The sequence below is a fragment of the Alteromonas sp. ABE4_545 genome (assembly GCF_056161325.1).
Map to the genome: position 1 here is coordinate 1 of NZ_JBSWYY010000020.1, position 57,671 is coordinate 57,671.

36 protein-coding genes are annotated in these 57,671 nt (G+C 46.9%); 12 read left to right on the forward strand and 24 right to left on the reverse strand.

Annotation, left to right across the window (positions count from 1 at the left end; genetic code table 11):
• Positions 1 to 150: 150 nt before the first annotated feature.
• Positions 151 to 1,818: an asparagine synthase B gene (gene asnB / locus ACXAH6_RS15530; protein WP_474878273.1), complete on the reverse strand. Its 1,668-nt coding sequence runs from the start codon at positions 1,816 to 1,818 to the stop codon at positions 151 to 153.
• A gap of 230 nt (positions 1,819 to 2,048) precedes the next feature.
• The gene (locus ACXAH6_RS15535; RefSeq protein ID WP_474878274.1) at positions 2,049 to 3,686 is read right to left on the reverse strand and encodes a M28 family metallopeptidase; all 1,638 of its coding nucleotides are present in this window, start codon (positions 3,684 to 3,686) and stop codon (positions 2,049 to 2,051) included.
• A gap of 72 nt (positions 3,687 to 3,758) precedes the next feature.
• Between ACXAH6_RS15535 and ACXAH6_RS15540 the strand changes: the two genes are divergently transcribed.
• Positions 3,759 to 4,613 carry a DUF3025 domain-containing protein gene (locus tag ACXAH6_RS15540; RefSeq protein WP_474878275.1) on the forward strand — a complete coding sequence of 285 codons (855 nt, stop codon included), beginning with the start codon at positions 3,759 to 3,761 and terminating at the stop codon, positions 4,611 to 4,613.
• Between the two features lie 73 nt (positions 4,614 to 4,686).
• Here the strand turns inward: ACXAH6_RS15540 and ACXAH6_RS15545 are convergent, their stop codons facing one another.
• The gene (locus tag ACXAH6_RS15545; protein ID WP_474878277.1) at positions 4,687 to 5,394 is read right to left on the reverse strand and encodes a YIP1 family protein; all 708 of its coding nucleotides are present in this window, start codon (positions 5,392 to 5,394) and stop codon (positions 4,687 to 4,689) included.
• 290 nt (positions 5,395 to 5,684) lie between these two features.
• On the opposite strand from ACXAH6_RS15545, the gene ACXAH6_RS15550 reads away from it, so the two are divergent.
• Positions 5,685 to 6,509, forward strand: a complete 825-nt coding sequence (locus tag ACXAH6_RS15550; RefSeq protein WP_474878278.1) for an ABC transporter ATP-binding protein — start codon at positions 5,685 to 5,687, stop codon at positions 6,507 to 6,509.
• Positions 6,510 to 6,511: 2 nt separating this feature from the next.
• Positions 6,512 to 7,705, forward strand: coding sequence for an ABC transporter permease (locus ACXAH6_RS15555; protein WP_474878280.1), 1,194 nt, complete (start codon positions 6,512 to 6,514; stop codon positions 7,703 to 7,705).
• A gap of 77 nt (positions 7,706 to 7,782) precedes the next feature.
• On the opposite strand, the gene ACXAH6_RS15560 is transcribed toward ACXAH6_RS15555, so the two are convergent.
• Entirely contained in the window at positions 7,783 to 8,781 is a 999-nt protein-coding gene (locus ACXAH6_RS15560; protein WP_474878281.1) for an AAA family ATPase, read from the reverse strand.
• Between the two features lie 147 nt (positions 8,782 to 8,928).
• Here ACXAH6_RS15560 and ACXAH6_RS15565 point away from each other — a divergent pair, with 147 nt between their 5' ends.
• Both ACXAH6_RS15565 and ACXAH6_RS15570 read left to right on the forward strand, forming a co-directional pair.
• Complete coding sequence (locus tag ACXAH6_RS15565) at positions 8,929 to 9,600, forward strand: response regulator (RefSeq protein WP_474878283.1); 672 nt, start codon at positions 8,929 to 8,931, stop codon at positions 9,598 to 9,600.
• Positions 9,597 to 11,027, forward strand: a complete 1,431-nt coding sequence (locus ACXAH6_RS15570) for a sensor histidine kinase (protein WP_474878285.1) — start codon at positions 9,597 to 9,599, stop codon at positions 11,025 to 11,027. The genes ACXAH6_RS15565 and ACXAH6_RS15570 overlap by 4 nt, the downstream gene beginning before the upstream one ends.
• A gap of 106 nt (positions 11,028 to 11,133) precedes the next feature.
• Here the strand turns inward: ACXAH6_RS15570 and ACXAH6_RS15575 are convergent, their stop codons facing one another.
• Positions 11,134 to 13,902, reverse strand: a complete 2,769-nt coding sequence (locus ACXAH6_RS15575; protein WP_474878286.1) for a M16 family metallopeptidase — start codon at positions 13,900 to 13,902, stop codon at positions 11,134 to 11,136.
• Positions 13,903 to 14,079: 177 nt separating this feature from the next.
• Here ACXAH6_RS15575 and ACXAH6_RS15580 point away from each other — a divergent pair, with 177 nt between their 5' ends.
• The 5 genes from ACXAH6_RS15580 to ACXAH6_RS15600 are packed head-to-tail and all read left to right on the forward strand — an operon-like array spanning position 14,080 to position 26,611.
• Positions 14,080 to 15,621 carry a hypothetical protein gene (locus tag ACXAH6_RS15580; RefSeq protein WP_474878287.1) on the forward strand — a complete coding sequence of 514 codons (1,542 nt, stop codon included), beginning with the start codon at positions 14,080 to 14,082 and terminating at the stop codon, positions 15,619 to 15,621.
• Positions 15,608 to 16,540, forward strand: a complete 933-nt coding sequence (locus ACXAH6_RS15585; RefSeq protein WP_474878289.1) for a DUF58 domain-containing protein — start codon at positions 15,608 to 15,610, stop codon at positions 16,538 to 16,540. The genes ACXAH6_RS15580 and ACXAH6_RS15585 overlap by 14 nt, the downstream gene beginning before the upstream one ends.
• Positions 16,541 to 16,589: 49 nt before the next feature.
• Entirely contained in the window at positions 16,590 to 18,212 is a 1,623-nt protein-coding gene (locus tag ACXAH6_RS15590) for a hypothetical protein (protein WP_474878291.1), read from the forward strand.
• 12 nt (positions 18,213 to 18,224) lie between these two features.
• Positions 18,225 to 20,723: a vWA domain-containing protein gene (locus tag ACXAH6_RS15595; RefSeq protein ID WP_474878293.1), complete on the forward strand. Its 2,499-nt coding sequence runs from the start codon at positions 18,225 to 18,227 to the stop codon at positions 20,721 to 20,723.
• Positions 20,720 to 26,611, forward strand: coding sequence for a tetratricopeptide repeat protein (locus ACXAH6_RS15600; RefSeq protein ID WP_474878295.1), 5,892 nt, complete (start codon positions 20,720 to 20,722; stop codon positions 26,609 to 26,611). The genes ACXAH6_RS15595 and ACXAH6_RS15600 overlap by 4 nt, the downstream gene beginning before the upstream one ends.
• Positions 26,612 to 26,673: 62 nt before the next feature.
• Here the strand turns inward: ACXAH6_RS15600 and ACXAH6_RS15605 are convergent, their stop codons facing one another.
• The 17 genes from ACXAH6_RS15605 to ACXAH6_RS15685 all read right to left on the reverse strand — a co-directional run bounded on the left by ACXAH6_RS15605 (position 26,674) and on the right by ACXAH6_RS15685 (position 48,473).
• On the reverse strand, positions 26,674 to 27,342 hold the full coding sequence (locus ACXAH6_RS15605) for a response regulator transcription factor (protein WP_474878296.1): 669 nt from the start codon (positions 27,340 to 27,342) through the stop codon (positions 26,674 to 26,676).
• A gap of 116 nt (positions 27,343 to 27,458) precedes the next feature.
• On the reverse strand, positions 27,459 to 30,446 hold the full coding sequence (locus ACXAH6_RS15610; protein WP_474878298.1) for a TonB-dependent receptor domain-containing protein: 2,988 nt from the start codon (positions 30,444 to 30,446) through the stop codon (positions 27,459 to 27,461).
• Between the two features lie 226 nt (positions 30,447 to 30,672).
• Positions 30,673 to 32,397, reverse strand: a complete 1,725-nt coding sequence (locus ACXAH6_RS15615) for an SLC13 family permease (protein WP_474878300.1) — start codon at positions 32,395 to 32,397, stop codon at positions 30,673 to 30,675.
• Between the two features lie 17 nt (positions 32,398 to 32,414).
• Complete coding sequence (cysN, locus tag ACXAH6_RS15620; RefSeq protein ID WP_474878302.1) at positions 32,415 to 33,830, reverse strand: sulfate adenylyltransferase subunit CysN; 1,416 nt, start codon at positions 33,828 to 33,830, stop codon at positions 32,415 to 32,417.
• 2 nt (positions 33,831 to 33,832) lie between these two features.
• Complete coding sequence (gene cysQ, locus ACXAH6_RS15625; protein ID WP_474878303.1) at positions 33,833 to 34,621, reverse strand: 3'(2'),5'-bisphosphate nucleotidase CysQ; 789 nt, start codon at positions 34,619 to 34,621, stop codon at positions 33,833 to 33,835.
• The gene (gene cysC, locus ACXAH6_RS15630) at positions 34,621 to 35,214 is read right to left on the reverse strand and encodes an adenylyl-sulfate kinase (RefSeq protein ID WP_474878305.1); all 594 of its coding nucleotides are present in this window, start codon (positions 35,212 to 35,214) and stop codon (positions 34,621 to 34,623) included. Before cysC ends, cysQ begins: the two co-directional genes overlap by 1 nt.
• A complete protein-coding gene (gene cysD / locus ACXAH6_RS15635) occupies positions 35,214 to 36,128 on the reverse strand; it encodes a sulfate adenylyltransferase subunit CysD (protein ID WP_474878306.1) in 915 nt (304 codons plus the stop codon). Before cysD ends, cysC begins: the two co-directional genes overlap by 1 nt.
• 183 nt (positions 36,129 to 36,311) lie before the next feature.
• On the reverse strand, positions 36,312 to 37,829 hold the full coding sequence (putP, locus tag ACXAH6_RS15640) for a sodium/proline symporter PutP (protein ID WP_474878308.1): 1,518 nt from the start codon (positions 37,827 to 37,829) through the stop codon (positions 36,312 to 36,314).
• A gap of 240 nt (positions 37,830 to 38,069) precedes the next feature.
• A complete protein-coding gene (locus ACXAH6_RS15645) occupies positions 38,070 to 38,777 on the reverse strand; it encodes a DUF3379 family protein (protein WP_474878309.1) in 708 nt (235 codons plus the stop codon).
• The gene (locus tag ACXAH6_RS15650; RefSeq protein WP_474878311.1) at positions 38,770 to 39,327 is read right to left on the reverse strand and encodes a sigma-70 family RNA polymerase sigma factor; all 558 of its coding nucleotides are present in this window, start codon (positions 39,325 to 39,327) and stop codon (positions 38,770 to 38,772) included. Before ACXAH6_RS15650 ends, ACXAH6_RS15645 begins: the two co-directional genes overlap by 8 nt.
• A gap of 120 nt (positions 39,328 to 39,447) precedes the next feature.
• Positions 39,448 to 41,295 (reverse strand): DUF885 domain-containing protein, encoded by a 1,848-nt coding sequence (locus ACXAH6_RS15655; protein ID WP_474878312.1) that lies wholly within the window; start codon positions 41,293 to 41,295, stop codon positions 39,448 to 39,450.
• Positions 41,296 to 41,323: 28 nt separating this feature from the next.
• The gene (locus ACXAH6_RS15660) at positions 41,324 to 43,060 is read right to left on the reverse strand and encodes a BatD family protein (RefSeq protein ID WP_474878314.1); all 1,737 of its coding nucleotides are present in this window, start codon (positions 43,058 to 43,060) and stop codon (positions 41,324 to 41,326) included.
• On the reverse strand, positions 43,060 to 45,039 hold the full coding sequence (locus ACXAH6_RS15665) for a vWA domain-containing protein (protein ID WP_474878315.1): 1,980 nt from the start codon (positions 45,037 to 45,039) through the stop codon (positions 43,060 to 43,062). Before ACXAH6_RS15665 ends, ACXAH6_RS15660 begins: the two co-directional genes overlap by 1 nt.
• A complete protein-coding gene (locus ACXAH6_RS15670; RefSeq protein WP_474878316.1) occupies positions 45,039 to 46,055 on the reverse strand; it encodes a vWA domain-containing protein in 1,017 nt (338 codons plus the stop codon). Before ACXAH6_RS15670 ends, ACXAH6_RS15665 begins: the two co-directional genes overlap by 1 nt.
• Positions 46,048 to 46,551: a DUF4381 domain-containing protein gene (locus tag ACXAH6_RS15675; protein ID WP_474878318.1), complete on the reverse strand. Its 504-nt coding sequence runs from the start codon at positions 46,549 to 46,551 to the stop codon at positions 46,048 to 46,050. The genes ACXAH6_RS15670 and ACXAH6_RS15675 overlap by 8 nt, the downstream gene beginning before the upstream one ends.
• Positions 46,548 to 47,501, reverse strand: a complete 954-nt coding sequence (locus ACXAH6_RS15680) for a DUF58 domain-containing protein (RefSeq protein ID WP_474878320.1) — start codon at positions 47,499 to 47,501, stop codon at positions 46,548 to 46,550. The genes ACXAH6_RS15675 and ACXAH6_RS15680 overlap by 4 nt, the downstream gene beginning before the upstream one ends.
• 15 nt (positions 47,502 to 47,516) lie before the next feature.
• Positions 47,517 to 48,473 (reverse strand): AAA family ATPase, encoded by a 957-nt coding sequence (locus ACXAH6_RS15685; RefSeq protein ID WP_474878322.1) that lies wholly within the window; start codon positions 48,471 to 48,473, stop codon positions 47,517 to 47,519.
• A gap of 321 nt (positions 48,474 to 48,794) precedes the next feature.
• Between ACXAH6_RS15685 and fadI the strand changes: the two genes are divergently transcribed.
• Positions 48,795 to 50,105, forward strand: coding sequence for an acetyl-CoA C-acyltransferase FadI (fadI, locus tag ACXAH6_RS15690; RefSeq protein WP_474878324.1), 1,311 nt, complete (start codon positions 48,795 to 48,797; stop codon positions 50,103 to 50,105).
• Positions 50,105 to 52,243, forward strand: coding sequence for a fatty acid oxidation complex subunit alpha FadJ (gene fadJ / locus ACXAH6_RS15695; protein WP_474878326.1), 2,139 nt, complete (start codon positions 50,105 to 50,107; stop codon positions 52,241 to 52,243). The genes fadI and fadJ overlap by 1 nt, the downstream gene beginning before the upstream one ends.
• A gap of 329 nt (positions 52,244 to 52,572) precedes the next feature.
• Here the strand turns inward: fadJ and ACXAH6_RS15700 are convergent, their stop codons facing one another.
• The gene (locus ACXAH6_RS15700) at positions 52,573 to 52,728 is read right to left on the reverse strand and encodes a hypothetical protein (RefSeq protein WP_474878327.1); all 156 of its coding nucleotides are present in this window, start codon (positions 52,726 to 52,728) and stop codon (positions 52,573 to 52,575) included.
• A gap of 223 nt (positions 52,729 to 52,951) precedes the next feature.
• Positions 52,952 to 57,466 (reverse strand): EAL domain-containing protein, encoded by a 4,515-nt coding sequence (locus tag ACXAH6_RS15705; RefSeq protein WP_474878329.1) that lies wholly within the window; start codon positions 57,464 to 57,466, stop codon positions 52,952 to 52,954.
• Positions 57,467 to 57,671 lie beyond the last annotated feature (205 nt).

Sequence of the window (57,671 nt, forward strand, 5' to 3'; positions counted from 1 at the left end):
GTATTGTTGTGGGGATTTTGGGGTTAGCATGGTGAACACTCCGAATTTCACTATGCCTATTAGATCAAAGCCCCAGACTTTCGTCTAGGGCTTTTTCAACAGTCTGCCACCGCTAGTGCGGTGGTTTTTTATTTGGGACAACACTCAGGTTTATTTACCCGAGTGAACACCTACCATAGAGCGACCTGAAGGGTCAGCGTTGTTCTTAAAGCTTGCATCCCACTCTAGGGCTTCTACTGTACTACAAGCGATAGATTTACCACCTGGTACACACTTAGCTGCGCTTTCTTGAGGGAAGTAACCTTCAAAGATTGTGCGGTAGTAGTAACCTTCTTTGGTGTCAGGTGTATTCACTGGGTAGCGGAATTCTGCCGTTGCCAATTGTTGATCGGTGATTTCTTGGTCAACAAAGTCGCGAATAGAGTCGATCCACGAATAACCTACGCCGTCGCCAAATTGTTCTTTCTGACGCCACAATACCTCTGCTGGCAAGGTATCGCCGTTATCAAAGGCTTTACGCAAGATCCATTTTTCCATTTTGCCATCAAGACACATTTTGTCTTGTGGGTTTAAGCGCATCGCAACGTCGATAAACTCTTTGTCGAGGAAAGGTACACGAGCTTCTACACCCCAAGCTGACGTAGCTTTGTTAGCACGCGCACAGTCGAACATGTGCAAACGCTCAAGCTTACGTACGGTTTCTTCGTGGAATTCTTTAGCGTTTGGCGCCTTGTGGAAATACAAGTAACCACCAAAGATTTCATCAGAACCTTCGCCCGACAATACCATTTTGATCCCCATTGCCTTAATTTTACGCGTCATGAGGTACATAGGCGTTGCCGCGCGGATAGTCGTGGTATCGTAAGTTTCAAGGTGATAAATCACGTCACGAATGGCGTCTAAACCTTCTTGAATCGTGAAGTGAATCTCATGGTGAACCGTGCCAATCATCTCTGCTACTTTTTGTGCAGCAAGGAGGTCTGGTGCGCCTTCAAGACCAACCGCGAATGAGTGAAGGCGAGGCCACCACGCATCTGATTTGTCTTCGTCTTCTACGCGCTTAGCAACGTATTTTGCCGCAACGGCCGACACCAAAGACGAATCCAAACCGCCTGACAATAATACCGCGTAAGGTACGTCAGACATCAGGTGTGATTTCACTGCTTTTTCGAACGCTTCGCGCAAATCATCAAGGTTGGTTTCGTTTTCTTTTACCGCGTCGTACTGCATCCAGTCACGCTGGTAGTAACGGGTCATTTCGCCAGTTTTGCTCCACATGTAATGACCAGGAGGGAACTCGCTGATCGTTTTACACACAGGTGCAAGAGCTTTCATTTCTGAAGCTACATAGAAATTACCGTGTTCGTCATAACCAGTATAAAGGGGGATAATACCAATATGGTCACGGGCAATAAGGTAGCTGTCTTTTTCTTGATCGTACAATACAAAGGCAAACATACCTTGTAGATCATCAATAAATTCGACACCGCGTTGCTGGTAAAGTGGCAAAATCACTTCACAGTCTGAACGGGTTTTAAAGTCATAAGGTTGAGCAAGTTTACTCGCTAGCGCTTTGTGGTTATAAATTTCACCATTTACCGCAAGAATTTGATCACCTGAGTTAGAAATCAGTGGCTGTGCACCGGTATCTACATCAACAATAGCCAATCGCTCGTGACACAAGATGGTATTGTCATTATTCCAGATACCCGACCAGTCTGGGCCGCGATGACGCAGCGTTTTAGTTAATTCTAACGCTTGGGTTCTGAGTTCTGACACATCGGTCTTGATATCTAGGATACCGAAAATACCACACATAAAAGGAATACTCTCTAGTCACTTGTTTTAAAAAAAGATTGAATTTTCTGTCAGGTATCTCGTAATGAGATGGTGGAAGCGATTGTTGTTGTAGGTACTTCTCACTAGCTACTGAATGTGCCAGCCTCAGGAAAAATTGCAAGCTTATTCTGGGGTTTTTAGAGAATATTGTTATAAAAAAGCCGTCCAATTAGGACGGCTTTGGAATAACGCTTTCGCTTGTTCGCCAATTACGGGCGTTGGAATTCGCTGGTTTTGCTCCACTGTGGCCACGTAGGGGCATTGGCAACTTGATAGCCCACATCGAACAACAATTGGGTATCTTGTGATATGCCGCTTAAGTCCCAGCTGTCACGGAATTGGTCACACACTTGGTGATAACAACCGGTGACAATGACATTCATACGCTTGCGGTACTTGGCTGTCGCTTCATCGATTGGCTCTGAGCCACCTTCTGCGTAAAGTGCAGGTACGCCTTTCTTGGCAAAGCTAAAGTGATCTGAGCGATAGTAGTAACCCGCTTCTGGGCGGTCTTCTTGAGTAAGGTAACGGCCTTGACGATCTGCTGCGGTTTGCAAGTAATCTTCCAGTTCAGACTTACCTTTACCTATCACTGCTACGTCTTTGGTTTTGCCTAATACATTCATCGCGTCCATGTTGATGTTAGCCACGGTTTTATCCAGCGGGATAATCGGGTGATCAGCATAGTACTTAGAGCCCAACAGACCTTGTTCTTCTGCGGTCACAATTAAAAAGCTAATAGAACGCTTAGGCTTAATCGACAAGTTAGTGAATGCATCAGCCATCACCAAAGCGGCGGCTGTACCAGACGCGTTGTCGTGGGCACCGTTATAAATGTTGTCACCTTCTTTGGTTTCATCTTTACCTAAGTGATCCCAATGGGCGGTGTAAATCACATGCTCATCGGCTTTTTCGGTACCGGGTAGCGTTGCAATCACGTTGTAACTCTTCGATTTTTCGAAGGTATTGTTAACCGTAGTTGATGCGGTTAAACCCATGGCTTTGTGATAAGGACCATTGAGGGCATGTTGCTTTTCAGCATCGAAATCCATACCTGCGTTGGCAAAGACTTCTTTGGCCGCATCCAGCGTTAACCAGCCTTCTACAGCTACACGGCTTGCACCACCGTCAGGAGTCACGAGTCCGTATTGAGGGCCACTCCAGCTATTGGCAACCACAGACCAAGGGTATGAGGCCGGTGCTGTTTCGTGCACAATCAAAGCGCCTGCAGCGCCTTGGCGGCTCGCTTCTTCATATTTGTAGCTCCAACGACCATAGTAAGTCATGGTAGTGCCTTGGAACTTGCCACTGTCAGGATTCTCGAAACCTGGGTCGTTCACGAGGATAACGACGGTTTTGCCTTTTACGTCTAGGCCTTCATAGTCGTTCCAATCGTATTCTGGCGCATTAACACCATAGCCAACGAAAACAAGTTCAGAATCAGCAAGATTGACTTCGGCTTGCTCGCGCTTAGACGAGACCACCATATTCTCTTTGTAGTTGTATGTGGTATCACCAATGGTTAGTGTAGCGCTGGGATCAGCTGTGATTTCCATCAAAGCCACTTCTTGAAGATAGGTTTCACCGTTTCCTGGTTGATAACCCATCGCTTGGAATTTGTTGACCAGATAATCGAGGGTCTTTTTCTCGCCAGCCGTGGTGGGTAAGCGGCCTTCGAATTCATCAGAAGCCAAGGTTTTCAACGGCTCAACTACCTTATCAGGGGTAATTTCATTGTACACTTGGTCGAAGTTGTTAATGGGTGCTTTGTCGTTAGTTGACTCTTCGCTACATGCTGTAACGCCCAACAGGGTGGGGATCATCAAAGACAGGATCATTCTTTTCATTATTGGTCTCTGTTTTGCTTTACAATAACGCTCAGTATAGAGAAATTGCGACACTGAACCAATACACCTGACATGAATTCTGTCCTGACAAATCGACCGCTAAGCACTATCACGGCCTTGGCCGCTCCTCCAGTAAATAAAATTCTCAATGAGTACCAGCTCGATACGTGCGATGGTATTCCTTCGGCGTCGGCGCTAAACGCCTTGGCCGCAAACCGAGGCGAACAATGGCAAGGCCCACAGTTTATAGCCCAGGGCGAGTTAACGGCCTCAACCTTGTATTACGAAGAAATTATTGCAGAGCAAGGGATTGTGCCAACCCGAGAGGATAATTGGCACGACTTGTTCAATGCACTGATTTGGCTGGATTTCCCAGTGACTAAACAGTATCTCAATCAGTTGCATATGGTGGATATTCGACAATTTGGCTTGCACCCCCGCACCCCCAGACGCAACCGAATTACCCATTTTGATGAATGTGGCGTGGTATTAGCGGTGCCAGAAGACAAGCTTGTATTGGGCAATGAAGTATTATCTTTGCTTGCGAACCACCAATGGACAAAAGGGTTTGTTGAGCATCGTGCTGATTGGGGACGGACGATTTTCCCCCATATGTTTGGCCATGCGAATCTTGAAATGATGCTTAACCCTTTTGAAGGATTAACGGGCAAGTGGTTAGCGGTTAAAGTGCCCGAGGGCTATGAAACACTAGGCTTGAATGAGAGAAAGCAGGTGCTTGATCAATGCTTACTTGAGCGTATTCAGGCATTGGGTGATTTTGACACCGCCAAACTTTTAAAGCCTTTGCCATTACTCGGTGTACCAGGGTGGCATGTTGAACAGACTGCAGCACTTTACAATAACACCGATTATTTTCGCCCGTTGCGGCATCCCCAACAGCCTAATGTGCAACTGCCGTTAGCCTAAATCAAATAAAAACGGCGGCTGCTACTTTGTCCTTTTCAGACATGTAGCAGCCGCCGCTTTCGAAGATCAAAGTTTACTTAAGTAAAACAGGGATCAAGAACAAACAGTAAAGGACAGCCGTTGGAATAATAGCCACAATGGTGGCTTTTTTGGTGGTAAAACTAGTCCATTGAGTAATCCCTACCGCGGTGAGGTAGATTGAGAACAAGGTGTCTAATCTAAAGCCTTGTAAGAAGCCCGCCCATTTTGATGTCATGGATACATCAAACCAATAGCTCGGTGAAAGTGGCGAAAGTACCGTTGGTGACAGTTGATGGTCGCTTGCAGCCAAAATCAAAATCACAGCGATAACACCATTGATAATCGTCGGCATAGAAGCCCACCACATAAAGCCATACCAGTCGGTGAAACCGTTTAGGTTCTTCTCGTCTGATTTAGTGACAAGGTGATAATACAAAGCGAAAATCGCTGAAAAAATCACAGGCATTAAGAAGCCAGCAATCACCGACTGCCAAATCATGGCGTTTTGGGTGATAAAAGCACGCATAGCGTCTTGTTCAGCAGGACTGGCGTCTCCGGCTTGCGCTTCGACGATTAACTCTTGAAACCATGCGAAATCCACGAAGTTGTAGTAAAGATAAGCCGGCAATATTGCCATAGTGATCACAAGTAGAAATGGGATCCACGACCAGTTGCTTTTTTCTTGTAGGGCCTGAAAAACACCTTTGGGTTTGATAAAGATGTCATTACAGGCTTGAAATGGGTTTGTTACCGTTTGCATCCCATGCTCCTTAATATTTGTTAACAATTCGTCAGTTTGTAATTTCACTGAGTTAGCTAAAATGCTAACGCTAGTTTTTTATACTGAAAAGAAAAACGATAAAGTTAATTGTAAGAAAGTTTGATTTTTTAAGACTGATAAACCAGTACAAACATCAATTTAACACAATTGACTCAAGCTAGTATTCGGTTCGCGAAGGCTTTAATGTAGTCATTAAGCAGTAAGGAACATGAGTATCTCGTGAAATTTCGCGGCGATGGACTCAACAATAACGAAAAGTAGGATGCATCATGATAGAAATATCTAAGCTGTCAAAACGCTTTCAGGTGGAAAACCCGAAAAAACTCAGTGAACAGGAAAAGAAAGACCCTCGGCTACAAGGACGCTTTTTTCATTCGGTAAAAGACGTGTCATTTCGCTGTGAGAAAGGGCAAGTATTAGGGTTACTTGGCCCAAATGGTGCGGGTAAAACCACCACATTGCGTATGTTGTCTACCGCATTAACGCCCGATGCTGGAGAAATTGTTATTGAAGGGACCAATGTGGTGTCGACGCCACTGGTTGCTCGCCAAAAGATCGGTTTTTTGTCTGGCTCTACGGGCTTGTATGGGCGACTCACCGGCCGCGAAAATATCGCGTATTTTGGTCGCCTGCACGGTATGAGCGAAGAGGCAATAGAAAAGAAAATCGCCGAGCTTACTGACATGCTTGAGTTACATAGCTTCTTAGACCGACGTTGCGAAAATTTCTCAACCGGTATGAAACAAAAAACGGCCATTGCCCGCACAGTGGTACACGACCCCAAAGTGGTGATTCTCGATGAGCCAACGACGGGGCTGGATATCATGGCTTCTCAAACTGTAATGGACTTCATCAAAAGCTTAAAAGCCAAAGGCGTACCGGTGATTTTTTCCACTCACCATTTGGACGAAGTGTCTGAGCTTTGTGATTGCGTGAGTGTTATTCAACACGGCATCACAACCTTTAGTGGTTCAATCGAAGCTTTCCGTGGTTTAGCTAACGGTTCGCTAAGAGATAGCTTCCTCGCAAGTTTGAACGTATCACCATCATCAGAATCGGTTGTTGAACCTCAACCCATTGCACAAGGAGCGTAATTATGTGGTTAGTCATGCTCAAAGAAATTAAAGAGCTCATTCGCGACAAAAAGACCATGTTCTTTATGATTGCGTTACCTGTTTTAGTATTTCCGGTGATTATTGGTTTAGCCACGTTTGTAGGCGCAAAGGCGGTTGAAAGTGCTAAGCAAGAAGTGTTGTCTTTCGCTGTGATTGGCGAGAATTATGCGCCTGAGTTTATTGAAGAAGTTACCGCTATCGAGGGGTTAGAGCTAGTGAGTTTGCCCAGTGACACCGATGCTTCGAGTTGGGTGAAAAGTGGCGACGGTGACTTTGTTATCGAAGTGCCTGAGAACTGGAGCAGTGATTCGCTGCAAAGCGGGCAGATTACGTTGAAAGTGTATCTCAACGACGCCGGGCTAAATATGGTGATGCAGCGCCTACGTGAAGTGGTGGAAAAATACGAAGAAGGCAACCAAATGCGTGCCTTTGAAGCCTTGGCTTTGAATGAAACCCAACAACAAGCCTTAATCGATCCTATCAAAATTGAGAAGGTGAATGTTGCTGATGAGCGCGAAAATATCGGTGCTCAAATCGGCGGTATGGTGCCGTACTTTATTTTCATCTTGTGCTTACAAGGTGCCATGATCCCTGCAACAGACTTGGGCGCAGGTGAAAAAGAACGCGGTACGCTAGAAACCTTATTGCTCTCACCATTACCTCGTCATCAATTGGTGATGGGCAAGTTCTTTACCATTGCATTTGCGGGCGTCATGTCAGCCTTGGTAACCGTGGCCAGTATGGCAATATGGGGGATTGTGCTTAGCCAAGGTATGGCGATTGCCATGCTGTCTGACTTTCTTGGTCAAATTGGTGTAATTGATTACGTACTCATCTTCCTTATGCTGGTACCAGTTGTCGCTATGTTTGCGTCGATCTTACTGACCCTGTCTATTTATGCACGGAGCTTTAAAGAAGCGCAGGCTTACATGACACCTTTGGTCTTCTTGGTCATTATCCCTGTTATATTTTCAATGCTACCGGGCGTTGAATTGAAAGGAGCATGGGCATGGGTGCCGCTGACTAACGTTGCCTTGGCCATTAAAGAGCTGATTAAAGGCACTATGGATTATGTGCAACTTGTTGCTATTTTCGGTTCAACCGCCGCTATCGCGGGAGCATGTATTGCCTTTTGTGTTTATTGGTTCGGACGAGAAAAAGTCTTATTCCGATAAGTGTAATCGCGCGTGACGATATAAAAAAATGCCCCCGTTTTACCGGGGGCTTCTAATGCTAGGGAGGCAAGAAATAGTTACGGTTTGAGTTTGTTGAGAATGTCGTGAATTAAGCTGTCAGCACTGACGCGATTGGCTTGAGCGTGAAAGTTCATGACTAATCGATGGCGCAGTACAGGCAAGGCGATAGCGCGAATATCATCACAGCTAACGGCAAAACGATTGTCTTGCAAAGCTTTTACTTTGGCCGCCAGCATTAGGCTTTGAATACCTCGTGGCGAGGCACCCAATGACACATATTGATTCACGTCGTCAGTGGCATATTCACTGCCAGGCTGAGTCGCCATCACCAAGCGAATAGCATAAGTTTTCGCTACCTCAGGTACAGGAATTTGACGCACAACAGCACGCATCTGATTCAAGGTATCAGCGTGTGTCACGGCCGTAATTTCCACTTTTTCATCACTGGTGGTTCGGTCAATGATCGTGTGATAATCCTGCTCGGTTGGATAACCCACAATAAGCTTGAACAAAAAGCGGTCTAGTTGTGCTTCAGGCAAGGGGTAGGTGCCTTCTTGTTCTGACGGGTTTTGTGTTGCCATAACACAAAATGGGTCGTCGAGTTTAAGGGTTTGTCGCCCTACCGTGACCTGCTTTTCTTGCATCACTTCCAATAACGCCGATTGGGTTTTTGGCGTGGCGCGGTTAATTTCGTCTGCCAGTACCAAATTGGCCATAATTGGCCCAGGTTGAAAGGTAAGCTCGTGGCCACCCGCCGCTGTTTCTGACAATACTGTGGTCCCCTGAATGTCGGCAGGCATCAAGTCGGGCGTGAACTGAATTCTGGAAAACTGCAGGTTTACCGCCTGACTGATCGTGCTGATCAGCATGGTTTTACCCAATCCGGGCACCCCTTCCAATAGCACGTGTCCACCAGCCATCAGGGCGATGAGTACCCCCTCAACGGCTTCTTCCTGACCGACAATCATTTTGTTGACTTCTTGCTTGATTCGGTAGAAAGTCTGTTTGAAATCGCTCGCTTGTTGCTTTAACTTCTCTATCTCTGTGTTGTCCATGATCACCCGGCATTGATACTGCGCTTCTTCTAATGGGTATTATTTCGCGTTTTGCTTGCACCAACCTTACGGCTTGGTGAGTAAAGCGAAATATCACAATTAAACATGACCACACAGTAAACGAAGAGAATAACAAAGGAATACTAAATGCGACTGTTGTTGGTGGAGGATGACGACGCCATTGCTGAGACAACGGGAGATTACTTGCGCAAGCAAGGTTTCACCGTTGATGTGGCTGAGACGCTAAGGTTTGCAGAGCAAGCAGTGCAAGGTTGTCAGTATGAAGTGGTGATCCTCGATCGCATGCTGCCCGATGGCGAGGGGTTGTCGTTGATGCGCTTTTGTCAACAACGCGGCCTGACTAACCGATTTTTAGTACTGTCGGCATTAGACGAATTGGGTGATAAAGTCACTGGGCTTGATGAAGGTGCGGACGATTACTTAGCCAAACCGTTTGAGCCGCAAGAATTACTCGCGCGTATTCGCGCAGCGATGCGTCATCCATTAAGCCAAAAACAAACGCTGATTGAGGTCGGCAACTTGACCTATGACGGGGCGAATCACAACGTGTTTGTACACGGAGAGTTGTTGATGTTGTCTCGTCGTGAACTCGCAATTTTATCTTTGTTGATGAAGCGAGCGAATAGGGTTATTGCCAGAGAGTCTATAGAGCAAGCTATCTACAGCTTTGACGACGACATTTCCTCCAATACGCTAGAGTCGCATATGTCTCGGTTGCGCAAGAAATTGACAACATTCGATACTCAGGTGGTCATTCAAACTCTACGAGGCGTGGGATATCTCCTGAAAGCACAATGAAAATACTCCAACCACTTATTAATTTGCCCAAGTCGATGATGGGGCAAATCGTAATTCTAACCCTGCTCTTTATGGGAGGGTTAATCTATTACGTTGCGATTAAACCTATTTCTGAAATACCGAGTACCGACAACCCCATGCGCAGCACGGAGTCGTTGGTGACGTCGAGTTTGCGCACCTTTATGCGAAACGTGGAAAAAGATCCAGAACACGCTGGTGCGTTAGAAGATGACGACGTGATCCGAGAGATCATGGCGACGAACCCAGACTTTAAGTTTTATATTCGACAAAACAATTTTGTGTATACCAATGGCAATGAAAACGACCGCTTTAACCAACAGCGATTTGAATCGGTGCATCGTTATGCCACTGAGCAAAAAGATTTGTCAGTGTGTACTAACGCCAGTTATAGCTCGACGTTGGAAAACGAAGAAAAGCAAGTGTCGGCTTATTACAGCTATTGTGGAGACGACAGCTATTACCTTGAATTTTCGGGTATTGTTCAACCGCTTCGGTCGTCGTATTTCGACTTGTCTCAATATTACCCAAAGTGGTTTTGGTCGTTTAGTCAGCTCAGTTTATACGCCGCTGGTGGCGTGTTTTTAATTGCCGTAATTATTTTGTTATTTAACATTCGCGCTATACGTCGTGTTGCGAATGTCGCTAACTCGCTCGACCCTAAAAAACTGAATAAAACCCTGCCTGAAAATGGCTTGCCAAAAGAAGTGTTGCCGTTAGTTAAAGCGGTTAACCAAATGATGGGGAAAGTTGAAGACACACAGAAAAAACACAATTTCTTTTTGTCTACTGCAGCACATGAAATGCGTACGCCCTTAACTGTTTTACGCACGCGTTTAGAATCGTTAGAAGACGGAGATGTGAAAGACAAATTGGTGAACGATGTGCGCAAGTTGGTAACGCTGGTGAATCAGTTGCTGCGTTTGATGCGCGTGGGCGGGCCACAATCGTTGAAAAGTCAGGTTGATGTGGTAGCGACATGTGAAAAAGTGATCAACGAGCGACGCTCCCACGCCCGTATTCGTCAATGTGAACTGGTGTGGAGTAGTAAAGTCGATCATTACTGGGTGAATGGAGAGCAGGATTTACTCGAAGTGGCATTGGCCAATTTAATCGACAATGCGCTGTCATTTTCTCCGGCTGGCGGCAAGGTAGAAGTACAATTGTCTGAAGCGGGTGTGTTGCAGGTAATCGATCATGGCCCAGGCATTGATAACGCGCATTTAGCCTCTTTGTTCGAACCCTTTGCTAAGTTTCCACCCAACCGCAATGGGCACGGTTTGGGCTTGGCCATTGTTAAAGCGGTGGCACAATTACACCACGCCGATATCAATGCCAGTAACGGTGAGCAGGGCGGGGCGGTATTTACTTTGACCTTCCCTGAACGCTTGATGTTGGCGTCAGAGTAAACGGTTTCTTAGGCTTAAATAGCAGGCAACCTTCATTGAATGCTTGGGTATAAAAAAAGGCAATCGGTTAGTACCGGTTGCCCTTTTTAGTCGTTACTTTGTTTTACTATCGGATGCGATTACCGTACACATCCCATACTTCAACATCGCCAAAGCCTAGCGCACGAACATCATCTTCAATCACGCTTAAGTCACCCACAACGACCCAAGTGAGAGCGTCTGGCTGATAGGTTTTGGTGGCTTGCGTTCTTACCTGTTCTAGCGTTACCGCTTTTAAACGTCCAATCGAGCCTTCGGCGTAGCGATACGGCGTGCCGTAAACCTGTGCGTTAATCATTGCATTTAAAAACGCTGTATTACTGGTGTAGGCCGAAGGAATGGAGCGAATCGCTGAGGCTTTATCACGCGCAAGCTCTTCAGCGGTTGTTGGCGCTGTGGTCACAAAATCGCAAATTTCGCGTTTTACCTCAACCATACTGGCGGCGGTTTTATCGGCTTGTACTGTGCCGCTGGCACTGAATACGCGTTCTCCCGAAGGTGTACTGCCTATTCCTGCACTAAAGCCATAGGCCCAACCTTTGTCTTCGCGCAAGTTCATGTTTAAGCGGCTGTGAAAACTGCCACCCAAAGCGGCATTCATTAACCCTTCTGTTGCTGCTAATTCACGCTGATAAGGGGCCACTATATGGCCTGCGGTAATACTACTTTGCACCATGCCAGGGGCGTCAACCAATATGATTTTACCCGTTTGAGGCTGCGCTTTTGCAACTTCAGGTATGGCGTGATGAGACACTGGTTGCCAGTCGCCAAAGTGAGCAGAAACTACGGCTACGGCTTCATCAAGGGTAATGTCACCAATGAGGTAGATAGTGGTGTTGTTTGGACCAATTTCGTTGTCGTGAAAGGCTTGAATTGTTTCTCGAGAGAGGTTTTTCTCTTCCTCACGAGTGGGAATGTGCCCGTGACGATGAGCGTCGCCCCACATGGCTCTACCGAACACGGCGCTGGCAGCATTTATCGGTGTGCGTTCGTAATTGTCGTAAGCAGGATCGACGCGGTCGATACTCTTATCGATTTCTTTTTGCGGGTAAATCGGGTGGCGAATCATTTCTGCCGCGAGAGAAAACGCATCATCCAGATGTTCTTTTAACGGCCCAAAGTTCACTCCACTTTGACGCTCGCTGGCACTGCTCATGATCACGGTGCCAATTTTATCCATTTGTTTGTCCAGTGCGCTCGCATCGTATTTTTCTGTGCCGGTCGCCATTAATCCAAATGCATGTTCGGCAACGCTCGTGCCGTAAATCGGATTAAGTGCCGTGCCGGTTTCAAACTGCATACTAATATCTACAACCGGCAGACGCGGACGGTTGGCTACAACTAAATGAATACCGTTGTCGAGGGTGGTTTGTTCGATGTCGGGGAAATGTACCTGACCATTGAATTCGCCAATCTCTGGTATGGCTGAACGGTCTACCTCAGCGCTCATTTTCTCTGTGCGCGGGAGGGGACGTAATTGAGATTCAAAATACGGTTTATCGAGCCATTTCTTCGCCAATGCTTTTAATTCGCTCGGGGTTGTAGCATTTAACCACGCTTGCTGTTGTTGGAAGAAAGTGGGGTTGTTATGAAGTACTTCACCTTGAATCAATTTGGTACCGATGGCCGAAGGTCGTTCGAGAGAGCGAACCAAGCTGATTTTCAGGCTCAATCGCAGAGCATCAAGGGCGTCTTCTTCTGGACCGTTTGCAAAGTAAGTTTGCATGGCTTGCTGTATTAATGCATCAACATCGGCCACGTCAACGCCGGGTTTTAGCGATACATTAATCGAAAATACACTACTGACTTCATTGTCGTTGACCGACGCAGACACGTGTGTCGCTAAGTCGTGTTCATCAATGAGCAAGTCGGTGAGTGGTGTGTTTTTAGAGCCAGCGAGCGTGCGGGCTACCACGGCCATTAATGCAGTGTCTTTGCTGTCGTTATTGGGCAAAGGCCAACTGCGAATAAAGTTTACCGTAGGTACTTGGTCATAATTAATGTCGCGTTTAACATCGGTAAATTCCGGCATCCACTGGTCAAGCTTATTGATAGGTTTGCCTGTGGGCGCGTCGGAGAAGTAATGGGCGACTTTTTCTTTCGCTGTGGCGAGATCGATATCACCCGCTAGCACTAACACCGCATTACTCGCCCCGTAGTAGTCGGAGAACCAAGTTTTTACATCTTCTAAAGAAGCCTTGTCCAAGTCTTCCATAGATCCAATAGTAGTATGGGCATAGGGGTGTGTGGGAGGATAGAAGTTAGCTTGAAAGCGCTCCCGAGCCAGAGAGCCTGGGCGAATTTGCCCTTGTCGTTTCTCGTTTTTAACCACGTCTCTTTGTTCATCGAGTAATGACTGGGTAATCGACTCGCCCAGATATGCCATGCGGTCTGATTCCATCCACAACGCCATGTCCAATGCATTGCTTGGTACTGTGGCATAGTAATTGGTGCGGTCTAAACTTGTGGTGCCGTTCATGCCTGTTGCGCCCGCTTTATCGAACGGCAAAAAATACTCGCCTTCGCGGTGTTTTGTTTCTTGAAACATTAAATGTTCAAACAAATGCGCAAATCCAGATTTACCTTCAGGCTCGTCTTTTGAGCCGACCTTGTACCACACACCCACATAAACGGTAGGAACACTGTTATCGGTGTAAACAAGGGTGGTAAGGCCATTGGGTAAAGTGAATTTTTGGTAATCCACCGAGAGGTTTTGCGTATTCGTTTCTGGTTCGGCTGGTGTGGCGTTAACCGTTGTAGAGGTTTGCGTTGCCGAGCAGGCGCACAGTGCGCTGCTAACGACTAACGCCATTAGTGTGTGTTGAATTGGTTTCACCCACAAACTCCTGATCGCGAGAAAAATGAACATGCATTTAGGCATAGCAACCTTACGCGAGCCTGACGGTTTTCGACGGAAACAATTCGGCTGAAAAACGAGGATTGCAAGGTTGGTGCAAGTTTCTTGTTGTGAAATAGCACACCATGAATAGCGGTGTAGAAGGTTTCACCATACATGCAGCACAGCGAACACCAATTTTTGCGTGCCGAACTTGACCAGCTCGTTAGGTCAGGGCAGCAACTGATCAAGCGACAGCACCGCCAATGGGCAATGCGTCAGGCGATGCACTATTTGTCGGCGGCTACTTTGGTCGCGCCATTCATTGCATTGTGGCTGGTTTATCATCAACAGCTAAGTGCGCTATGGTTTGGCGCCGCACTGACGTCGGTTTTTGTGATTGCTTGGCTGGGTATGGTTACGTATTGGTGTTGGCGGTTTGAGGTTTCCCGTCAGCAGGCTCTGGGTATTTTTGACACAACATTGTCTGACCACAATCGGCTGGTTATTGCCGACGAATTTCTTACTCGCCCAAGTACAACGGCTTTGCATGAATTAGCCATACAAGACGCTCAACCTTTTATTTCCTCTGCAAAAGCGGCGTTGCAAAATGGGGCCATTACCCTTAATTCGTTGTCAGCTTCACCGCTAAAGTGGGCGCGTGTGATGCCATTAGCTGCGGTTATCACTGTGATGGTTATTGTGTTTTTTGCTCCACAAGGTTTCGACGGCCGCATTTCTGATGAAGAGTTAGTGATGACGCACGAAGCCGATGAAGCAGGACTCACCGAACAACCCCCTTCGATTCAAGCACAGCGTAATGATAACCCAGACGTTCAACCAGCCTCACTGCGCTCAAATACCGCAACGCCGCAATCTACGAGTAGCCAAGTCGGCACTGAGCCAGAGCAAGATGCTGCGGTTTCTCCGACCAATGGTGGCGCGGGGGCGCGTCAGGCACAATCTGCTGCGCAGTCGCCAAGAGCAGCATCGGCGTCGCCGTCGTCAGAGCGAGGTAGTGCTACTCCCGCCAGTGACAATCAATCTGCACAAACGGCATCAACACAGGGTACCTCAATAGGGCAAGAAGCTGCGCAACAAACGCGGGTATCTGAACAACAAGGCAAAGCTTTCGCCAAACAGCCAAATGCAGAGCGAGCCAGTGGTGAAGGCAACAAGACCCAGCAAGATGGGCAATCGCGTGTGCAAATGCAAAATGGTGCAACCTCGCCAGCTGCGACATCGGCTCAGCGCTCACAGCCTGCTAATAGCCAGCAACCTCAAGCCGGCAATAATAAGTCAGGTGGGAAAAAGCAGAGTCAGGGGTCGAAAAATCAGAGTGGTAATCAATCTCAAGGCCAAGGCCGCCCGGGTAATTCTGGCAACAAAGGCAGAGGGAATGGCGACGCGTTAAAGAAAACCCGTGGCGTAGCTGGCATGTTGTTAGCCGTACCAATGAAAGACCGTTTTATCGGCACCTTAAGCCCTGGCGCTGAAACAACGCGTTTGCAGGATGCCGAAGGGCATACTGAAACCGCTCCCATTGCACAAGCTTATATTGCAGACACGCTTCCAGAGCCAACCACTGCACCGGCATTACGAGATTTGTCGTATGCAGATAAACACTTTCTATCGCGCTTTTTTACTCAGCAAACCGGCGATGTAAAAAGCGCTAATACGAACAATCAAGACCAAGGTAATGCATATGGCATTCAGTAACCCCGTTGCATCATCAGATTTATTTGATCCGCATTTGTTGAGCCGCATTCAGCACCTCCCACTTACGGTGCCAAAAACACAAAGTGGGGGCCGCTTAGCGCAGCAACGCACTAATGCACGCGGACAAGGTATCGAGTTCGCCGACTACAAACCCTACTCACCGGGTGATGATATTCGCAATGTAGATTGGATGGGATATCAGCGCGACGGGCGTTTGTTTGTCAAAGTGTTTGAAGAAGAACAGGCTATGCCGGTTTACGTGTTGGTTGACACGTCTGCAAGCATGTATTGCGAAGCCGAACCGCGTATTAACAGCGCACTGCAATTGGCCATGGCATTCGCGGGTATCAGTTTGTCGCAACATGATTCAGTACGTTTATACCAATTGCAGCAAACCTGTGTTCCGCTGGCTGAGAGTATATCTGGTGCTGGACGGTTGCGCAGTGTGGCTCAACATTTAAGCCCACTGCAAACGGCAACACAAAGCCGAGATACGTCATTGGCTCGGGCCGTGAAAAGTTTTACTCAGTTGCCGCTGCGCAGAGGGCTAATGATTGTGCTGTCTGACTTTTTTACTGAAGAGCAAGACAGTCAGTTATTTCAGGCACTGAGTTTATCTCGTCATCATGGGTTGCTCGTTCAGTTGGTGCAACCGTTCGACGCCGACCCGCGTTTACATCCTTCGTTTTCTGGAGATATGAGGCTGGCAGATGCCGAAACGGCAGTGAGCGTCAACGTGCGTTTGTCTGACTCTGTCATTCGAGAATACATGGCGGCCTATAACCAATTTAATCAAGGGTTAGAAGCTTATGCAAAACAACGTCAGTTCGGGTTGTTAAGGGTAAATTGCGCGGACGATGCGGTGACACAATTAACTAATTGGTTTCAACAGCAAGGGCAGCGTTTGTGGGCCAAGTAAATAGTTATCGATTGATGAATATAACCAATCACCAAGGAAGCGGGCTGCAATGATTTCTGCTGGACTACCATTATGGGGCGTGGCTTTGGGCGCGAGTGTAATACTTGCCGGCCTTGTTCTATTACATATTTTACGCACTCGCTACCGTACTGTGGTTGTGGCGCACGTGTACTTTTGGCAGCAAGCACTTAAGGTGTCGCGGGCACAGCGACTATGGGAATCTTTTCGCCATCCGTTGTCATTGCTATTACTGACGGCTATTTGTTTGTTGTTATGGCTGGCTTTTTCGCAGCTAGCATGGCAACAAAAAGACGTTACTACCCATTATGCTATTTGGGTGGATGCATCTGCAGCGAGTGCCTCTCCTGAGCAGCAACAGCGCAATCGCGATGCATTGTTGAGTACAGTGTCTGCGCTACCTCAAAGGCAGGTTTCGGTGGTGTACGACAATGGCGCTACTTATCGCTTGTTAGGCGAGGGTGAATCGTCGGCGTTAGTAACGCGTCGGCTAGATGAAATGCACTATGAGTTAGCGCCCAGTAGCGTTGCAAAATGGTTAACGCAACAAGAGAAGCAGGCCACGCTACTACCCGAGCATCGTTTCGTACTTACTGTGATTGGCGGCGTGGCGCTAGAACCCACCTTGTTCGATACCTTGCCCACAAACGTGCAAGTGACGCAGCAAGCTCCGGTGATGATGACCCAACCCAATACGGGCGTTGTAACCTTGGGCCAAGGGCCTGCGGCATCAGGCGCGTCAGATAAGGTTGATGTAGTGATTGCGCTAACCATTAACGGTGTTGCGCCACAAACATCGAAGGCGCCAACGATCACAATAACACACGCGAATAAGTCGGCATCTGTCACTGCGACAGAGCAAGATGAACAAGGCCGTTTTTGGCTGCGTGATGTGCCCGCAAACGGTGGCGTAGTGAACGTTACATTAGCGCAGGACGATGGGTTTTCGCAGGATAACCAAGGCTGGTTACAGCTAGTTGATCGCACAGCGAGTTCGCTGACGTTGAGTCAACCGCCCTCGTCGGCAGTACAAGCCCTGTTCGCCGCTATGGACGTACATTATCGCATCGCTGAGCAAGCAGATTTCACGATTGCGGCAGATAACCGCTTAACACTTACTATACCGGCCACCCAAACACTATCGGCTTCAATGTTACACACCCTCGATAAGGTGGCGTTCCCCGCCAGTATTTATCGCGGTGAGCGTCGCCGTGTGTCGGTACCGCAAGGGTTGGTTGATGCATTAGTGAATCCCGCTACGGCGCACGATAGCGCCGTCATTCTCAGTCGCTTAGTGGGGTGGGTTGCTGATTACCCGGCTGCCTATCCATATCTTGCTGCCGGTCAACCCATTCACACTTGGCGTTATGCCAGTCAATGGCAGCAAGCGGCGTCTGAATCTCTACTGGTGCCACTGTTGGCACCGTCAGCCGGTAAATCGTCCGAGTTACCCGGTGCGCCAGCAGTCACGCTGCTAGACCGCGCATTGAGCGAGTATGGCTCGGTGTCTACGTCTTCTGAAGCTCCAATGTCACAGTCAGAAGGGCAAGGGATGACATTGCCGTTTTCTGCTTTGCTGACGTGGTTGCTCGCAGGGGCATTAGGGTTGTTATTACTTGAGTGGATATTGGTTGTCCGCCGCTGGTTACCGTAAGGAATAGTTGTTGTGAATGTTGAGTTTGTTTCGCCAAATTGGTTGTGGCTGTTGTTGGCGTTACCCTTACTGTGGTGGCAACGCAAGTGGGTATCTAAAAAAGTCTGTGCTTTGCGAACACTGGTACTGACATTAGTGGTTGTGGCTTTGGCGCAACCGCAGTGGCTTACCCAATCAGGAAGCCCTTATCACAGTGTTATTATTGATTTTAGCGCCAGTGTGTCGGCTTCTTATCGCCCGGCAATATTGGACAAAGCGCAGCAATTACTTCAAAGCGCTGATGAGGTACATTCTCAACTGGTCTTGATCAGCCATAGCCCACGTGACCGCGAGGTCTTCTCATCACAAGCGCCATGGGCAGCGGCTTATAAAATACACACCGCTGATACCCTCTCTCAGGCCCTAGAAATGGCACGCCTTGCAATACCCGTCGGTGCGAAGGGACAGGTTTCTCTTATTTCTGATGGCTTAGCGAATCGTCGTCAATGGCAGCAAACCATCGCCGAATACCGGTCAACGTCATTGGCGTTAAACACTGTTGTTGTGCCAGTTTCTCGACCACAACCCGTGATCACCGATGTCATATTACCCGCAGTTAGCCAAGGCGAACTGGCAACTGTGCAAGTTACGTTGGAAGGCGCAAGTGATGGCGTTAAGGTGGAAGTGTACGCCGGTGACACCTTATTGAGTGCCGCTCAGCAGCTGGTATTGCAAACACACACTAATGTGTCGTTAACCTTGCCGCAGCAACCGGTAGGCGTTACGCCGATAAATGTGGTGTTAACCGAGGATCAGCAAACACTGGATACGATGCCTGCGGTTGTTGTGGTGCAACCCGCACGTCAGTTGGTATTAGTTGAACCAGAAGGTGAAGACAGTCGAGACAGTGTACGGGCTTTGTTGGGAGAGTGGGCTAGGGTAAAACGCCTTACCCCCGCGCAATTTCAGCAAGTGAATGTGCTGGAAGATGCCGACGCACTGATACTGCATAATATTGCCGCCGATACCCTGAGTGACGACGCACAACAGCGTATTGAAGCCGCCGTGCGCAATCAAGGCTTGGCACTCGTTGTTTCGGGAGATGGGCGCAGTTTTCAACAGCTTTCTGATGCGTCGTCGCGGGTGCGAGATTTATTGCCAGTGACCTTTACCCCGCCTGAAAAAATCGCGGAGCCAAGTGTTGCCCTCGCCATTATTATCGACTCTTCAGGCTCGATGGAAGGCGAGCCTATGGCGCTGGCCAAGAAAGCGGCTCGACTTGCCGTGCGTCATTTAAAGCCCAATGATTACGTGGGTATTGTTGAATTTTATGGCAATAAGCAATGGGCTGTACCCATGCAGCCGGTGGGTGAAAGCAACGAAGTTGAGCGGGCCATAGGACGTATGCAGGCGTCGGGGGGAACAGTATTGTTTCCGGCGATTCAAGAAGCCTATTACGGTTTGAAAGCGGCACCAACCCGTTATAAACACATGTTGATGATCACCGACGCAGGAGTAGAAGAAGATAACTATCAACAACTCCTGCGCTACATCACCAAAGACAGAATTAATGTGTCTACGGTATTAGTCGGGGCTGGGGCAACAGGCAGCGAAAAAATGCAGCAGCTCGCCGACTGGGGACAAGGTCGTTTTTATGCCATTGAAGATAACTTCAGTTTGGTTGAACTCGACTTACGTCAACAACAGCCAAAGCCCCAGCCGATCTATCAGCAAGGGCAATTTGGCGTAACGATGACTCAGTCAAGCATGTCACAATACGCAATCCCGCCCGTGTTAGGTTACGCCAAAACACGGTTAAAACCCGCAGCATTCGCGTTTGCTAACATCGAGGGTTCAGATGCGCCATTGGTTGCTCAATGGAGTGTTGGAGCTGGGCAAGTTATGGTGATGACGACCGATTACAGTGGTGCTGGCTCGCGCAATTGGCAACAGTGGCAAAATTACAGCCAGTGGTTTTCTTCACTGATACAAAGTATCACCATCGACACCTTTCCCTATCAGATATCTCAGCAGCGCGGAGAGCAGCAGGTGTCGTTACAGGTTGTGAAGCAAGGGGGGAGTGCGCTAGGTGAAATAGGTCCGACACTACAGCTGATGCCAGATGCAGAAGCGCTTGCCACACCTTTGGCGTTGCATTTACGAGCGCCGGGTTGGTATGAAACAGCGTTTACTTACCCTCAAGACAAGCCATTGTCGTTCATATTGCAAGCTGGGGCGCGTAAGCGTTATAGCAGTTCACCAGCATTTGAGGGTTATTTTCAAGAGCACCATGTTCCAGCCGAACAGCAATTGCCCATGGCACAGCTCAGTGCTCAAACGGGCGGTATTTCAATGGCGCTTGATGCGTCTTTTAATGCTAATGAGATGACACGTCTTCCAGCAACTAACTGGCAAAGTATTCAATTGCAACATTGGTTAGCGTTGTTGGCCCTTGGTGTATTTTTTATTGAATTGATCATGCGTCGTTTACCCCAATTCCCGTCACGTCCTTTGAAAGAGAATCAATTATGAAGATGTTGCCTTTGATTTTAACTGCTTTGTTGACGGTGTCAGGCGAAAGCACTGCGGCCATCGGGCAAACGCGTTTGAACGCGCTTTTGCAGCAAAGCTTGCCGGTTTCAGTAGACGAGGGCATCGCTTTATATCGCGAAGCAATATTGGACGAACAGGGGCTAGAGGGAGTGGTTGATGCGCTTCAACCTTACACGCAATGCGATAATGCGAACACAGCAGTGTGTGAACAAGCGGGTTTGTTACTTGGTTATTTACACTGGCAAAGCGGAAACATTGACGCCGCACTCGCCACACTGACTCCACTGGTTGAAAACACGGATAGCACAGAATTACTGGTTTTGTATAGGCAGCTCAACGATGCCATTGGGCAAACAGTTCAAGCTGATATGGTTGAGCTAGCTGGTCTGTCTGCCGACATGCTCCAGGATGAAAATCGCCTGTTTTCCTGGGCGCAGCAACAGCCTGCCGACGTGCAGTATCGCGTTGCAAAAGTATTGGCAATTCAGGGGTTTGTTGATACGGCGTTACGTGTAATGCCGGCGCCTTCCAACACCACGCAACAGCTGACACGGATTGAGTGGTTGTTGCAAACATCCGATTATCAGCAAGCCGCAGCAGAGGCCCAACAGCTAGTACCTGAATTGCAAAAAGAAGAAGCGAAACGCTATGCGCTTGCCTTGTGGGTAGAAGCGTATCGAGAGCAAGCCCAATTAGCCGATATTGTGCCGTTATTGGAAGCAATGGGAGATGATAAATGGGTTCAGCACACGCTGGTGGATGTATTGCTCGAACTTCAGCGTGGTCAAGCAGCCCTGGTATTAGTTAAACACAGCGAGTATGCCGATGTGCAGGCGCGGGTATCGCAAATTTTGAGCTTACAGGGCGACACGGTGGCATTGGTCTCGTTATACCAAACGCAAATCGCCGACGCCCCACAGAATATGGGGTTGTACAAAGGTTTGGCCGCGCTGTATTTAAGTGAAGGTAAAGAGGCCGAGGCAAAGGCCTTGTATCGCAATTATGTGGAGCATGGCTCACCGTCATCTGAGAATGTATTTAGCCTTGTTTTCGATATGCAGGCGTTGGGGCTGACGTCATCCGCGCTGGCACTATTGCAACAATATGTGAACACTCAGCCTGAGTTGGCCGTGACCGGAAGCTTGACGCGCTTTGAATTACTGATGTTAGCCAGTCGCCGCGACGATGCACAAGCCGTACTGGCTCTTTTAGGTGAGCAACTTAGTCGCACTGATTCACGGCGTTTTAGTGTTGCTGCTGGGTTTTCTGAATTGGGATTACATCAGGCCGCACTAGATGTGGTGCAACCTCTCACTGAGGCATCTGTCACGTTAACGTACGACCAACAGCTCAAGGTTGCGCAGCTTCGCGAGGCCGCAGGCGACGACAATGGGGCGCTGACCGACTATCGATTTATGTTGGCCAATACTCAGTTACCTGCTCGAGCACACCTTTTGGTGCAGCGTTTGGTTAAGCTGGCACAAAAGAGCGGCAGTACTGACACTTTGATCACCGAGTTTTCGGCTAAATTGGCAGAGGGCAGGTTAACATCTCCAGACTTGGCTTTACTCACACGCCTACTACTGACAAAGCATCAGGTCGACAAGGCCATCGAGGCTGTATCGACGTTTGCCGCTAACAATAGGCTTTCTCGTACACAAACGCTGTCTTTACTCATCCCCATTTACGCCAAAGTTAATGATCATGTTGCGCTTGAGGAGAGTTATCAAACCTTGGCAGATATCGACCCTGATAATGCCTCGCAACATGTGAGGAATCTGGCCCTTACGGTACTTTCTCAAGCTGATGCAATGTCGCAAGATACTCGTACTGAGCAGGTGAATTCGCTGCTAACGCAATTGCAACACTCACAGGGGGAAGCGGGTGATGTGGGAGACACATTCGAGTTTGCTGCAGGTTTATACACTATGGCGAATATGGGGGAACAAGCCATACAAGCTTATCAAAAAACCTTGGCGGCAAACCCAGACAATGCTGATAATTGGTTGCTGATGACCGCGTTAATGATGAAACAGCAGCGTATTTTTGAGGCTATTCATCAACTGCAATTTCAAGCGATTTACGCTCCCAACCGTGAAACGTTTGAAGTTGCAATTGATGGTTTACTGAATATGTTTGCGGGCAGCGTTAACCAGTTGGGTAAAGAAACCTACAAAATACCCCAGCTAACGGCCATGCTGTCGTGGGCGAAGCAGCGTGTGCTGTTGCGCATAATTAGCAAGGGTAACAACGACTATTTGTACAATTTGTTGGGCGATATCGCCCAAGAACAACGGGACTTTGTGACCCAAGGGCGGGTGTTGCAAACAGTGCTGTCTGAAGACATGGCGCAGTTGCCTTATCGTCTACGTCAATTAGTAACCTTGTTTTCAGGAGAAATGCCTTCGTTTCAAAACCAAGGCCCAGCGATTGGCAATGTGAATGAAAAACTCCGATTCGGCCGTCGTTTGCTCGCAATGAGTCGCGCCTTCCCTCCCGATTTTTATGCTGATTTAGCCAATACATTGGTTAAACAAGGAGATATAGGAAGTGCTCAATTAGCGTTTGCTATGATGGATAATATCGATGGGTTAGTGAACGTTGGCGAAGTAAAGGGGCAAACTTATGATAATGCTGGGTTGATTACGCTTGCACGAGACAGCTTTGCCAATGCCTTAGTGCGAGACCAAAACAACATCGGGTTAGCGTTACGCACTGCTATTTTACAAGAGCAACTTGGGCAAACGGCATTAGCACACCGTATTTATTGGCAAGGGATAAAACAAGTGATGGCGAGCCTTTCTTATTGGCAGTCTGCGCCAACTGATCCTACGCCGGTAGAGGTAGGGCGATATTTGCCGAGTTTAGTTGAAGGATGGTTGTTGACCTGGCCTGAACAAGCGCATGAACGCGCACACAATATTGAAGAAATACTGGCGTTATTGGATAAATCGGTTGCTGCTACACTGGCGAATCGCGAGGCTTATCAACGGGATGCCAAAGTTCAGCAATTAGCGCATTGGCAAATGCTGGCATTGCGAGTCATGAGTGGTTTTACTTCGCCAGAGCAATTGACGGCGATTGTCGATGTGTTGACGCCGGCCCATAAAGCTATACCGTCGCTGGCGAGAGAATGGCGCTATTCCACCACACAGTTTGGGCTCATTGCCTCCCCCGTGACCTCGGATAGTGCATGGAGCGAACATTTTCTACAAGCGCGAATTGAGTTAACCGATAACGCCATCATGGCGTTGGCAATTGCGTTGGAGAAGCACGACAATCAAGCTATTTTGACCCTTGTAAAGCATGCCATCGCGCAAGAAAACGAGCGCCTCACATTGATGGAGAGAGGAACCTGGTACGGTTATCCGAGTAGTCAGTTCGACCGTATTCTTGCCAATGGGTACGAGACCTTGTCGACTGACGATTTTATTGCCTTGATACTCACACCTTTACAAAAAAGCCCTCAAGCTAGCCGCATTTTGTTCGACCTGTTTAGAGGTATGCCGACATTTTTTGAACAAGTTGAGCAAAAAGTAGGGCAAACCTTGTTGAGCAATGAGCAGTTGATGAGATTTTTCCTCGATCATGGCAGCGACCCATACACTTACTCGCAACGAGGTGGTGCAAGTGTGGATGAGGTTTTGGTTGCGCGTTTGAATTTGGCTGAACAAATTCAATTTTATCAAGCGTTATTGGCTCGAGCAAAAGTGTCGGGTGGAGAGTCTGGGTTGGCGTCTATGCTATTTGAGCGCTTGCTGACTAGCCCGTTAACTGCGCAACAAAAAGCTGTGATCACACAGGTTTTTGGCGATGAGTTGGCGGGAGAAATGGATGAACAGGTTCGCAATGTGAACTACTTCGTCACTCGCGTATTACGCACGGATATTCCAGCGTCGAATCAGGCAATGTTATTCGACCTAGCTCAGCTAGTCGCTGCGCGTTTTCCTGCGGCACAACCGCTACCTCGTTTTCTACACGCGTTTTATCAGCAAGATAGAAAAGAAGCCTACCACGCCATTTTAGCTTTGTATTATCAAGTTCAGCAAAGCAGCAAAGGAGGGATTCGCGATTTTGCTTCACCGATTATTGACGCTCATTATGCTGATCTTCAGCAACAAGAAATCGACTATGTACTTCAAGCGGACTCATTACCTGACCCGGTTTTAGCCGATTTTTATCAGCGCTTTGTGGTGCCTTTGCAATACCGCAGCCAACCGGAAGCTGTACATCAATCGCGTATTTATCTTGAGAAGTTGCATCAGTTGGCACCGGATAATGCCCAGTTTTTGGTGGCATATCTTGCGGTATTAATGAATCAGCAGAGGCGCAATGAAGAGAGTAACGCAGCGATTACCGAGATTTTAAATACTTATGTACGTCGACACGACTTCCCGTTAGAAGCTACAGCAACACTTTATTACGCGTATCGTGCTGCAGGTAATCATACCCAAGCTGCGGCGATTAAAGCCGATACAGGTTATGCGCTTGATGACCAAGATGTGGTGGTTGCTTTATTGAATCAGGGCGACCAGAGAGGGCGTGTGACTTCTCCGTTTTTAACCCTTTTTAGCAATGTGTTTAAAACTTACTTGGACAACCATCAACACGATGCAGCTTTAGCGCCTTTAGCTGAGCGTTTTAACCAGTCTCAACCGGGACAAAGTACGCCTTATCTGCAGCGCTTAACACGTGCAATTGACGCTCATGAGCAAGGCCAGTCTTGGTTTCCTATTTGGCAAGGTGTGTGGCGACACAGTATTGCAATGGGCAATACCAGTGACATCAATAGGCAGCAACTGTTACTCGACGACTATTGGCTGGATGATGACGGGCAACTGCAGCGCTCACGTGGCCGTGCTAGCGATGAGCAGCCCATACCGGCTATCAAAACACTATTGTTGACTGAGCAGGGTCCCCAAGCTTTGTTGCAGTACTTACAGGCAATGGAGTATGCATCACAGCGTTATTTTACCAAGCAGTATGATTGGCTTGCTGAAGGCCTTTATATCAATGGTCTAGCTGACGAACAACGTGCAACGTTGGATCAAGCATTACTCAACGGGCAGTTGTCGGCGCATCAATTGCAATTGTGGTTGGCCATGCAGTCGTATCAGCCGCAGGCATTGAGTACGGCTCAATATCAGGCGCTTAATACAGTGGTTGAAGCGTCGCCATTGATGGCGGTAGCTACCTTACAACAGGTGTTTGCTTTGTTTGCAGAAGATGTAAATGCACATCCTCAGCGCTTGTCAGCAACGCTTAACATTGCCCGCGCTCTGGTTTGGGCGCAGTTATTTGATAGCGGAGCCAGTGTACGTGGACTCTATAGTCTGGATAAAGGGTTAGCCAGTGTTACCGCGCATGTGGCTGCATGGCGATCTCGCGCCGCAAAAGCCGCTTTTTTTGTCATGCTGTCTCAGGCACTGAAGCAAAGCGAACACATGCGTCGCTCTGCTGAGGTGGTAGAGAACTTTTTATCGCGTACTGAAATGGCGCTTGGTTTAACCGAAGATACCGCGAATCTTACGGCCTCATCTACTCATATCGATACCGCATTGTTAGCAATAGAATGGCAAGTGAAGAATGGCAATTACGAAGCGGCATTTGATGCTTTACTTTCGTTGATAAACGCAGACAAAGATCAATGGGCGTCACGTACAACAGATTTTTCAGCCTATAGCGCTTTGTACAGCGACGGAACGTCGCGTAATATGCGCGACGTTCAAAGTATACTCCGTTTATTGCTTATCCAGAATGTTTCTGGTGTGTGGCAAGATGCCGCATGGCAAGCATATTGTGAGCAACATAAGCCAGCCATGGTTGACGGGCGTGTGTGGTCAGTGTTTTTTGGGCGAGGGGCGTAATCTAGAGACGTACAGTGGAAGCTTGTAGTCAAGGCGCTAGTTATTGGCACCTTGCCGCTATTTTATTTGGTTAGGCTGTACCCCATCCCTCGAATAGTTTGAATGCCAATCGCGTGCGTTTTTTCAGCGAGGTTTTTGCGCAGTCGAGAGATTTGAGATTCCAGTGAATTAGATGTCACAAACTTGTCGTAGCCATATACGCGAGACTCTAAACTTTCTCGTGTAACTAACGTGCCGGGGCGGGCCATCAGAGCTTCCAAGACTAAAGCTTCTGTTCTGCGCAATAGTAGTGGCTCGCCATCGATAGCGAAGGTACGGTTTATCATATCGTAAGTCAGGGGGCCAAATTGCTTGGTTTGTTCTGCCATTTCGAGTGGGTATTTCAGCGTATTGCGAATACGGGCCAATAATTCTCTGGGTTCAAAGGGTTTGGCAATATAGTCATGAGCACCGGCTTCGAGGCCCGACACTCGGTCGTCGCTCTCTCCCAAAGCGGTTAACACGATAAAGCGTTGTGGGCGTTGTTGGAGGGTTGCAAAATTGATGATTTCCATACCTTCTCCGTCGGGTAGCATTCTGTCTACCAACACCAAATCGAATTGATTTTCTACAATCGCCACTTTCGCAATTGCGAGGCTTGGCGCAACATCTACCACGTATTCATAACGCTCTAAATAGGCTACCAGCGTCTCCGCTATATCCACATCATCTTCTATTAATAACAGTCGCATATTACCTCCAACAATAGAGATACTGTTTTATCAAACAAAGCTTGCGGCTAGCTGACAAAAAAGCCCCGAGCCAAAGGCGTCGGGGCTTGAGTCGATGTTCAGGGAAACATCGCTAGTTAGAACTCGTATTGCAGTTCTAAAGAGAAGGTGCGACCTGCCGCATTGTAGCGAGCAGTGTCGTAAGGACGGTCGCCAACAACGGTAAATACAGGGTCATTATCTAGGATGTTTCGGCCCGCAAAGTTAACGCGGAAATCGTCTGTCATCTGATAAGTCGCAGTTAAGTCAAAAGACAGATAAGAGCCAACTCGACGCTCGTACTCGGTGCCTAACTTATTACCACCCGCGTTATAGGTTTCATAGTCGTTGATGTAATCAGGGAAGTAATACGCCCACAGTGTGGCGGTGACATCTTGATATCCCCAACGCATTGAACCGGTAATTTTGTAATCATCTACGCCCTGAATATAACCTACGCGCGACACTAATTCGCTATCTGCGAATGCTTGTTGCGATTGTTTCAGGTTATCAAGATATTGAATACGAGGTTCAAAGCTACCCACAGAGGTATTGATCAAATAACGTACATCGTAGCTAATTGACTCAAATTTTGAGCCGGCAAGGTTGAACTGCATGTTGCGCTGCGCAGTAATTTTGCCGTTTTCATCACGTGGGTAGAATTTCTCTAGAGCAAGACGTTCTGCCGTTGATGTAAGTGCAACTAAATCGTCAAGGTTGCCGTATTCATTCCAGCGATCAAGACGGTTATAGCTAACATCAACATTCAAGCCGCGTAGCATACCCGTAGGGAACCACGACAAACTTAGTGAACGTTGAATAGACGTTTGTGGCTTCAAATCTGGGTTTGGCGCATTGACGCTGTCTGCTGCGTAGGCTTTATATGTCCCGTAGTCATACGTACAGTCGCCATGTTCAGAGCAGTCATAGTAGGGGTCGTCGTAAATCGACGTTGTATAAACTTGCGTACCCAACGTGCTAAATAGCGCGGTAAAAACGGGCGCTTGGAATCCTCGGCTCCACTTGGCGCGAAGGCCTACATTGTCCACAGGCTCCCAATAGACACCAAAACTTGGCGTTGTTTTGGCGAAGGTGTTTTCGTCAAAGATAAGTTCGCCGCCTTGGTCATAAGGGATATTGTCAACCGTGCCCACAGCCCCTTCTGTTTTGTAGATATCTCGACGGGCTGCCAAACTCAAAGTTAGCGATTTAGCACCTGTGAAAGAGAAGTCTTTGCCCAATACAGGGATGGTCATTTCACCGAAAAATGCGTAGCGGTCACGGCTAACTTGTGTGCCCGTGAAGTTTCTTACTTCTTTACTGCTCACGCCGTCTTCATGTGCTTCAGCACCCACAGCATAATAAATTGTGCCTGCGGGAAGCGTCCAAGCTGCGCCGTTTAACCGCAACTCATAATTGTCCATACGCGTGGAGCGGTTGTCAGTTTGGCTTCGGATGTAAAACTCTTTAATTAGCTCGCCCGCACCTTCGCTACTCCAAGGGTTGAAGGCTTGATCTGGGTCGGTGCTAGTGAGTACTTCACATTGACGATCAAATGCGGCTTGGAAATATTCCAAATCGTCATCATAAACGCCGGTGTTAAAGCCGTAGTTGTAACATTGCACACCATTCTCAGCCGTATCATCAGCAATGAAAGACACCAAGTTACCTAAATTCATTTGGTCGCCGTGGCTGCTGTCACCTGAGGTACTGTATACAAAATCGAGTTTGGTATTGTTGTTAAACTCATAACTTAATCCTGTACTGAAGTTCCAGGTGCTGCGAGTATTCTTCACTTTCCCCGAAGGCAAAATACCTTGGTTTATTTCAGCTAATGGTACGTAAGTTACGGATGTACCAATACGGTAATTCTGGTTGTAGAAATAATTGGCAGGGAAGGGGTTGTAGTATTGTCCCGGCGCTAACTCTAAACTCATGGTTGAGTAATAATCGACTTCTCTTGAGTTGGTCGAACGAGTGTACAAGCCGTCAGCAAAAAAGCTTAAGCCACCAATGATATCTTGCTCAATATGTAGTGTAACGCTGGTGGATTTAGTATCTGGGCCAGCTAGCTCTGGTACATAGTCTACTTTGTTTGACGTATCAATTGGAACAAAGTCATCCATACTTGGGCGACCGGTAAAATCTGACGGTAACGTAATACCTGTTTGATATGAAAGATAGGTTTCAGGATCATAGTCGTACCAAGTGATCATACCCGGTTGAGCGCCGTACGTAAGACTGCGGTGATCATAGGCATCACTGCCAAAATAATCTGAGTAGTCGAGCGTGGTAAAACCTGACTTCCAGTTATTAACTGGATTGCGAATGCTGTGTTCTAAAGTGATCGAAGCATTACCCGAATCCCAGGTTAATCCTGTGTATAAGCTAATACGAGTGTTGTCTGCATCATTCGCCGAGTATTCGTGTTGCAACGACAAGGTGCTGCCAGAAAAATTGCGTTTAAGAATAAAGTTGATAACGCCACCCATGGCATCAGCACCATAGATTGCAGACGCGCCGTCCATTGATATTTCCACGCGCTCAATCGCACTCAGTGGAATACCGTTGAGGTTAACAAAACCATCTTCAATACCCGCAGCACCGGCAATACGACGCCCATTTATCAGTACTAGGGTTTGTCCTGCACCAACGCCACCGAAGTTAGCGGCAGACACCCCTAAACTTCCCATACTAGAAACAGCGGCTTGACGCCCACGCTCATCTTCACCTAGTGGGCTTTTACCACGTTCGTTGGTAATCGAACCTATGGTAGCCAAGTTTTGTGGCAATGTACGGATCAATTCCTCAACACTGGTAACCCCTCGTGCTTTAATTTCTTCTTGGTCTATGACGAGTTGTTTTGCTGTGATGTTTCCGTGTTGCAAACGTGAACCCGTTACTTCAATGCGTTCAACGCCTTTACTGCTATGCGTTTTTTCTTCCGTTTCTGCGGGTGCCGTTTCAACGGTCGTATTTTCTGTTGCAGAGACTTCTACCTCTTGCAAACTAGTCGCAGCGAACGACGGCATTGCAGAGCAAAGCGCTATCGTTAGTGCCGAAAGTGGAAAAAGTTGTTTGTGCACGTCTCTAATCCTTCAACCTATTGTTTGTATTTTATGTTATGTGGGAAAGGGCGAATAGCTGTTTGCCTTTTCACCGCATTGTTGTTTTAACAAACAAAGCTTGCACCAACCTTGCACCAGCCTTTAACCGACAACATAGAATGCTGGTCTCGGCTATACGTAAAGCTGATGGCTGGTTGGAAATAGGTGGCAGAGGGCGTGCTCGCGTGGCGGTGCGAGCGACGCCTTAAAGATAAACTTGGCGTAACAGAACCAACACAATAGTTGAGTATGTGATAGAAATGGGTAAACCAAATCGCACAAAGTCAGTAAATTTGTAGTTGGCCGCGTTAAATACAAGTAAGTTGGTTTGATATCCGAACGGCGAAATAAAACTTGCACTGGCTGCAAACGCGACGGCTAGCGCAAAAGGCATAAGCGGGGCGCCGGTAATTTGTACTAGGCCGTAAGCAAAGGGAAACATAAGTGCGGCAGCAGCATTGTTAGTGACAAACTCAGTCAGTAACAAGGTGACCACGTATACTGCAACGAGCGCATAAAATGGCTCAACGTCGGCCAAATATGGAAGTAGGGCATCGGTAGTAAGCTGAATAACTCCCGAACTTTCCAATGCGGTAGCAAGACTTAACGCCCCGACAATCACAACGATTAGGTTGAGTGGTAAGTTGCGTTTGAGTTCCCCGTTATTGGTTACTTTAGTTGCGATTAACAGCGCCGCAAAGAAAAGTAGCCCAATGCCCAGTGATACCCATTCTGTGGCAGCCAGCGCCACAGTGATAAGAAAGCCGCCGAGGGTGATGAGCTCTTGTTTGCTGCTCAGAGGTCGTGCAATTTTTTGTTCAGACAGAATAAAGAAGTTTTTTCTAATATTTTGTCGTGAGTGGAAGTCTGGCCCTACGGCCAGTAACAAAAAGTCGCCAGCCTGAAGTTTGATTTCACCTAGCTTGCCTGATAGAGCTTCACCATCGCGGCGTATGGCTACTACGGCTGCATCGAACAATGCACGAAAACCCAAAGACTTGATGGTTTGACCAATAACATGCGCCCGGTTCGACACCAATACTTCAGTGAGGTTTTCCCGCATGATACCGTCGGTTTCGGCAAATGTAGTCAGGCCTTTGATATGGCTGATGTTTTCCATTCTCTGAATATTGCCTGAAAATATCAGTTTGTCATTGGGTTCAATGAGCAACTCGGGCGTGACGGGCGTGATAAGCTGCCCTTTGCGAACAATTTCTACTAAAAACAGTTCAGGCAAGTTACGCAAATGGTTTTGTTCTACTGTTTTGCCTACCAGTTCTGAATCGGGTTGTACTTTGGCTTCGACTAAGTAGGCTCGAAAGTTGACTTTGCGGTTTTCTATTTCAGGTAACCAAGGCGTTAGAATAAACATTAACAAGCCGCAGCTTAAACCAGCCACCATGCCGAAGAGTGTAAAGTCCCAAAAGTTAAACCCCTGATTCCCATGCTCGATCAGGAAACTGTCTACAATTAAGTTGGTTGAAGTACCGATTAAGGTTACTGTACCGCCGAGAATCGCAGAATAAGACAGCGGTATAAGTAGCCGTGATGCTGCATGATGTTGATTTTCTTTAATTGGGCCGATAAGGCTGGCAACAACGGCGGTATTATTGAGAAGGGCTGACGAAAAGAATGTCAGTCCAAATAAACGCCAATAAGATTGTGTGAAACTCGCATTGACGAGCGTACGGCCTAAGCGTTTAATGAGTGCGGTTTTGTCAATCGCGGTACTGACCAGCAACAGAATGACAAGAGTAATTAACCCTTTGTTGGTCAGGTTGTTGAGTACGTCATCAAATGACAACTGCTGTGAGGCAAGTAAACCTAACACAGCAGCTGAAAAAATGGTCGACGGGCGCTGATTAGAAAAAATCAGCGCCAGTATGGTGCCAAAAAACAGCGTTAGCACCCATAACTGGCTTAATTCCATTTTGTCCCGTCCTGCTACTAGATCTTACTAATATCGAGCGCATTCCAATGTGGGAAGTGCTTGCGAACCAAAGCATTAAACTCTAGTTCGAATTCAGAGAACTCAGGCGAACTATGTTGTTTGTCTGCTTCTAGCTCATCGATAATCATGCCCGCGCCAACGGTGCCATTGGTTAGACGGTCGATCACGATAAACGCACCTGTAGCACGGTTTTTGGTGTATGCATCACATGCAACAGGCTGGGTGAATTTTAGATCAACTACACCAATTTCATTGAGGTTCAGATGCGCGGCACCTTTCTGCTCCATGGTGTTTACGTCAATTTGATACTCGATTTCAGCAACAGAACCCGGCGTCATTTTGGTCGCAAATTTAAAGCTGTATTGCTTATGCGGCATGAGTGGCTCTTCAGACATCCAAACCATGTGCGATTTAAACTGAGTTGACAACAATGGCTTGTTGTCAGCTTTAACAATCATGTCACCACGAGAAATATCAATTTCGTCTTCAAGGGTTAACGTTACCGCTTGAGGCACAAACGCACGTTCTTGATCGCCTTCAAAAGTCACAATAGATTTTACTTTTGATGTTTTACCCGATGGCAATGCAACAATTTCATCGCCCGGCGCGACCTGACCAGATACAACAGTACCTGCAAAACCACGGAAATCGAGGTTAGGGCGGTTCACATATTGAACAGGGAAGCGGAAATCATCGTGATTGTCATCATCGCCAATTTGGATGTTTTCCAGAATGTTCATCAGTGGTTCGCCAGTGTACCAAGGTGACTTGTCACTTTTGTTCACCACGTTGTCACCTTCAAGTGCTGAAAGCGGTACGAATTGAATATCAGGAATATCCAAGTTTTCAGCGAATTTTAGGTAATCTTCTTTGATTTCATTGAACACGGTTTCACTGAAATCCATCAAGTCCATTTTGTTGATGGCCACAATAACGTGTTTGATACCAAGCAACGAAGCCAGGAATGAATGACGTTTAGTTTGCGTTTTCACTCCTGCACGCGCGTCAATCATCACAATTGCTAGGTCACAGGTAGAGGCACCGGTAACCATGTTACGGGTGTACTGTTCGTGCCCTGGAGTGTCGGCAATGATGAACTTACGCTTGTCAGTAGAGAAATAACGATAGGCTACGTCGATAGTAATGCCTTGTTCGCGCTCAGACTGAAGGCCGTCTACTAGCAAAGCAAGGTCAACCTTATCACCGGTCGTTCCTACTTTCTTACTGTCTTTAGTAATGGCTGCCAACTGGTCTTCAAAAATCATTTTTGAGTCGTGAAGCAAACGACCAATCAGGGTGCTTTTACCGTCATCTACGCTTCCGCAAGTCAGAAAACGCAGGAGGTCTTTTTGTTCGTGTTGTTCTAGGTAAGACAGAATGTCTTGGCGTAATAAACTGTTTTCGCTGTTCATAATTAAGCGCTCACTAGGAAATAGGGGTTTAACACAGACTCTTTTTGGTTATAAGTCAGTTCAGGGGCGTCATCAGCCAATGGATTTTCTGCATCAAGTACGGTGACTTTCGCACCAGCAGCAATCGCGACAGCATGGGCTGCACCGGTATCCCACTCAGACGTGGGGCCAAGGCGCGGATAAAGGTGAGCTTCACCTTCTGCTACCAAACACAGCTTTAATGAACTGCCCATTGCAACTAACTCAGCGTCGCCGTCGAGTTGTGCCAACAAATTCTTAATTTCAGGGCTTTGGTGCGAGCGGCTACCTACCACTTTCCAGCACTCGCCCGATTCGTGGACTTTGGCTGAAATAGGCGTAAAGCCTGATTCAGTTTCAGCCCATGCACCTTCGCCTTCAACACCAATATAGGCTTTGTCTAACGCTGGGGCATACACTACCCCCATCACTGGACGGCCACCGTCGATCAACGCAATATTGACGGTAAATTCACCATTTTTCTTGATGAATTCTTTCGTGCCATCGAGTGGATCAACTAACCAATACTTGTCCCACTGCTGACGCTCTGACCAAGGGATATTGGCTGACTCTTCAGACAAAATGGGCAGTGAAGAGATTTTTTCTAGCTCAGCCACAATACAATTGTGAGCTGCGAGGTCGGCTTCTGTCAGCGGGCTAGTGTCTTGTTTTTCATAGATGGCAAAATCTTTTTCATAGATCGCCATAATTTCATTACCAGCGAGTTTGGTAATGTTTAGTACTTGTTGTGCTAACGCATTATCGAATGCCATTACACTAATCCTTTCTCTGCAAGTAGATTGAACAAACGTTCAGCAGTTTGTTCGGCGCTTTCTTCCTGATACTGCAGGTGAATTTCTGGCGCACTAGGTGCTTCGTAGGCCGAGTCGATACCGGTGAAATGCTTTATTTCGCCGCTGCGAGCTTTTTTGTACAGTCCTTTGGGATCGCGTTGCTCACAAATTTCGAGTGGTGTATCCACAAACACTTCAACAAACTCGCCACCTTCCAATAAATTACGACAATAATTACGGTCGACTTGGAATGGTGAGATAAACGCAGTCAGTACAATCATGCCTGAGTCGACAAACAACCTAGCCACTTCACTGATACGACGGATGTTTTCAACGCGGTCTTTATCGCTAAAGCCCAAGTCGCCACACAAACCATGACGTACGTTGTCACCGTCGAGCAAATAGGTGTGCTTACCTTGCTCGAAAAACTTTTTCTCAAGCAAATTAGCCAGTGTTGACTTACCAGAACCGCTAAGGCCTGTTAACCAAATTACTTTTGATTTTTGTCCAAGGCTTTCAGCACGAGAGGCTTTGTTGACCTCGTACTTATGCCAGACAACATTCTCATCCATTAGAAATATCCTTCCATTTTCTTCTTCTCCATAGAACCAGCGCTATCGTGGTCGATAACACGGCCTTGGCGCTCTGAAGTTTTGGTGAGCAACATTTCTTGGATGACGTCGGGAAGCGTATCTGCGGTAGATTCAACCGCTCCCGTAAGCGGGTAGCAACCCAGTGTACGGAAACGCACTGAACGCATTTCTGGTACTTCGCCTTCTTCCAATGGCATGCGGTCATCATCAACCATGATCAATACGCCATCACGCTCTACAACAGGGCGAGGCTTGGCAAGGTACAATTGAGGAATGTCGATGTTTTCCATGTAGATGTATTGCCAAATATCAAGCTCAGTCCAGTTTGACATTGGGAATACACGGATGCTCTCGCCTTTGTCTACTTGTGAGTTGTAAATGTTCCACAATTCTGGACGTTGGTTCTTTGGATCCCAGCGGTGGTTGCTATCGCGGAATGAGTATACACGTTCTTTTGCACGTGACTTTTCTTCGTCACGACGTGCGCCACCGAAAGCAGCATCAAATTTGTACTTGTTTAAAGCTTGCTTCAATGAAGCGGTTTTCATCACATCAGTGTGTTTTGCACTGCCGTGACTGAATGGGCCGATACCTTGATCCACGCCTTCCTGATTGATGTGTACAAGTAAATCGAAACCGTGTTTCTTGGCTTGTTCATCACGAAATTGGATCATTTCTTGGAACTTCCACGTGGTGTCTACGTGAAGAAGCGGGAAGGGAATTTTGCCTGGCGCAAACGCTTTGCGGGCTAAATGGAGCAGTACCGAGGAATCCTTACCTACAGAATACAGCATCACCGGGTTTTCAAACTCAGCGGCAACTTCACGGAAGATATGGATACTCTCGGCTTCGAGTTGTTTCAAATGGGTAATTGACGGAATACTTGCAGTCATTTTTCGAGTCCGATAGTTAAGGTTATATGCGAATCTGTTCTATATATAGAACCCTAACATATTTAGCTCGAAATGTGCTATGCCGATTGGCTATTTGAAATAGCGCTTTTATTCAAAAAAGATAGGAACTGTGGCATGGCCTCTACTTTACTTAGACCATGCCATCAGAGTATTGCAGTGTTATTACGCTGAACGTTCTTTGTGTAAGGTCTCTTCGAATACATCAAAACCGTTGGCGACGATAGGTGAAGGGCGAGTGAGTTTTGTTACAACGATTATCGCAACACTCGATAAAACAAAGCCAGGTACAATTTCGTACATGTACGCGCTCAATGATTGCCCATCAATCGTTACAGGTAAATATATCCACAGTAACACTGTTATTGCGCCTACTAACATGCCAGCCAGCGCGGCTTGTTTTGTCATCGCTCGACTGAATAAGCTAAATAGTACCAATGGACCAAATGCGGCGCCAAATCCAGCCCATGCATTACTGACCAAACTCAAAATAGTGCTGTCGCGATCATAAGCCAGTGCAATTGAGACTGCGGCGACCAACACAACAGACAAACGCCCAGCGATGACGAGTTCACCTTGGGTTGCCTCTTTGCGTAAAAACGCTTGGTAAAAATCACTGGTTAAGGAGCTTGACGTTACCAAAAGTTGTGAGGAAATGGTGCTCATAATGGCCGCGAGAATGGCGGCGAGCAGGAACCCACCAATAAGCGGGTGGAACAAGACTTGTGACAGATGAATAAAGATGGTTTCGGGATCGATGTTTGTATTGCCTTGTTGGGTTACATAAGCCAGACCAAACAAACCAGTGAGTAATGCGCCTATGATCGAAATGATCATCCAGCCCATGCCAATATTTCGCGCTGTGGGTACGTCTTTCACCGAACGTATTGCCATAAAGCGCACAATAATATGAGGTTGGCCAAAGTAACCTAAACCCCAAGCCATCAGTGAAACAATACCGATAAAAGACAGGCTCGTGCCAGTATTTGCATCGACAAAGGCTCTAAACAAGTCAGGGTTAATTGCTGAGACCGCTGCGTTGGCTTCGCTCAGCCCGCCTAATTCCATTACTACCACAACGGGTACCAACACCAGTGATATGAACATGATACAACCTTGAACAAAGTCGGTCATGCTCACTGCCATAAAGCCACCCACAAGGGTGTACGCCACAACGACGCCGGCAGTAACATAAAGGCCTAATTCATAGCTAAGGCCGAAAGAGGACTCAAACAGTTTCCCGCCTGCAACAACACCGGAAGAGGTGTACAGGGTAAAGAAGATCACGATCACGACTGAAGCTAATACTCTGAGTAAACGGCTTTTATCACCAAAGCGGTTTTCAAAGTAATCAGGTAGTGTAATGGCGTTGTTGGCGACGTGTGTGTAAACACGTAAGCGAGGAGCAACTAAAATATAATTGAAGAATGCACCAATGGTGAGGCCGACGGCGATCCATGCGGCAGAAATACCCGATACAAACATGGCGCCAGGTAAGCCCATGAGCATCCAGCCACTCATATCAGATGCGCCAGCAGACAGCGCGGTGACTGAAGGGCTTAATTGTCGGCCGCCCAACATATAGCCTTCAACGCTGGTTTCCGATTCCCTGTATGCGTACCAGCCTATCCCCAACATCAGGGCGAAATAGAGCCCCAAAGAAATAATCGTGCCAATGGCCATATCGATTCCTTGTTTGTCGTTTTCATATTCCACACTCTCTCGGTGTGGTCTCAATACTGCGTTATAAGAAATTTTATCAGCAGTATGTTCACGGTTTTTAGGCGCGAATGGGACAAAGTGTAACACCTCGCGGTGTGGCGCTCTAGACGAAAGGCAAGATCTGCGGTGTATTGGCGTGTAAAGGAAGAGTGTGAGGCTTAAACACTCTGGTGTGTAAAAGCCTCATTTTACGTCATTACATTAGGTTGAAAACTGTAACCTTTGTTTAATCGTGTTGGTCATATCTGACAAATCTTCACCCCTGTGGCCTACAATCATCACATTCGCTCTTCTTGCGGCAAAGCTTTGGCCGTGATAATCCTGATCGGAGAAGCGGTCAGGTACTGGTGTGTTTTTGTCCTGCGGTAAGATAAACACCGACATCTTCCCTTGGGGCGTATCAACAATCAGGTGTAAACTCTGCAACTTATCGAGATGGCAATAATTTGCTGAATGAATGTGGCCAATATCGGCCGTTAACGTCGCACCAAATTGAGCGAGTTTAGCATTCACTAGTTGCATATTAACCGGCTCAGCAGAGTGCGACATTTCAATTTCTGCGTAGCGCATATGCGCCAATGCCGCCGCTTCCACATCGACATTGGCAGGGTTTTGCCACAGGGTAAAGCTCAGCCCACAGACGAAAGCTACCGACGCGGCTAATGCGATATACCATCGGCTTCTGCGCTTGTGTCGTGCAAAATCTTGCATGCTTTGTTGCCAAATAAGCTTGTTTGCCAGATCTTCAGGAATTGGCACATCGACGGCTTTTTCAATCTGTTTATCTAGGGTTTTAATGTCATTCCAAAAACAAGCTTGTTTCATGTCTTGCTTGGCGGCTTCGATTAATGCGTCATCCGTGTCATCTGGATTGGCGTAAATACGACGCCTAAATTCTAATTCATCCATTTTGACGACCTCTTTCACTACTTGCTGGCTCTAACGCTTCTTTAAGTTGAGCGCGTGCTCTGAATAACCGCGTCATCACCGTGTTTTTGTTTAAATCTAATTGGGCTGCAATTTCATCACCACTGAAACCAAAAATAATTTGCAGCATCAAGGGTTCCCGATATTCCTCACTGAGTTTGCCAATTTCACGTCGCAATTGATTTTGTGTGAGAGATTCTTCATGTCCAATACCTTCTTCGGCAACGTGCACGTCGTCTATGTCTACAAGGTCAAATTGCTTGCGTTCAAATCGCCGGGCATTTTCACGTCGCAATATGGTAATGAGCCAAGATTTTGCCGCTTTCTCGTCTTGTAAGCTGTCGAGGGAGCGCCAGGCGCGAAGGAAGGTTTCCTGCACAATATCTTCGGCGACAGATTTGTCTTTGGTGAGCCAAAACGCATAGCGATAAATATCGGCGTGTAATGCTCGAACCAAAGCTTCGTATCGTTGTTGTTTATCGTTCATGAGGGATAAGACCCGCTCATGGCCTTTTTGCTTTCGCAAAAACATAAAAAAGATCGCTAAATTTTTACGCGAGGAATAAATCCATACTACATTTGGACGCTGGGGTATGCACGAATAAATACGCCCCTTGAACGGGGCGCAGTAATGAGGAGATATGAAAGGCGCTTATTGCTGTGCCGCAATCCAGCTATCAATTTTCTGTTCTAAGATATTTAATGGTACCGGACCATCTTTTAACACTTCATCGTGGAACCCAGCATAACTAAATTTAGCGCCCAACTCAGCTTGTGCCTTGTCGCGCAGTTCCATGATTTTTAATTTACCAATCATATAAGCAGTTGCTTGGCCGGGCATGGCAATGTAGCGTTCAATTGCTTTCTCTGCGTCGTAAGCTGGGTTAGGGGTGTTGTCGATAAGGTATTGAATCGCCTTTTCTCGCGACCATTTTTTCGCGTGAATACCTGTGTCGACTACTAAACGACAAGCTCGCCATAGTTCCATGGCTAGGCGGCCAAAGTCTGAGTATGGATCTTGGTAAAAACCCATATCTTTGGCGAGTTCTTCACTGTATAGCCCCCAACCTTCGGTATAGGCAGTAAAGCTTAAGTATTTCTGGAATTGCGGGATGCCGTTTAACTCCATGGCAATGGCGCGTTGCATGTGGTGCCCGGGAATACCCTCGTGGTAGGCCAGTGCTTCAATCTGATATTTGGGCATTGCCGTCATGTCATAAAGGTTTGCGTAATAAGTGCCCGGGCGAGTACCGTCTTGGGATGGATTTTGATAAAACGCCTTCCCAGCCGACTTTTCTCTAAAGGCCTCTACACGTTTCACCACAATAGGCGCTTTAGGCGTTAACCCGAAATATTCAGGTAACGCTTTGCGCATTTCATCAATAACATGGGTTGCTTCGGCTAAATAGGCGGCACGACCTTCATCATCGCTCGAATAATAGAATTGTTCATCACTGCGCATAAACTCGAAGAAGTCTTGCAAGCTGCCGTCAAATTCAACTTGGGTCATGATGGCTTTCATTTGATTGTGAATACGCTCAACGTTTTCCAAGCCAATCTGATGCACTTGGTCCGCTGTGAGGTCGGTGGTGGTAAACCAATTCAAGCGGTTTTGATACCATTTATCACCGTCGGGTAAACGCCAAACGCCGTCACCCTCTGGCGTTAATTCTCGCTGATGAACAAATTCGGCAATTAACTTTTTGTAGGCGGGCGCTACAGAGGTTAGCAATGCAGCTTTGGCTTCTTCGAGCAGTGTTTGAGATTCTGCCGCATCGAGATTTAACGCAGCAACTTTGCTTTGAAAATCTTGCCAAATGGTAGATGGCTTGTCACTCGTTGGGTCGAAGGGAGCGCCGCTGATCACGTTTTGTGCGGCATCAATCATTTGATCATAAGACCATTTGGGTGGGAAAACACCTGTGGCCTCACGCAACTTCATCTGTGCGATAACTTGATCAAAGTAGGCCATTACACCGTCTAAACGACTCACATAAGCTTGAGCGTCAGACTTATCGGCTACGCGATGGATATTGATCAGGAAGCTAGGTACAAACGTGTGTGCCGCACGAAACTGATGCACTATGTAGGTGTGATGTCGAAATGCGTCGTTAGCTAAGTCGCGTTCTATACCCAACTTAAACAAACGCAGACTCAATTGTTCTTGGTCTGAAAGGGCAGAGGTATCAAATTTCTCAGCTTCCTCCAAACGGTGCTTTTGAATCGCGAGAGATTCATCAATGCGCGTTTCAGACAATTCGTCCCATTTTCCGTAATCCCATTTTATTCCCAGATAGCTTTGGAATAGGGGAGATCGTTTCAAATCTTCATTAAAAGTACGCTCAAAAAAAGCGCTAAGTCTTGCCGACTCCGTTTGCCCAGCAGGGGCAAAGGTTTGTGTTGTTTCAGGTGTTGATTGGGCCTCTGGTGCTGGCGAGCAGGCAGTAAGCCCGAACATCGCCAATGCAATGGGAGCGAGTTTGAGTGTGTTTCTGTTCATTTTTCCCTCGGTGCTTGTTGTTATTTTATTAATTAGATGGATATAGCGGCGTCAAAGCGGCCGATTTATCGTTGTTTTTAATTTTATTTTTTCGCATCGATTTTAACGCAGAGAGAAGTTGTTGTTTGTCCCAGCCCGATGCATTACCACCATATTGGCTCGCCAGCATAGCGTCAACATGGGGTTTTAATGATTGTGCTTCTGGGTGAGCATCCAAATCAGATAAGTTCATCGGTGTCGCGGTAATGCCGGATTGTAACCATATGCGAAGTTTACCGAGTACATCACCGGTTTGGCCTTGTTTTATGGCGTGTTCGAGGGCTTTGAACGCTGCTGATTCACTGGCTGATATGGGATAAGAAGACACATTGCCTAATGAATGTGACGTCCCGTGGTAACGTTTTCTGTAATAAAAAACAGTTGCACTCCAACCGCATAGCGTTAATAACCACAACCCAGCTAAAATCCAAGTGGCGGTTCTGTGCAGATCATCACTTGGAGGAGTGGGGAGATTATTGATATCAAATTGTGTTGGGCTTGGCGTAACCTCTGGTTGACTTGCAGCAGGCTCAGTTGCAGGTGTGGTAGTGGGAAGCGCAGCAGCATTTTGCTGATCTGCGGAGGCCGGCGCTACCACCACACTTTTAGGTGGAATAGTCGCGTATTCTGTTTTACCTGTTTTTACGTTAAACCAAGGTACAGAGACTTCCGGCAACACAAAATTGCCCGCCCGAGTGGGGATCAGTGCAACCGACACCACGCGTTGGGCTAACAACGTGCCCTGTTTAGCCGCAGAGGCTGTTTTTGATTGATCGGGATATTGCTTAAAATCAGGTGGGTAACGCTGGGGAATATCCGGCAACTGTTCTTCTTGCAGACCAGAGGCAGATAGCGTGATAGTGCGAGTAACGGGTTCTCCAACGGTGAAATTCACGTTGTCAGGCCACTCTTCATTAAGTTGTACAAACTCACTGGGGAACCAAGGGTAATCAATGTCGGTTGGAATAGGCTTAACAGAAATTTTTATCTCAGGCCCAATACGGCTAAGAGGTTCTGTGCGATTGAAAAAGCCAAACCGTTGATTGGTATTCGAAGCGACAATTTCTCCGCTGAATACCGGACCTTTAATAGTGAAGTCACCAGACTGCTGGGGAATAATCGCAAATGTGCGTTCAAACACGTTGTACCGCTTGCCGTTAACAATATCAGAGTACTGTTTGTCATCACCGACCTGTTGAATAATGGCATTCTCTAGTTCTGGTGACTGCAAGCTACCGCGTTCTATTTGATTGGCTAAAAACAACTTAACGGTGTAGCGAATTTGCTGCTGCAAATACACATTACTGGTATCGACTTCCGTGGTGACATAGTAATCACGTGTGGCCTGCTGGTTACCTTTTGGCACTGGAATTACTTTCAAGGTAATCGGTTGAGTACGCTTGCCGCCAATAGTGAACGGAGGGATCGTAAATTCACCAGTTTTCTGCGGGAACAACGTAGTTGTCCAGCTAGTAGTGCGGGTTGTATCAAAATTAATGATTTGTGTTTGTGAACTTACCGAAGTTCTGCCAACCACAAAGTCCTTCAACAAAGGCGTCGAGTCGAAGTCTTCGCGATCTGCATCGCCAGTGGCGATAACGGTAAGGGTTATTGCCTCGTCGAGCATGACGGGGTTTTTATCCACGGTGGCCACTAACTTGGTCACATCAGCATAAGCTACTGATGAGAGTAGTAAGGCGAAAACTAAACATAAACTGCGGATCATTACCAATCACTCCGTTGCGAAGATGGCACGCGTTCACGACGACGCTTTTGTGCCTCAAGTTGCATTTTTCTTTTTAGTAGGAAAGCAGGATCATCGGGTACACGGCGCAAGAGGTTGTCTAGTCGCTGTTGTACTTCCTTTTCTTCTGGGGTCAGTTCTCTTTGTTCCGCTTGCGCGGCTTCTGCTTCAGATTCACTCTGCTGTTGCTCATCGTCTGCTTGTTGTTGTGACTCACTTTCCTGTTGTTCTTGTTGCTGCTGGTCTTGCTTGTCTTGACCTTGCTGCGTGTCATTGTTGTCTTCGGGCTTTTGTTCACCCTGCTGTTGTTGGTTCTGTTGTTGGCTGTCGGACTGCTGTTGATCAGACTGCTCGCCGTCTTGCTGCTGACCTTGATTTTGTTGTTGATCTTGGTCTTGTTGTTCAGAATCCTGTTGCTGATTGTTTTTGTCTTGTTGCTCTTGGTTCTGTTCTTGATTTTGCTCTTGTTGTTCTTGCTGTTGCTTCAACTGTTCTAACAAAGCTTTGTTCGCTTTTGCATCGGCGTGTTCAGGGTTTTCTGCCAGTACCTTGTCGTAAGCGGCAATCGCTTTATCAAACTGTTGTAATTGGGCCAGCGCGTTACCTTGGTTGTACCAAGCTTCTGCTGAATCAACTTGATTGAAAGCTTGTAGTGCACCTTCGTAATCACCTGCTTTATAAGCAGCCGAGCCACGCCACATGGGGTCATCGAATTGATTTAGCGCCTTGTGGTACTTGTCTTCGGTGTAATTCTTCAGACCTTGTTGATCACGGTTTAAAAAAGGAGCCTGCCACCAACTGACTGCATCTTCTTCTATAGCTGCTTCGTCGGCCGTCGGCAGTGCTATTTTATCAAGCGCTGGAGGCGCCGTAGGACCTGGTGCTTGAGTGGGTGTTGAAGTGGTTTGCGCCATTGCCGGTTGAGGGGATGCCGTCATAAATAAGCCAATAACAACACAAGCAATAATTCCTCGTCTAAATGCATAAGCGGCGAAAGGTAACAATAAGAGTACGAGGTAGGGGCCTGCTTCTTTCCATTGGTCGCCGGTATTTTCTTTTTTATCTTCCTGTTTATCAGCGGCACTCATGCCTTTATTGTCGTCTGTGAGACGCTTTATATCTGTTTCATCCGGAGTGATTTCGGTAAATTGCCCACCACTTGCTCGGCTCAATGTTACAAGATTACTCGTGCGCAATTTAGGGATGACAATCGCACCATTGGTTTGTTTCATTAACTCGCCAGACGCAAGCTTGATCGGCGCCCCTTGCTCGGTGCCGACAGCTAATACGTCAACCTGGAAAGGAATGCTGGCGATAAAGTCTCTAATGGCTTTCATTTCCTGCAATTCAACCCCGTCAGTCACCCAATACAGAGTGCCTTCTTGGTAACCTGCGTTGGTGAGCAGATCCGCAGCTACTTCTAGTCCACGTAGCGGGTTGCTGCCAGGCACAGGCATTATTTCTGGGCTAAGGCTGGGTAATAAAGTGGTAAGGGTTGCAGCATCTTCGGTAAGCGGGCTGATAACAAAGGCGTCACCAGCGTAGGCCACCAACCCCATATCACCTTCGTCAATGGCGTTGACTAAATCTACCGCTTTGTATTTAGCACGTGTTAAACGATCAGGTGTTACATCGGTTGCGCGCATAGACAATGACATGTCCATGACGACAACATGTCCAGCCTTCACTTGAAAGACAGGTTGTGGCAGTTGTTCCCAAGTTGGTCCAGCGAGGGCAGTAACGCCAATCAGCCAACCTAAGGCCAGTAACCAAAATGGCGGAGCGCCTTTGGTGGTAGCTTTGCCGGTTATCATATGTTGGTAAAGGTGTTTGGCAATCACACTTTGCCAGCCTGATTGGCGACGTTTGAGTAACCGCAACGCTACCCAAAGCAAGGCGAGGGGGATTAGCGCGTAGAACCATTCAGGGCGAATAAAATGAAACTGTTCTGGCACTATCATCAATTTACTCCTTGCTCAGAACGGTTTGTCAGTATGGAGAACAGCTGTCTGAGTAAATAAAACAAAGCAGGCAGTAAACTCAGTAGCAAAGCAGCCATTAGCGGGTAGAAATACAGCGCCGTGAGTGGACGCATTTTTCGGCTTTCTCCGGCAATAGGCTCTAACTTATCTAATGTGCTGTAGATAGACTCTAATTCTTGTTTATCGCGCGCGCGGAAGTATTGCCCACCTGTCGCTTCCGCAAGCTTGGTTAACATACCTTCGTCAAGTTCTTGAGACGGGTTGACTTTACGCATACCAAAAAAGCTAGGCATCATCATGGCGTCTGCTCCAACACCAATACTGTAAATGGTAACATTACTGTTTTTGGCCAGTTCTAGTGCGTCGTCGGTACTGATATTTCCCGCCGTGTTTTGGCCGTCGGTGAGTAATATTAGCACGCGATTAGATTCGCCTTTTTGCTCAAAGCGTTTTACCGCCAAGCCCACAGCATCACCAATAGCAGTTTGTTCTCCAACTAATCCAATAACGGCCTCATCCAACAGCGTTGCAACGGTTGCTCGGTCGTAAGTCAGCGGCGCTTGTATATATGCGGTATCGGCGAATAAAATCAACCCGAGGCGGTCACCTACTCGGCGCTCGATAAAGTCATCAAGCACTGATTTAATCATCTGTAGTCGATTGACTTGTATACCATTAACCTGCATATCTTCGATTTTCATACTGCCAGAAAGGTCAACAGCTAGGATCATTTCTCTGCCCTCATCGGGAATGCTGATAGCCTCGCCCAGCCATTGAGGGCGAGCGGCAGCGGTGATCAAGCAAATCCACACGAGAGCGGCAATTATCAACAGCCAAGGCTTGCCTTTCGCTCTGGGAGAAAAGCTCGCCTGTTGGGCCATCAATCTAGGTACGCGCAGAGCCGTGTTGTCTTGTTGTTTCTTCGCAGGAAGCAAGCGAAACAAAATGGGCAAGGGAAGGGCGGCGAAAGCCCACAGCCAAGCAAATTCAAACATGTTGTGTCTCCTCTCGAACAAGAGACGCGCTGCGTTTGGTGACTTTACACTGACGGATAAAATTGCACAGTGTTTGAGTTGTTGTCTCAGGTAACTGCGCAACGCTCGCTTGGTATTGGGCTTGCGTTATTGCGGTTAGTGCCTCGGCCAGTGCCGCTTGATGTTGGGATTTTTTATTGTGACTTTGTAGCCACTCGATCCACGCTTTACCATGCAATCCAGCAGGGTTTTCATCAGCAAAGTAGTGCATTGCAAAACGCTTGAGAATAGCGTTGGCGTTTTTGGCGTAGTCTTGGTCTGATAAAGATAACTGGTTTAGTGCATCAACGGCGTCTTTTTTGCCTTGTAGCAAGGCTCGTCGCTTTTTGATAACTAGCATTGCCAAAACAATGACAGCGATAATCATGACACCTAAGGCCCACCATCCCCAAGCAAGAGGCCACCAACTGACTTCTGTTGGGGCATGAATATCTTTCAGTTGCGCGAGTGGGTTCATCGGCGTTTACCTCTCGCACTTAAGAGTTGCTCAGTCAGGGGCTGGCCGCTGCTCAGTGCATAAAACGCGACACGGCTTCGACCAAGTCGTTCGTGTAAGGTTTGATAATGGGCTTGATATTGCGCTTCGTATTGCGCTGCCAAATCGTTGTCGCCCAGTAACCAAGATTGTTTTTCTTGCCCATCGGTTACCGACACTGATTGCAGTTGCGATACTCTGGGAAGTGCTTGTTCCATGGGATCGTAAATACCATAGGCCCGCACCTCACAATGACGGCTAATATGTGTGAGGTGTTGTTCTGCTTGTTCAGAAAAGTGGGTGAAATCGGAAATTACGTAAACCAAACTGCCGGGGCGGGCAACTCGACGCAAACGCGCACAGGCATCTTCTAACGCTTGATGGTTGATGGTTGCAATGTGGGTTTGTGCATCTTGGTTTAGCGTTTGTAGTTCATGGCAAATAGACAACACGGTTTTTTTGCGGCTCAGGGGTTTGCATTCTCGGTGTTTGTGTTGGTTAAACACCAAGGCTCCAATTTTGTCACCCCGTTGGGCGGCAGACCAACTGATCAATGCCGTGAGATGAGCCGCTTGTACAGACTTTAATAACAAGCGCGTGCCGAATTGCATACTCGGGCTTAAATCACATAAGACAAATACGGGGCGCTCGCGCTCCTCCCGATATACCTTCGTATGGGTTTTACCCGTGCGTGCGGTAACCCGCCAATCAATAGCGCGAATATCGTCACCCGGCTGATAATGACGAGCTTCGTCAAACTCCATGCCGCGCCCTTTGTGCTTGGTCAAATAAGTACCTGCAAGGCGCGCTTGGGGCGTATGTTTTGGTGTTAAATCTAACAGCTTACTGTATTGCTGATACCGCAATAACTCTGCAATGCCCAATTGTACGCCGTCAGATTTAAGCTCTGTTAACCAGTTGCTTTCATTCATGTTTGCGCGTTTGCCTTAAGGTACTGCCACCACATTTAAAATGGTATCGAGCACTTGATTCGCGGTAATACCGTCAGCTTCTGCTTGATAAGAAAGAATGATACGGTGGCGTAGCACGTTGTGCGCCACTGCTTGTATATCATCAGGGCCTACAAAGTCACGCCCACTTAACCATGCATGTGCACGTGCACAACGGTCAAGCGAGATCGTGGCACGAGGGCTGGCGCCAAACTCAATCCAATTGGCCATTTCTTTGTCGTAATCGGCAGGGCGACGGGTCGCCATGATCAATTGCACCATGTATTCTTCGAGTTCAGGAGCCATGTGCAAAGCGAGAGCGGCTTTACGCGCAGTAAAAATATCTTCTTGAGACAACGTCGGTGGTTTTACACTAGGTTGGCTCAGCGCTTCATCACGTGTCAGTCGTAAAATACTGAGTTCGGTAGCAGCATTGGGGTAATCAATATCCAAATGCATCAAAAAGCGGTCGAGTTGGGCTTCAGGTAACGGATAGGTACCTTCTTGTTCTAGCGGGTTTTGTGTTGCCATAACTAGGAACAAACCCGGTAATTGATAAGTTTTATTGCCAACAGTAATTTGGCGTTCAGCCATCGCTTCTAGCAGTGCAGACTGAACTTTCGCAGGCGCCCGGTTAATTTCATCAGCCAACACGAGGTTGTGGAATAACGGCCCTTGCTGGAATACGAATTCGCCAGTTTCAGGACGGTAAATATCTGTACCGGTTAAATCTGCCGGTAATAAATCAGGGGTAAACTGCACCCGATGGAAATCGCCATCAATACCGTTAGCCAATGCGTTAATCGCACGGGTCTTAGCTAGCCCAGGAGGGCCTTCAACTAACAAGTGTCCGTCTGCCAATAAGGCAATCAATAAGTTTTTGGTGAGAGTAGACTGCCCAATAATTTGTGAGTCTAGGTAGGTCTGTAGTTGTTTAAACTGCTCAGCTGCCATAAAGCGTTCTTATTCCACTGTGATTGATTGCTTATTTTACCGACGTTTTCTTGTGCCGATAATCCATGGTCCGATATGAGACTGTGGATTGAATATAAGGTTCCCAAATAAAGTTTCAAGCTTTCAATATGTTGAATGGACGAAAACCAGCCTAATTTGCGATGTAACCGGCAATTTTTGCTGTTGGTGGTAGGTTTGTGCAAAGCAAAGACAAATAGGGGTGTTTCTTCGAGATATTTGCTATTTTGTTCATAGTTTGTAAAAATCGGCATCTTACTACAGGTCAGACCACTTAGAATGGTTTTTTGCAAAGGTATAAATATGGCTTCACAACAATCAGTTACTACCCGCACCGGCGATCGTATTGCCGTGGTTGCCGGTTTACGTACGCCTTTCGCCAAAATGGCAACCTACTTCCACGGGGTACCCGCAGTGGACCTAGGGAAAATGGTAGTGAATGAACTACTCGTACGAAACAATGTTGACCCAGCTTGGATTGACCAACTTGTTTATGGTCAAGTTGTGCAAATGCCAGAAGCGCCGAACATTGCCCGTGAAATTGTGCTTGGCACAGGTATGAATATTCACACCGATGCCTACAGTGTTTCACGTGCGTGTGCAACGAGCTTCCAGTCTACGGTAAATATCGCGGAAGCCATGATGGCAGGGCATGTATCCGTGGGCGTTGCCGGTGGTGCAGATTCTACCTCTGTTTCACCTATTGGCGTGTCGAAGAACCTTGCTCGCGCGTTGGTTGATTTGCAGAAAACCAAAACCCTTGGCCAAAAATGGCAAGTGTTGAAAAAGCTAAAAATGAAAGATCTCTTGCCAGTTCCGCCTGCGGTTGCTGAGTACTCCACAGGATTGTCGATGGGGCAAACGGCGGAGCAAATGGCCAAGACCCACGGCATTGCTCGTGAAGATCAAGACAAACTTGCTCATCGTTCGCATTCATTAGCAGCCCAAAGCTGGAATGAAGGCAAACTAGCCGGTGAAGTGATGACTGCCTATGCAGAACCTTATAAAGGCGCGCTAGACAAAGACAACAACATCCGTTTTGATTCAAAATTGGAAGGTTATGCCAAGCTTCGCCCGGTATTCGACCGCAAGTACGGTTCAGTGACAGCGGCTAACGCTACGCCTCTGACAGACGGTGCGTCAGCGATTGTGATGATGACTGAAAGCCGAGCCAAAGAATTAGGTTACACTCCGTTGGGTTACATTAAGAGCTATGCCTTTGCTGCAATTGACGTGTGGGAAGACATGCTAATGGGGCCGTCGTACGCGTCACCTATTGCCCTTGATCGTGCAGGTATGACGTTGAACGACCTAACACTTATCGAAATGCACGAAGCCTTTGCAGCGCAAACCTTGGCGAACGTGAAGATGTTTGCCAGTGATAAATTTGCTAAAGAAAAACTCAATCGCACCAAAGCCACGGGCGAGATTGATATGGACAAATTTAACGTAATGGGTAGCTCAATTGCTTACGGCCATCCGTTTGCTGCTACCGGTACGCGTATGATCACGCAGATGCTCAATGAATTGAACCGTCGTGGTGGTGGTACGGGCCTACTGACGGCCTGTGCGGCTGGTGGTCTGGGTGCAGCAATTATTGTGGAGACAGAATAATGACAGACACAAGCGTACAACAGAATGCGTTTTCACTTGAAAAAGGTGACAACGGTATTGCCATCTTGACCATGGATGTGCCCGGCGAAAGCATGAATACGCTGAAAGCGTCTTTCGGTGATGAAATTTCTGCCATTCTGGATGACATTGAAGCAGATACCAGCATTAAAGGCGTGGTACTGACCAGTGGTAAGCCAAGTTCATTTGTTGCTGGTGCAGATATTACCATGCTGGATGCGTGCACTACGGCCGACGACGCTCAGGCATTGGCGGCTGGTGGCCAAGCCGTGTTTGACCGTATTGAAAACATGCGCGCGACTTTTGTGGCTGCCATTCATGGTCCTGCACTTGGCGGTGGCCTTGAGCTTGCCTTGGCGTGTCACTATCGCGTGTGTACAGATTCATCAGCGACCCAAGTGGGTCTGCCTGAAGTGCAACTTGGTTTGTTGCCGGGTAGTGGTGGTACTCAGCGTTTGCCACGCTTGATTGGTGTTCAGCAAGCAATGAAAATGATGCTTACAGGTGGCCCAGCACGAGCAAAACAAGCCAAGAAATACGGTATTGTTGACGAAGTGGTGCCACAGTCAGTGTTACTTGACGTGGCTAAGCAATTTGCCGCGAAGAGCAAACCTGTGCGTAAAGCGCCACAAAAAGGCACCGTCAATAAAGTACTTGAGCAAACCGGTTTTGGTCGTGACTTCTTGTTCAAACAAGCTAGTAAGCAGACATTCTCGAAAACCCGTGGTAATTATCCGGCGCCAGCAAAAATTCTAGAAGTGATTGCAACAGGCTTAAACAAAGGCATGAAAGCTGGCTTAGCTGCCGAAGCAAAAGCCTTTGGTGAGCTAGTGATGACCCCTGAATCAAAGCAGCTTCGTCAGATTTTCTTCGCTACTACAGAAATGAAGAAAGAGACCGGCGTTGAAGGTGTTGATCCAGTCAAAGTACGCAAAGTAGGCGTGCTGGGTGGCGGCTTGATGGGCGGTGGTATCGCGTTTGTTACCGCGACCAAGGCGGGCGTACCTGCGCGAATCAAAGACATTCGCCCAGAAGGTATTGCTAATGCGATGAAATATACCTACGACCTTTTAAACAAAAAGGTAAAGCGTCGTTTTATGCGTAAAAGCGAGATGCAAAAGCAAATGGCTTTGCTGACTGGCACCCTTGATTATGCTGGTATGAAAGACACTGACATGATCATCGAAGCGGTATTTGAAGACGTTGGTTTGAAGCAGCAAATGGTTGCCGATGTTGAGCAAAACTGTCAGGCATCCACCATCTTTGCGTCTAACACATCGTCTATTCCTATTACGCAAATTGCCGAAAAGGCCGAGCGTCCGGAAAACGTTATTGGTCTGCATTACTTCTCGCCGGTAGATAAAATGCCATTGGCTGAAGTCATTGCGCATGACGGTACGTCAGATCAAACAATTTCAACCACAGTAGAGTTTGCCCGCAAGCAAGGTAAAACACCTGTGGTAGTAAAAGATGGCGCTGGTTTTTATGTTAATCGTATTTTAGCACCTTATATGAATGAAGCTGCAAGCTTAATTCTAGCGGGTGAGCCTATTGATCACATTGATAAAGCCTTGCTTAACTTTGGGTTCCCTGTTGGTCCTGTGAAGTTACTCGATGAAGTTGGTATTGATGTTGGCACCAAAATCATCCCGATTTTGATGAATCAATTCGGTGAGCGATTTACTGCTCCTGCTGCGTTTGACAAAGTGTTGGCCGACGATCGCAAGGGTAAGAAGAATAAAAAAGGCTTCTACGATTACTCAGGTAAAAAACCGGGTAAAGAAGTGGATGACTCTATTTATACTCTGTTGGGCGTTACGCCCTCTGCCTCACGCAGTGAGAGCGAAATTGCCGAGCGTTGTGTATACATGATGCTAAACGAAGCGGCACGTTGCTTGGACGAAGGTGTGATCCGTAATGCTCGTGATGGTGATATTGGAGCCATCTTTGGTATTGGCTTCCCACCGTTCTTAGGCGGCCCATTCCGTTATATGGATAGCTTAGGCCTTAAACATGTTGTCACACGCTTAAATCACTTTGCTTCGACGGTAGATAATAAGTATGCACCGGCTGACATCTTGGTGAAAATGGCTGAAGCTGACGAACAGTTTTACGCTTAATAATAAGTAAAAAAATATCTAAACGGGCATTGGTGACAGTGCCCGTTTTTTTATTGTTTGGGGTGTCAATTTGTTGACAGTGATTCTCATTACGATTTTGTGCGGTGGGTACGGGTATATTTATGCTGTACGCTATGGTTTGTCGTTGTGGCTTTGTACCACTATAGGGCTGTGTTTAGGGCCTTTGGTATTGCCTGCGCTTTATTTGGCTCGCTATCGAGCGTGGCGGCGTGATACGGGGTTTAATCGATTGGTTGTGAAGGCGTAGTAGTACTTTTGCAATGAATGAAAAAAAGAGAGGTTATCCTCTCTTTTTTTATCCTGCAAAGTTAGATTTTAACTTTGTTAGAATTTGGCTTGATACTGTTAGTTTGTGTTGCCACTTCTTTAGTATCGATAGGTGCTTTGTTCGCACCGTCTTCGTTCTTATCTGCAACCGGCGTTGCTGTGGTTAGCGCTAGCGCTACTGCGTAAGCTTTTAGCATTGTTATATCCTCAATTTTTTTTAAACAAACAAAACAAACAAACTGACTGACAAATCGTTGCCGGTCATAGAGGATATTGCTAATAGTGTGCCAACTATTTTAATTGTTAATTATCAATGGCTTACGATTGTTCTTTAGACTTTAGACGAAACAGTGACGCTGAGGGGCTATTATCGAGAGGTGACAGATTGCCAGGGTGGCAAATTCTTGTCGCTTTTGTTATTTAGAGGCTAGACGGCGAGATAATGGAGTGAAGTTGATGGTTCTCTGTTAATAGGCGCTCAAAACGCTCTGCATTCAGAGGTTTACTGTATAAGAAACCTTGGATCATTTCGCAGTCATAACGACGTAAAATAGCCAGTTGCTTCTCATATTCTACACCTTCGGCTACAACTTTAAGCCCAAGGTTGTGAGCGATATTTATGATAGCGGCAGCCATATGACGATCTACATTGCTTTCTGCAATATCATCAATAAAGGCTTTGTCTATTTTTAGCGTATTGAGCGGGAAGCGTTTTAAATAGGCGAGTGATGAATAGCCTGTACCAAAGTCGTCAAGCGCTAGATGAATACCTTTTTCTCTTAGACGTTCCATCATACGAAGGCCTTGTTCAGGGTTTTCCATTAGGGTGCCTTCAGTAATCTCACATTCCAAGTGAAGGGGTGATAAACCAACGGTACGCAAAATACGTTCAATACGGTCATCAAGGTCGGGTAACTCGAATTGCTTTGCTGAAATGTTAACTGCAACACGGCCCGTGAATAAACCTGCATCGACCCAGCGTTTGGTTTGCTCACACGATTTGCGCAGTACTTGCTCGCCAATTTCGATAATTTGGCCGGTTTGCTCCGCTAATGGGATAAATTGTCCCGGGCTTACAATTCCTTTTTGCGGGTGCTCAAAGCGAACCAGTGCTTCCATACTAACCAATTTACCCGAGGTAATATCTACTTTGGGTTGGTAATACACGGTGAACAAATCATCTTTGATACCTTGACGGATCAAGTTTTCAATTTGCAACTGGCGAACCGCATTCTGGTTCATTTCACCACTGAAGAACTGGTAACTATTACCGCCTGAGTTCTTGGCGAAGTACATTGCAGTGTCAGCGTTTTTCAACAATTCCTGTGGGCTCGCGCCATCTTCTGGGTAGAAGGCGATACCAACACTGGCACTGAGTACAAATTCTTGTTTATTAATAATAAATGGTCGCGCCAATGTAGTCAGAATACTCTGAGTAAAACGCGTGATCGTATGTACGTCTGTTTGATTTTCAAACAATATACTGAATTCATCGCCACCTAATCGGTAACAGGTTGCGGTTGTTTCAGATAAGCGTTGTAAACGTTTGGCTATTTGCTTGATCAAGACATCGCCCGTTTGATGCCCAAGTGAGTCATTGATCTTCTTAAAGTTGTCCATGTCCAAACAAAGTAGAGCGTGGGGCGTACCGCGACGTACGAGGTTTTGATGACTCGCTTGGAAGAATGACCGGTTTGGTAACTCAGTTAACGGGTCGGTATTGGCAAGTTTGAGTAGTTCTTTTTCAGTATTTTTACGCGATGTAATGTCTGAGAATACACCAACGAAATGGTTTATCTTACCGTCTTCGTCATGTACCGCGTCAATGTTTAACTCCATTTCATAGCGCTCGCCATTGACGCGTACAGATTCTACTTCGCCGCTCCAGTTGCCCTTGGTACGAAGCGACTTTTTAATTTCCTCGGTAAAGGCTTCTGGATACTGGTGGAAGTAGATATAACTTGCCAATGCCTGTTCCCGCGTTTCACCGGTATAACGGCAATAGGCGTTGTTAACAGAAATGAAACGGAAGTTGGTATTGGTAATAAACACACCTTCAGAAATATTCTCGATTGAGCGCTTAAATAGGTTAAGTTGCTCTTCTGCTTCTTTGAGGTGATGAATGTTTTTCAATGTGCCTGTCATTCGGACAGGTTGTTGGTTATGGTCGCGCTTAACTACTTTTCCTCGGTCGAGTAGCCAAATCCACTTATTTTTGAAAGTACGTGCGCGATAAGCTTGTTCGAAATACTCAGATTTACCGTCTAAATGGGCTTGTAAGGCATCTTTTACCCGAGTGATATCGTTAGGGTGAATGTTGGCATCATATGCACTGGTGGCACGAATATCGTCTTGAGGGAAGTCGAGAGTCCCCCACGTATTTGAGCGGAAAACTTGGCCTTTAAACACGTCCCAGTCCCATAATTCATCGCCGCTGCTCCACAGCGTGAGTTTGAGTCGTTCTTCAGATTCACGAATGGCAGCTTGTGATACTTTTCGAGCTTGGTACTGACGTAGCAGATACACCAAAATCATCGTAATGAAAAAGGCATACAAGGCAAGAGCAGACGTATACAACCAAGGTGGTGGCGTTATGGAAATCGCTAATTTACGAGAAGGGGACCAATCCTTACCTTCTTCTTTGGCTTGCACCTCTAGGGTGTAATTGCCGAAACTTACATCGTTATAGTATGCAGAATGATCACTTTGAGATAGGGTCCATTCTTTATCCCAGCCGGTTAGTTTATAACGATAGCTGATATTTGCCTCATTGAGAGGGTTAATGATTCCAAAATCAATATTAAAACGTTTGTCATCATAGTTAAGCACAATCTTATCAAGTAGATAGATCGGCTTCGTGAGTATTTTACTGTCAGGCTCAGGCTTAACTTTATTACCAAAAACCATGATATCGAAAAGCATTGGAACGTGAGATGGACCCTCTTTTGATATTTCGAGTTCCTTTTTGCTCGGTTTAAAGTATTGGAACCCTTTGTTTCCGCCAAAGATAAGTGCGTTTTCTGACGTTTTATAAGCAGCACTTTCACTAAAGCTATTGTAGTCTAATTGCTCTAGTGTGTAATTTTTGCCATTTTGTAAGTTGGGTAACAAGACCTCGTGGAGACCCGAATTATCGGTATACCAAATTGAATTTTTAAACCCTACTGATGCAAAAATAATTCCGGTGCTGGATCTGGTTGATTGTTTGATAATTGGTTGAAGTGATACTTTGTCTACTTTGACAATACCGTCGTAGACAGTTGTTAACCAATAATAACCATCCCAATTATAAACAGCAGAAACATTGGAACTTAATTTTTCCGATAGTGGAATTTCTGCAACGAGGCGATTAGTTGAAACATCATAAATTTCCACGCCATCTGTAGGTGTGGTTAGCCATAATCGTTCTTCTTCATCAATATAAATAGGCACGTAAGAACCAAGATGAGCTTCAGACGCAAAAGGCAGTTTTACTATTTTCGTTTCAGATGAAGGAGAGGTGTTTATTACGTATAACCCTTTTTCCCTGATATAGGTCCAAACCGAACTGTTTTGGATGTAGAGGTTGTCGATAAGATTGTCAGCAAACAATAATTCTTGCTGTACTAAGCGTCCTTCAGAAAAAGTAAATCTGAAAAGCCCTACCGAGGTCGCAATCCAAAAATTGCCATCATCATCTATCGAAAAATCCCAAATATCGGCTTCAAAATCACTTAAAAAGTAATCGTAATTACCCGTATTTGGATTAAAGCGACCAAGACCAGAACTTTGTGTCGCAACCCATACATTACCGTCTTTGTCTTCATCGATGCTCCAAACGCGAGCGTCTTGCCCTTGTGGTGAGTATTCAGGTGAATGTCGATATACGGGGATTTTCGCCTGAGAAGGGTAGTATTTATATAAGCCTTCGTAAGTACCTAACCAAGTGACATTGTTGCGGTCGGTAAGAGCCGTAAATACGAATAAGTTTCCTAGGCCGGTTACTTCTTGCTGTTTTTCTGAAACCGCGAGAATCGAATTGTCATCGGTATTGACTATGCCGAGGCCGAGTTCTGTTCCTAACCAGATTTCATTGCCAATTTTGCGAATGGTTCGAATGGTATTGGACGGTAGTTGAGGGTAATGCGCTTTGTCGATCACACGCACGGTTTCGCCATTGGCGTTCAACACCATTACACCGAGTTCGGTGGCTAGCCAGTATTCACCATCAATAACCTGAATATCGAACACGGTATTGGCGAGTAGGTTAATCCCCCAAGGGTTAACGGCGTTAAGGGCAAATAACTGCTTGCGCTTTTTATCGTACATGTAAGCGCCAAAGCCGTGCGAGCCTATCCAAGTTCTATTGGTTTCATCGCGGATTACGCGGATATCTTCGGGAAAGTCCACGCTATTATTGAGCGGCGAAAGGGTTTGGGTTGTTTTATCGAATTGGTACACAGAACTTTTGTCTGCGACGAGTAACTCACCGGTGAGTTTTTCGCTGATTTCCCAAATGTCGTTGCTTTGTAGGTTGGAGTTCTCGGTTGTGAAAACTTGAAAATCGTCGGTTTCGGGGCGATATCTGGCGAGGCCTTCTAAAGTGCCTACCCACAATTGCCCGCTTTTGGTGACGTAGAGTTTTCGGATAAAGCCTGAGGGTAACGCATTGGATTTGGTTTCGTCTGGATGATATTGTTTAAAGCCATATCCAGAGTAGCGGTTAAGACCGTTGATTGTACCAACCCAAATATAGCCTTGATGATCTTCGACCGTCGTGAGAATAGTGGTGTGAGATAGGCCGTCTTCTAGCCCTAATTCGCTAAAGCGAATATCACTGACTGCAGCAAAAGCCTTCGCCACGACAAAAGTCGTGACTAGCACTGCGACAAACGCACATAGTCGAAGTTTCAGGTTGAAGCGCACCAATACACCTTTGGCATTAAGCCTTATCATTATTTTAATTTATGTTGGTTCGTATCCGTTCAAACCTTAAGACCAATATGCCCAATTCCGCACGGGTCGACAAGGGGTTTTTGTTATAATTTGAAGCTGTTGAGCAAATCTTGTCCATTACAGCAGATAAACAAGGGTTTATGTGCACTAGATAACATGCGGCGCAGGCCGCATTGTTATTTAACAAGGTGAATTATTGCACATG

Bases quoted from the DNA above. Each gene is read 5' to 3' on its own strand.
- asnB (WP_474878273.1), bottom strand. From the start codon at position 1,818: ATGTGTGGTATTTTCGGTATCCTAGATATCAAGACCGATGTGTCAGAA.
- ACXAH6_RS15535 (WP_474878274.1), bottom strand. From the start codon at position 3,686: ATGAAAAGAATGATCCTGTCTTTGATGATCCCCACCCTGTTGGGCGTT.
- ACXAH6_RS15540 (WP_474878275.1), top strand. From the start codon at position 3,759: ATGAATTCTGTCCTGACAAATCGACCGCTAAGCACTATCACGGCCTTG.
- ACXAH6_RS15545 (WP_474878277.1), bottom strand. From the start codon at position 5,394: ATGCAAACGGTAACAAACCCATTTCAAGCCTGTAATGACATCTTTATC.
- ACXAH6_RS15550 (WP_474878278.1), top strand. From the start codon at position 5,685: ATGATAGAAATATCTAAGCTGTCAAAACGCTTTCAGGTGGAAAACCCG.
- ACXAH6_RS15555 (WP_474878280.1), top strand. From the start codon at position 6,512: ATGTGGTTAGTCATGCTCAAAGAAATTAAAGAGCTCATTCGCGACAAA.
- ACXAH6_RS15560 (WP_474878281.1), bottom strand. From the start codon at position 8,781: ATGGACAACACAGAGATAGAGAAGTTAAAGCAACAAGCGAGCGATTTC.
- ACXAH6_RS15565 (WP_474878283.1), top strand. From the start codon at position 8,929: ATGCGACTGTTGTTGGTGGAGGATGACGACGCCATTGCTGAGACAACG.
- ACXAH6_RS15570 (WP_474878285.1), top strand. From the start codon at position 9,597: ATGAAAATACTCCAACCACTTATTAATTTGCCCAAGTCGATGATGGGG.
- ACXAH6_RS15580 (WP_474878287.1), top strand. From the start codon at position 14,080: ATGCAGCACAGCGAACACCAATTTTTGCGTGCCGAACTTGACCAGCTC.
- ACXAH6_RS15585 (WP_474878289.1), top strand. From the start codon at position 15,608: ATGGCATTCAGTAACCCCGTTGCATCATCAGATTTATTTGATCCGCAT.
- ACXAH6_RS15590 (WP_474878291.1), top strand. From the start codon at position 16,590: ATGATTTCTGCTGGACTACCATTATGGGGCGTGGCTTTGGGCGCGAGT.
- ACXAH6_RS15600 (WP_474878295.1), top strand. From the start codon at position 20,720: ATGAAGATGTTGCCTTTGATTTTAACTGCTTTGTTGACGGTGTCAGGC.
- ACXAH6_RS15605 (WP_474878296.1), bottom strand. From the start codon at position 27,342: ATGCGACTGTTATTAATAGAAGATGATGTGGATATAGCGGAGACGCTG.
- ACXAH6_RS15615 (WP_474878300.1), bottom strand. From the start codon at position 32,397: ATGGAATTAAGCCAGTTATGGGTGCTAACGCTGTTTTTTGGCACCATA.
- cysN (WP_474878302.1), bottom strand. From the start codon at position 33,830: ATGAACAGCGAAAACAGTTTATTACGCCAAGACATTCTGTCTTACCTA.
- cysQ (WP_474878303.1), bottom strand. From the start codon at position 34,621: ATGGCATTCGATAATGCGTTAGCACAACAAGTACTAAACATTACCAAA.
- cysC (WP_474878305.1), bottom strand. From the start codon at position 35,214: ATGGATGAGAATGTTGTCTGGCATAAGTACGAGGTCAACAAAGCCTCT.
- cysD (WP_474878306.1), bottom strand. From the start codon at position 36,128: ATGACTGCAAGTATTCCGTCAATTACCCATTTGAAACAACTCGAAGCC.
- putP (WP_474878308.1), bottom strand. From the start codon at position 37,829: ATGGCCATTGGCACGATTATTTCTTTGGGGCTCTATTTCGCCCTGATG.
- ACXAH6_RS15645 (WP_474878309.1), bottom strand. From the start codon at position 38,777: ATGGATGAATTAGAATTTAGGCGTCGTATTTACGCCAATCCAGATGAC.
- ACXAH6_RS15650 (WP_474878311.1), bottom strand. From the start codon at position 39,327: ATGTTTTTGCGAAAGCAAAAAGGCCATGAGCGGGTCTTATCCCTCATG.
- ACXAH6_RS15655 (WP_474878312.1), bottom strand. From the start codon at position 41,295: ATGAACAGAAACACACTCAAACTCGCTCCCATTGCATTGGCGATGTTC.
- ACXAH6_RS15660 (WP_474878314.1), bottom strand. From the start codon at position 43,060: ATGATCCGCAGTTTATGTTTAGTTTTCGCCTTACTACTCTCATCAGTA.
- ACXAH6_RS15665 (WP_474878315.1), bottom strand. From the start codon at position 45,039: ATGATAGTGCCAGAACAGTTTCATTTTATTCGCCCTGAATGGTTCTAC.
- ACXAH6_RS15670 (WP_474878316.1), bottom strand. From the start codon at position 46,055: ATGTTTGAATTTGCTTGGCTGTGGGCTTTCGCCGCCCTTCCCTTGCCC.
- ACXAH6_RS15675 (WP_474878318.1), bottom strand. From the start codon at position 46,551: ATGAACCCACTCGCGCAACTGAAAGATATTCATGCCCCAACAGAAGTC.
- ACXAH6_RS15680 (WP_474878320.1), bottom strand. From the start codon at position 47,501: ATGAATGAAAGCAACTGGTTAACAGAGCTTAAATCTGACGGCGTACAA.
- ACXAH6_RS15685 (WP_474878322.1), bottom strand. From the start codon at position 48,473: ATGGCAGCTGAGCAGTTTAAACAACTACAGACCTACCTAGACTCACAA.
- fadI (WP_474878324.1), top strand. From the start codon at position 48,795: ATGGCTTCACAACAATCAGTTACTACCCGCACCGGCGATCGTATTGCC.
- fadJ (WP_474878326.1), top strand. From the start codon at position 50,105: ATGACAGACACAAGCGTACAACAGAATGCGTTTTCACTTGAAAAAGGT.
- ACXAH6_RS15700 (WP_474878327.1), bottom strand. From the start codon at position 52,728: ATGCTAAAAGCTTACGCAGTAGCGCTAGCGCTAACCACAGCAACGCCG.
- ACXAH6_RS15705 (WP_474878329.1), bottom strand. From the start codon at position 57,466: ATGATAAGGCTTAATGCCAAAGGTGTATTGGTGCGCTTCAACCTGAAA.